Here is a 44127-nt window from a genome sequence, read left to right as displayed (position 1 = left end):
TGCTGCTGCTGGTCGCGCTTCTTCCTGCGCGGCTGCTGCTCGTCGGTTGCGGGCGCGGCCTCGCCGGCGGGCGCCTGCTCGGCCTGCTGCTGCTGGTCGCGCTTCTTCCTGCGCGGCTGCTGCTCTTCAGCCGCGGGGGCGGGCTGCTGCGCGGCCGGAGCGGTCTCGGTCTGCTGTTGCTGCTCGCGCTTCTTCTTGCGCGGCTGTTCCTCGTCGCCCTGTCCCTGGTCGGTGGGGGTGTCCTGCGCCAGGATGATCAGCGGTGTCCCCCCGCGTTGCATGGGGCCGAACGCGGCTGTCCCCTGAAGCGGGGACGCGCCTAACGGCGCGGATGCCATCAACAGGCCAAGGGCTGTGCCTGCCAGAATCCGTGGTTGGCGTTTCATCGAAATTCTCCTTGTGGGGTCCCATCCTTGCCGAAACCGCTTTTAACGAAATTGGTTCCAGTTGCCCATCGTTAGGGGCTGTACAGGGCTATTGGCCGACCTTTTGAAGGCAACTTCATGTCATTCAGCCCCCTTTGCAGCCTCATTCCGGCTGTCGCCGCGCTTGACCTTGGCGGCGGCTGGGGCCACATGCCGGAAATGGAAACCCCGTTCTGGAAGACCAAGACGCTGGAAGAGATGAGCCCCACCGAGTGGGAATCGCTCTGCGACGGCTGCGGCAAGTGCTGCCTGTCCAAGCTCGAGGACGAGGACACCGGTGAAATCTACTGGACCAGCGTCGGCTGCCGGCTGTTCGACGCCGAGAGCTGCCGCTGTGCGGACTATGCCAACCGGCTGGCGCGCGTTCCCGACTGCGTCGGCCTGACGCCGCAGAATGTGCGCACCATCAGCTGGCTGCCCAGCACCTGCGCCTACCGGCTGGTGGCCGAGGGCCGCGACCTCTACTGGTGGCATCGGTTGGTTTCCGGCAGTGCCGAGACCGTGCACGAGGCCGGCATTTCCATGCGCGGCCGGGTCAAGGCGAGCGAGACCGACCTGGCCGAGCCGGAAGACTATTTTAACTTTATGCTCGACGACGAGCCCTGACGCGCGCGGTAGACCGTCAGGAGTTGCCTGTCGGGAACCCTGCGAGGGCGAGGCGCCTGGCGCGATATTGTTGAGTGCCGGCGAGGGATTTGGCCGGCGAGAGATTTGAAAGGTCGGCGCTTTGCCGTGTGGCGCCACATGAACCGCGGATGAACGGGCAGTTCGTAAATAGTTCAGACAGGCCGGTGCATTCTCCCGCCATCGGTTTCACGAGGAGGGCGCAAGCCCGCAACAAGGAGAGAGAACCATGTACACCACCATCAAGACGGCAGCGCTTTCGGCTCTGGTCGGCCTCGGCACGCTGGCGGCCATCCCCGCCCATGCCGACAGCCTCTATCTTGGCTTCGGCAACAACCAGGACCCGCGCTTCGGCGTCTATGCCGGCGACGACGGCTATCGCCACCGCCGGGACGAGCGCCGCGACGATTGGCGCCGTGGCTGCTCGCCGGATCGCGCCCTCGACAAGGCGGAGCGCATGGGGCTGCACCGTGCCCGCATCGTCGATGTCAACCGCCGCGTGGTCAAGGTGATGGGCCGTCAGTACGGCGACCGCGTCGTCATCGTGTTCGCCAACGAGCGCGGTTGCCCGGTCATCAACCGCTGAGAATCTCAGGCGTGGACCTTCTGTGAAGGTCTGGAGCCCCTTTCCCTCGGGAAAGAAGTGGCCCGAAATCCCCGCGGAAGCGATTCCGCGGGGTTTTTAATGCCTGCGGCGGTCTGTCTTGAGCAGGTCCGTGGCCAAGCAATGCTCGGCCACGGCGTCCAGCGCCGCCTACTTCAGTTCGAAGGTAACGGTGACCTGGACATTGTAGGCGTTCTCGCCGGCCTGTACCGGCGCCGCGCCGGCCGCGGCGTCGAATGCCTTGGCGTTGATCGGCATCGGCGCCGGCCTGATGTTCTGATCGGTGATCTCGAGCACCCGGCCCAGGCTGACCCCGGCCGCCTCGGCCAGCGTCCTGGCCTTGGCCATGGCGTCGGCGACAGCTTTCTTTCGGGCCTCTGTGACGGTGGCCGCCGGATTGTCATTGGTGAAGGCGATGCCGCCGCCCTGGTTGACGCCGAGCGACACCGCCTTGTCGAGGATCTCGCCTGTCTTGTCGACGTCGCGCACGCGCACCGAGAGCGTGTTGGTCACCTGATAGGCGACGAGTTCGGCCTCCTGGCTGCCGTCCGGCTTGTTGGTATAGTTGTAGCGGGGGGTGATCTGGATGCCCGCGGTCTGCAGGTCGCGATCCTTGATGCCGGCGGCCTTCATCGCGGCGATCACCGCGGCCATGGCATCATTGTTGGCGTCGAGTGCGGCACGCGCCGTCTTGGCTTCGCGCATGACGCTGAGCGTCAGCACCGCCAGATCGGGGGCCACGGTTGCTTCGCCCTCGCCGGACACGATGATGCGGGGCGGGGTCGGCAGATCGGTGGCTCCAGCCATCGCCGGAAAAGCGATTGCAGCGGCGAGCGCGAGGGGCAAAAGATGTCTGGTCATGAAAATCTCCTTGGTCTGCGATCAAGTCGCAGGGGGGCGCGTAGAGCGCGATTATGGGTTGATTTGGGCGATCTGCGAAAGCCCGCCGGGAAAGCCTTGTGCCGCGATGCGAAAAACATTAATCCAGCCCGCGTGGGGCCTGTAGCTCAATGGTTAGAGCCGGCGGCTCATAACCGCTTGGTTGGGGGTTCGAGTCCCTCCGGGCCCACCATTATCTTTGTTTTTCAATGGCTTACGGGTAGGTTCGCCAACGGGTTCGCCAGAAGGTTCGCCAAGCATCGGCCTGCGGGTCACCAGCCGCACGACGCGATCCATGCCCTGAACCGCCAGACGAACCTGCGATGCCTCGCGTGAGTAGAGCTCGGCATGATCGATGTCGTCGTGGCCCAGCACATCCATGAGCTGCCTGGTCGAGGCCTCGGCCTCGGCGAGATAGACGCCGAGCGACTTTCGCAGTCCATGCAGCGTCAGCCCTTTCGCAAGCCCTGCAAGCTTGCACCAGTGCGCCATGCTCCCGGTCAGGGACTTGGAGGAGAAGGGCTGGCCATAAGCGGTCACCAGGACGGTTTCGCCGCGCTTGTCGGCGGCCCCAAGAATCTCGCCCAGCATGGGCGTGATCGGTACGAAAAGCCGCTTGCCACCGGTCCGGTTCTTGTTCTTTGCCTGGACGATGTCGAAGCCGTCGAAATGACGCTCCTGGCCATCGATCATGACCTTGCGCGTCACCCTCTGGTCCCACCGTAGATCGGCGACATCGCCGCGACGATTGCCCAGCCAGAGCGCGAGCCCGTAACAGGTGCGCGCAGCCGTCCCCAGCGGCCAGCGCTGCTCAAACTTCTGCATCGCTTCGTGAGGCCAAGCCTTCCAGCCCGTGTAGGCAGGACGCCACTCGACCGCCGCGGTAGGATCGATTGCAATCCAGTCCAGTCGCATCGCGACATAGACGAGCTTGCGTATCGCGACGAGCAGATGCTTGGCCTTGTGTGGTGTCGCGATAAAGTGCCCCAGAAGCTCTTCGACGTGGACCCGCCGCAGGTTTTTAACGGGCACGTCGCGCCATGTCAGCGGATGGTCCGGGACCACCCGCAGACCCAGAAATTCCTCGATCAGGCGGCTGTTCTTGAATTTCGTGCTGTCATCATGGGCGAGCCACTTGACCGACGCCTTCAATCTCTTTTCGGCTGCTCCGAATGTTCCTGGCAAGGCCGCACCCGGCATTGTGACAACCGGGGCTTTTCGAATGTTGCGACCCTCGACAGCAGCCCGATAGGCTTCCTTGAAACCTCTCTCGTTGGGGGCAGGCAGCGGCACCAGGCGGCCATTGGCGCGGTAGCGCCAGCGCGTCTTCCCATGACGATCCATATAGGAGGACACACCTGGGTGTTTGTCTTTAAGACGCTGTTCCATTGCAGAACCAGACTATTACCCTCGATGATTCCCTTGCAAGAGAAAGTCGACGACATTGTCGTCATCGTCGCCGGGCAGATCCGCGAACGCAGCCTCCAGTTTAAGGCGATCCCAGATCACACGACTGTCGATTTTCTTTGGCTTGGGCATGCGCCTGTCTAAGACCATCTGGTCGAACTTTGTTACTCCAACGCCGACGTAGCGGGCAGCTTCATCCCGCGACAGGCCACGTGGAGGGTAGGAGAGGGTGTCGCTTTTCATCACCTTGATCCGCTAATCAGCTATCCGAACGCGTGGCACTTTCTGTGAATATCGCGTTCGAAATAGCAGGGGCCCCATAAAGGGGAAGCCCGATGTCCGGCTTTGATTGCGGAAGGGCTACCCTGGCGTGCAAATAGGACGCTCGAGCCGCCTGTGAGCGGTGATCGCAGCCCTGGTCCATCGAGAACAATGTCTTGCCCGTAACGTAAATTGAAAGCAGGCCGGTGGCGTATGGCCCTGCGTCAGTTTAATATATTAGTCCTGCCTAAGATTAGCCGGAGACCCTGAAGATGCAGCAGGCGAAACAAATCTTGGTGACAGGCGGCGCAGGTTTCCTGGGATCATTTTTGTGCGAGCGGCTCCTTGCTGAGGGCCATCAGGTAGTTTGCGCAGATAACTTCTTCACAGGAAGCCGCAGAAACGTCTCTCATCTCCTCGATGACCGATCGTTCGAGATTATTCGTCATGACGTGACGTTTCCACTCTACGTAGAGGTTGACGAAATATACAATCTCGCCTGTCCGGCGAGCCCCGTCCACTATCAGTCCGACCCCGTCCAGACGACCAAAACCAGCGTTCATGGCGCGATCAATATGCTCGGACTGGCCAAGCGGGTTCGCGCACACATTCTGCAGGCGTCCACCTCCGAAGTCTATGGCGACCCGGAGGTTCATCCGCAGTTGGAAGACTATTGGGGCAGAGTGAACCCGATTGGCCCTCGTTCCTGCTATGACGAAGGCAAGCGATGTGCCGAGACCCTGTTTTTCGACTATTGGCGACAGCACAAGCTGAAGATCAAGGTAGCCCGTATTTTCAATACCTACGGTCCAAGGATGCGTCCCGACGACGGTCGTGTCGTTTCCAATTTCATCGTGCAGGCGCTGCAAAACAAACCGATTACGGTCTACGGCACTGGCCAGCAGACGCGTTCATTCTGCTACGTCGAGGATCTCATCGACGGTCTGGTACGTCTTATGCAGACGGCCGACGATATCACCGGTCCTGTCAATCTCGGCAACCCGGCGGAATTCACGATGCTCGAACTCGCAAATCTGGTGATCGAACTTACCGGAAGCCGATCGAAGATCAGATTTTCGCCGCTACCGGTCGACGATCCAAAGCAGCGGCAGCCCGATATCCGATATGCTTCCCGCGAACTCAAATGGAAGCCAAGAACTGCATTGCGTGCTGGCCTTGCCAAGACCATTGCGTATTTCGAGGACGTGGTTTCATCTGGGCACATTCGGCCCGCCGCAGCCGAATGAAGACGGTCCTGGTAACTGGCGGGGCCGGCTACATCGGGTCGCACTGCTGCAAGGCATTCGCGGAATCCGGATGGTCGGTTGTTGCCTTTGACAACCTTTCGCGCGGCTGGCGCGACGCGGTGAAATGGGGACCGTTGATCGAAGGCGATATTTCCGACGCGGCGGCTGTGGCGGCCGCCCTGGACCAGTATCGGCCGGACGCCGTGGCGCATTTCGCTGCCTACGCTTACGTTGGCGAGTCAGTCGAGCGGCCCGAACTTTACTACCGAAACAATAGTTTCGGCACCCTGGTCCTGCTCGAGGAAATGCTGAAAGCCGGTCTGGACAAGCTGATCTTTTCGAGCACCTGTGCAACTTACGGGATCCCGACGCGGTCGCCGATAGACGAGACGCATCGACAGTCGCCCATCAATCCCTATGGCTGGTCCAAATTCATCATAGAAAGGATGATCGAGGATATCTCACTTGCTCATGGTCTCAACGCGGTCGTGCTTCGGTATTTCAATGCAGCCGGATGCGACCCCGACGGCGAAATCGGAGAAAAGCATGAACCGGAAACACATGTCATTCCGCTCGCCATAGAGGCGGCAGTGAGGCCGGGCCGCATTTTTAGAATCAACGGCACCAATTTTGACACCCGCGACGGAACCGCCGTGAGGGACTACATCCACGTTGTCGATCTCGCGCGCGCCCACGTCCTGGCAGGGGAGAAGCTTCTCCGCGACAAGGGCGTCCACGTCTACAACCTCGGAACCGGAGCGGGTACAACGGTGAACGAACTGGTCGATGCCGTCAGCCGGGCTTCGGGAATGCGGGTTCCGCTGGTTTACGGGCCGCGCAGACCAGGGGACCCGCCGGGGCTTGTTGCTGAGGCCGGCAAGGCCAAGCGGGAACTCGGTTGGGCGGCCGAGCAATCCGCCATCGACAGGATCGTCGAGACGGCACTGGCTTGGTATCGCAGTCGATTGTAACAGATATTGCGCAAGTGACGCTACCGCGCGGTCAGCAAGCGATCGAGAGCGCCAGCCACCGCGCCGAGCGAGAAACTTCCCTCTATCCGCTTTCGCGCCGCCTGTCCGAGGCGGTCTCGCATGGTTGGATCGTCCTTAAGTTTCTTCAGCGCGTGTGCAATTTCCGCCGACTCGTCCCTTCGAACAATGAGGCCGCCGGATGCCTCGCCGTCTGCCAAGATGTCGGGTAGGCCCTGTGCGTCGGTAGCAACGATCGGAAGGCCGCAGGCCATCGCCTCCAACGGTGCGACGGGCATACCTTCGGTGCGGGACGCAGTGACATAGGCATCCGCCGCCGAAAGCCAACGCCGTATCAAGGACCGGTCCGTGGTATAGTCGCAAAGCCATCTCACATTCGGCAGTGCGGCCTCTCTCAGCAGCCTGGCAAAAACGTCTCGGTCCTGCCCCGAGCCTATGATGACCAGTTCGGACGAAGCATCACCGGAAAAGAAGGACCATGCTTTCAGGAGCACATCCAGCCCCTTACGGCGAACGTCGATGCGTCCGTGGTTGACGACGACGAAATTCCCGCGCGCCAGACAGAGGTCTTGCCGCGCCTGCTGACGTTCGATCGCTGTCCACTCGCTGGAATCGATGGGGTTGGCAATATTCGCTACCTTGAGGGCTATACGCGGGTAAGCTTTGGCGAGGCGTTCACGCTCCGCAGCCGATGCGACGATTAGGCCGCTGCAGGCACGGAGAGATGCCTGCCTGGCAATTGCCTCTATCCAGGAGAGCGTCCGGTCGCCGCCCTGGAACGTTGCATAGAGCGGAATGCGGTTACGGACTGCCAGCCAGGCAAGCGCATCAAACCGGGTATATTCGTATTCCTGAACGAGAATTGCATCACACTGGGATCGGGCGAGCACCTCCCGGAACGCCGGGAGCGGCGTCGCGGACCAGCGCCGCAGACTGTGACCCGCTGCGGAGTGACCTTGACGCGCGCGCGCGCCGGGAACGACCCAGATCGGCGCGCCCGTGCCGGCATGGTAGTGGCATTCTATCTGCGAGGCATGCTCGGAAGCGCACACAATGACCGGCCTGTGGCCGGCCAGTTGCAGGGCGGAGACGTAACCGAACAGCCAGCCGCCGGTCATCTGTTCGACGAAATCCTTAAGCCGCAATCCTATCGGATCGAGGAATTCCTCCACGACGTCGCCCCATGGAAAGAGGGCGATGACGAGGGAAGCGCGGCGGCCCATCAAATGCCCCAAAATTCATTTACGCCAGGAAAAAGCCGTCTCCGTGCCGCGTGTCGAGCGGTGGTGCAGCACGTATCCGACAGCCGTGATCGGCGCCGCAAGAGCGTAAAGTATCTTGCGGCGACGGCGTCCCAGACGAGAAAATGCGACGTCGTGAAAGAGTGCCGTCACTGGGTTGATAAATGTGGCGCGGCGTTCCGGCGCACGGTCGAAGAGCGCTGCGAGTTCGGGATCCCAATAGCCGCGACGAACGTGACCCCATTCCTGCATCAGTTCGCTTTCATGCGGGCAATAGGGCTTCATGACGCGAAAATACGGGTAATGCCACTCCGCATGCGGCGTCGAGACAAGAACATACCCGCCTGGGCGCACGACCCGCAAGGCCTCTTGTGCGGCACTACGGTCATCCTCAATGTGTTCAAGCACGTCGAAGAGCGTCGCCACGTCGAAACTGTCGTTCGCGAAGGGGAGGTCACAGGCATCGCCGCAGACGAAGGTCGACTTCGCCCAATCTGGCTGGTGGTTGCCCAACTCGGGATCGAGATCGAGGTTAACGACTTCAGCGTTGGGATAGAGGATACTTGCCATCCCGCTGCGCCCGCCTCCAATTTCGAGTATCCGGCCGGGCCCGTCGATCGCCGCGGGCGCGACGCGATGAATTGCGCGCATCTTCTCACGGTAGAAAAGGCCGTCCGTCAGAGCGTTTGGAAAGGGATTTCGAGACAGGAATTGTCCGAGCGGCGCCTTGCGGATCATCGATTTTCTTCCTCAACCAATTTGATGTTCGCCGTTTTCGCCAGCCGAAACGGACGAGGAATTGAAGACCAGCCAGCCAGCCTTCGACTTCTGCCGCGAGGATACTGGTCCTGCCGGGGGGGCCTTCGAAAAGCGCCTTGACGAATGTTCTCAAGAAATATGCGGGCAGCTGCTTCCAGATGCGATCGATGTTTCCGCGATTGCCAAAATTGTCATATTGCGTGACAAGAGCTGCGACGTGGCCCTTCATGTAGGCTCTTATTTGCCGCCTGAAGCCCGGCCAGTCGCGGCGATGATGATGGAAGACAACGGCGCGAGGTTCATACAGGCAAGTCCCTCCTGCGGCCAGCAGCCGGTACCATAGCTCCGAATCTTCGGAACATCCGGCAGCACCGGCGCCGAGGCGCTCGTCGAACGAGCCTACCCGATCGAAGGCCGATCGCCGGAAGGCCATGTTGGCCCCGGCGCCGATTTTCCAGACATGCGCTCCGCTTGGCCGGGTCTCTTCGAAGAAGCGGTGGTCGAAGAGAAGCGGCACGAAGGTGGACCCAAAACCGCCCATGTCGAACTGGAAACGACGTTGGGCGATCGTATCGAGCCGGGCTGGCAGCACCAAGCCGGTCAGTGCCTCGATGTCCCGTTCTTCGAAGGCGCGCGCGATTTCGGCAGTCCAGCCAGGATGAACCTCGACGTCGTCATCCGTGAACGCGATGATGTCTTGACGGCTTTCCCGGATGCCGGCGGATCGGGCAACACTCAATCCGGGCCGCGGCTCATGAACGAAACGGACCTCAGGAAAGCCGACACATACCGGCCGAGCGTTGCCGTCGCGGGAGTTATCAACGACGATGACTTCGCCCGGGGCGCTGCGTTGCCTTGCAACGCTTTGAAGGCACTCCGCCAGGGCGGGGCCGCGGTCGCGCGTGCAAATTACGACTGAGATGTGCTGGGCCGACGCTGAAGACGCAGCTGCAAGTTCATCAAGGCGGTCGACAAGGTCGTCGGCCCCGAGCGCCGCCGTCAAACAGAGCGCGGACTTTGGCGATCCTTCATAGGTCGCCCGCAAGGGGGCGCCCAGCGGGATGTTGCGGGCAGCCAATTGTGCTGCCGAAAACTCCGCCGCGAACTGCCGCAGACTTGCCTCGCTGTAGGGCAATTCGTCAGGCAAGGACGCCCGCATTCCCAGCGGCAAGTCCTTCCACCAGAAGATCGATAGCGAAGGGGTATCTCCCACATCGGCGTCCGCACAGGCGGAGCCGAGATCGATTTGCCTGACACGGAAGGCCTCGCCATTCACCGGTTCTGCTCCCGGATTCTCTGCACGCGGATACGTGAGCGATCATATTCGCCTGCCAGGCCGCAGATTCCACCCCACAACTCTGCAATGCCGAAACGAAAATCACGACCTTGAAGCTTGCGCGCGGCCCGTGCCAGCGCTTTCAGCCGATCGAAAAACCACCAGCAAACCATGGCACGGTGACGTGCCCTGAGCTCTCCGTCGGTCCGACGGCTTTTGACAAGAAAGGCCATCATACCAAGTCCCCATGTCCAATATTGCCGTCTCAATTGGTCGATCGTCTCGCGATGCTCGTGGTAAACGGCATACTCCGGTTCATAGATAATGGGCCGGCCTGAACGCAGCACGCGATAGAAAATGTCGAGATCGCCACCGCCAGGCAGCGGTGCTCCGGTATCGAGCGCTTCGTCGAAGCCGCCCAGCGATACCAGCAGCGTGCGGTCGAAAGCCATGTTGCAGCCGGCGCCGAGAATACCAGACCCTACCGGGTGCAGCGCATTGTCGAATCGGGTGTTGTGGAATTCGTTGCGCCTGAAGCCGCGGCCAAATCCGCCCCTTCGTTCGAAAAAGATCTGCGCCTCGGTGTCCAGGCGAAGCGGCAGCACCAAACCCGTAAAGCCACCGGCACCCGGATTGTCCCGGCAGGCTTTGGCAAGCCCGTCAAGCCAGTTGCGGTCGACGACCACGTCATCGTCCAGATAGGCAATCAAGCTGCCCGTGACCGAGCGAAGAGCGGCGTTTCGTGCAAAATCAAGCCCGGGCCTCGGTTCGAACACGTAACGAACGTCCTCGAAGCGCTCGACTGCTTCGCGTGTGGCTGAATCCACAGACGCATTGTCCACCACGACGACTTCGACGCTCGGAAAAGCGGTTCTGCGTCGGATGCTGTCGAGCGAACCCAGCAACCTCGAAAGACGTTCGGCGCGGTCTTTCGTACATATCGCGATGGAGAGGCTCGGCAGGGGCGATTGCCCAACCGGTCTAAGCCGCAGCAATTCCTTATCCATCTTCGCAACCAGGATGCGATCGGCAAAACGTTCATCGGCAACGGATTTCTGTCGCTCCGCCGACAGGATCGCTGCGGAGGCGAGCGCGATCATCTCAAAGCCGACAAGCCGGCCCTGCCAGCGGGCAATGAGACCAACGCCATCGTGCTCTGGCGCAAGCTCAATCGGGGCCAGCGGACTTGACAGTTCGACGTCGACGATCTTGTAGCCCATCGCCTTAGTTCGCACCCATGGCAACACGATCGAGCTGAAACTCGTGAAGTCTTGAAAAATGGCCCGCCCGCTTCAGGAGTTGATCCGGCGGACCAATCTCGATCACCCGTCCTTTCGACATCACGATGATCTGGTCAGCGGTCTGGACGGTGGACAGGCGATGCGCAATGACAACCACGGTGCGATTGTGCGAGTATTGCTCGAGGGCGATCTGGAACGCCTGTTCCGTCTCACCGTCGAGCGCATTCGTGGCTTCGTCCAAAAGGAGAATGTCGGGATTGCGAAGTATGGTCCGGGCCAGCGCGATCCGCTGCCTCTGGCCCCCCGACACGCGCATTCCCTGGTCGCCGATCTGCGTCTCGTAGCCCTGCGGAAGCGAACGGATGAAATCGTCCGCCTTCGCAATGCGGGCCGCTTGGCGCAGTTCGTGCTCACCGGCGTCGAAATCGCCGTAAGCGATGTTGGCCGCGATGGTATCGTTGAACAGGTATACCTCCTGAGACATCAGCGACAGCCGCTTGCGCCAACTGCGCAACTCGAAACCTAAGAGCGGGATACCGTCGGCGAGGACTTCCCCCGACGTCGGGTCCATGAAGCGAAAGAGCAGGGCCATGAGGGTGGATTTGCCGGCACCCGACTCGCCAACGATTGCTGTGGTCTTGCCGGCGGGGATACTGAAGGAGACATCCTGTAGCGCCAAAGGCTGATCGGGCGCATACCGAAAGCAGACATCGCGAAATTCGACGGCCGTCTTGAGGGCGGGCGCCGGCAGATAGCCTTGGCTGAGAAACGGCGTTTGCGTTGTGCGCAGGAACTCGTCCACATCGTCAATCGCGCCCGCAAGCCCGTCCAGCGCAATCTTCGACTGCAGCAATTCCCGTGTGGGAGCCTGGAGACGATAGAGCAGCGACAGGAAAGCGGCGAGAGCCGCGATTCCTATGCTTGCTGATTCCGCAATGAGAACCAGTGCACCGATCAGGATCGTGATCGAGATCTCCGAGACAGGCCCGGGGGTCGCCCAAAGCATGTCGAGCCTCAACAGACGACGCCTTACCCTGTCCGATGTCTGAACGAACCGGTCATGCTCGTAGGATTCCTGTGCGAAGGCACGGATCAATTGCAATGAATTGATGCTTTCCCACATCCTGAGGCCGAACTGCTTGTTTTCCTCGACGACGGCCTTGCCGGTCTCGTCAGCGCGTCGCGTTGCCAGACGAATGGCCATTGCTCCGAAAAGCAGGAAAATCATCGAAAAAAAGGTCAATCGGACTGAGATCAATAGCATCAAGAGAACGAAGACGACGAAGGTACAAAGGCAGATCATCAACCGGTAGGCCAGGCTCAGCCCTTGGCTGACCTTCCAGGTATTGTTGGCAATTGTCGTGATGATGTCCGTTCGCCTGTTCTCGACACGGTAGTCGATGCACGAACTTATCGTCTGATCGAAAACCCTGGATCGCAACCGGTGCGCGACGAGGCCGTCAATGTATCTGGTTACCCAGGTGTTGATGAGATGGACCGCGTTTTTGAGGACGATGCTGACGCAAAGCGCTCCGACCAGGAAGGCGGTCAGGTGTTGATGCGGGATGGGTGACAAGATCCTGTCAAACACCGGCTGCCATCTGCCGGGCTGAGGCGGCGAGGCTCCGAGGCTCTGCAGCAGGGGAATGAACAGGACGAGACCCGTACCTTCCAGAACCGCTGCGATCAGTCCAAGTCCCACCACGGTCGGCCCAGCCCAGGCTGGTGCCGCCCCCAGGCGAAAGAGCCGCCGCAATCGCGCGACCAGACTCACCAGATGCCCTCTGCGTAGGGGGGGTGGAACTCGGCGTTCTTGTTTCGGCTCCTTTTCACTCGGATTTTGACCCACCGAGGCACCAGTCGGGCTCGGCAGTAGATGTCCACCATTCTTGGCAGGCGAGAAATCGCCGTCCCTGGCTCCATCAGGAAGAGTTTCTTCATCAGGCCATACGCTGCCGAAAGCCGCCCGCAGATCAAGGCCCTTACGGCGAGCCAATGCAGCATGTCGATCAGATGATCGTCGAGATCGTCCCCGAACTGCGGGTACTTCTGGCGAAACTCGGCAAGGACAATTTCACAAGAACGAAGCATCTGCATGACATCGCTCGACATGTTGGCGTTCGTCATCCGGTAACCCACGAGGTACTGAGGGACGACGCGAAACTCGTAACTTTCGGCTATTCTGAGGCACATCAGCAGGTCCTCGCAGCCTTGTGCGTTCCTGGCCCTCAAGGAAGGGTCGAAGCCTCCCGCTCGCTCGAACGCGGCGCGTCGGACCAGCATTGAACTTCCGTTGCCAACAAAATTCGTCCTGCACATGCGTTGGAGCACGCGACCCTCGGCATCGGGCCGGTTATGCAATGAGAATACCCGGCCGTCGCCGTCTATATCGGCGAACCAGCAATATGCCAGGCCTGCGGAAGAGCCGCCTTGCTGTAAGGTGCACATCTGAAGCGCGATTTTGGATGGGGCCCAAAGATCGTCGGCGTCCACAAACGCCAGGAACTCCGCATCGGTGGAAGCAACTCCACGATTGCGCGCATTCGCAACGCCGCCGTTCGACTGCCTTATCAGGCGGATACGGCTATCCTGTTCAGCATAGGACGCCACAATCGAGGCAGAAGGGTCCGTCGACCCGTCGTCGACGACGACAATGTCCAGCGCCTGGTAGTGTTGCCCGCAGATGCTGTTCAGGGTCGCGCGAATCGTTCGTTCCGCATTGAACATCGGCACCACGACGCCCACCGTGGCATTGTCTTTGATCATGGGCCTCTGTTGTCTCCGCAAAAAGTTGGCTAGACAGGCAACCGGCGCCCGGCGAGCCTCTCCGCGACACGCACCCCCCGGCCTCGATGGCTCTGCCGACTACGCCGTCGTGCGGGAACCTGGAAGTGTGAGTCACGGCGGCATGCTGCACTGCAACACAAAATTACACCGCAATGCGCAATATTGCTAATTTAATCATCTCTAAAGTCCGGTTTGCAGGATCAGATTTTCTTACGGCCCGAAACAGCGCTTGAACCGCCAGCGCGCGCCGTTATCGTGAACGCCGCCGTCCCGCGCGGCGTCCCGCCCACCGCTAAGCTGAGATTGGCTGTTCAAGAGGCGGGCGTCTTACTACGCAGCCTTTAATCTGACCGGGATCCTGATGAGGTACTGGCGCGTCTTCACGAACCAACCTCAGCGACCGACATAAAGCTCCGACCTGCCTTGCGACGCCAATGCGCGACGGGGAAGAGATCGGCACGGCTGCAATGAGAGACAGGACTCACCCGCAGCCGCACTCAAGCCGCGACGGTTAGCCGAGAGAGGAGGAGAGGGCGCTACTGGTTATGTGCCTATCCTGCGGGGCGAAGGCGATCGCCATAGCATTGTGGCTGTGTGGACTGGCGTCATTCGAATAGACGAGTAGGGTTCGCCATGGCACCGCATCAAGCAAACCCGCCGCGTGGCCATCGTTTCTGCGCGAGAAACGCGTGCGCCAGGGGGCAGCGAGGTGCGGGGCCTGCACCTAGGAGAGAGAAGGCTCGAGCCGGCCAAGCTGTCCGCGTGGCTAGAAGCGCGGAGACATCTGAGAGCGCTGCATTCGCCCGAACGAGCCGAACCATCGGATGGCGACCATCCACCCCCGGATGACGGTGATCCTGGCGTCGCCCTGCGTGACCCTATGAAGGACCGGCGTTGGTTCACATCGAGTTCCTGAGATCGTTCCGCGGACCTATGTCACGCAATGTCATTCACGATTCCTATCCGGCGATAGATGAAACCTTCGTCCCCTGCGGCATTGGCGACGTTGCGCCGGGTTTCATCGACCAGCGCAGCCATGCGGGCGTGTGCCTCCGACTTGATGCAGACCGGATCTGTCGCAGCGGCATCGCCGACAATCGCCAACGCCTGACATCTGCAGCCGCCCCAATCGATCTCACGCCGCTCGCAGCTTCGGCATGGCTCCTGCATCCATTCGGTGCCGCGAAAGGCATTGAATGCGGGTGAAGCGGCCCAGATGTCGGCCAGCGGTTTCGCTCCAAAACGTTCGAAGCGAAGCGAAGGAATCGTCTGCGCGGCGTGGCACGGCAATACAGTACCGTCCGGGGTAACCACTAACGCGTCGCGCGCCCAACCGCCCATGCATGGCTTGGGATATGTGGCGAAATAATCCGGCGTGACAAAATCGATGTTCATAATGCCGGCGAGCCTTTCGCGCGCGGCTGCGACGATGTCCGCCTGCCGGTCTATCGCGCCACATTCGGGCATCAGCATATCGCGATTGGCCAGCGCCCAGCCGGCATACTGCACGTTGGCGATCTCGAGCCGGTCGGCGCCCAAGGAAAGAGCCAGATCGATGAATTCGGGTACCTCCTCGATGTTGTGACGATGGATCGGTGCGTTGATGGTGAGTGGCAGCCCGGCCGCGCGGGCGCGGTGTGCCGTCTTCAGCTTCTTTTCGTGGCTGCCGCTGTGGTTGGCGACACGGTCGGTGGTCGGCTGACGGGCACCCTGAAAGCTCAGTTGCAGGTGGTCGAGACCGGCTTCGGCAAAGGCTTCGATACGGCCTTCGGCAATGCCAACACCAGCGGTGATGAGGTTGGTGTAGATACCGCGCGACGAAAGCGCGGCGATCAGTTGCTCAAGGTCGCGGCGAAGCGTCGGCTCGCCGCCAGACAGGTGCACCTGGAGAACGCCCAGATCGGCGGCCTGCGAGAACAGATCGAGCCAGGTCCGCGTGTCGAGCTCCCGATTGGCCTTCAGCAATTCGAGCGGATTGGAGCAGTAAGGGCATTGCAGCGGACAGCGATGCGTCAGTTCCGCCAACATGCCGATCGGAGGCAGGAGAGGCTCGGTCATAGTTTCACCAGAAGGTTGTCCGACCATTCCTGCAGGAAGGCGATGACGTCGGCCGCTACCGCATCCTGACCGGCGTCATAGTCGGCCGCAAGGTCGGCGATGATGTGGCCGACCGTGGATCTCCCGTCGCAGCGGCGCAAGATGTCGAGGCTGACCTCGTCCGGCCAGAAGACTTTCTCCGGCGAAAGCACGGCGAAGGCGCGCCGCACAGGGTCGTACTGGATTCGGACATGCTTCGGCAGTGACGGCGCCGATCGCAACGACACGATGGCTCTTTCGCGCAGTCCCGTCATGAGGCCGCCTTCGGGCGGAAGGCGCCGGGCGGTATGTTTCCAGGCGCGCCATAGGCATGTTGAAGTGCGTCGAGCATCGCCCACAATATGTCGCATTTGAACACCAGCGCATCGATCACCTGCTGCTGACGTTCGGCCGTGTCGGCATGTTCTAGCACGTAGGCGAGCGCGAAGTCCGCGTCGCGTGATGCCTGTTCGGGCCGCCAGCTGAAATAGGCCAGCGTGTCTTGCGTAATGTAGTCGTATCTGGCCAGCATCGCCGGCACTCGTTCGCCGATGATGCGGGGTGAGAACATCTCCGTGAGTGACGATGCGACCGCCTCGAGCAGCGTACGGTTGGTGCAGAAGGAAAGGTAGGCGCCCACCGCGAAACGGGTCGCCGGCAGCGCCAGACGCTCGCTCCTGACCGCTTCGGCGTCGAGCCCTAGTGCGGTGGCCAGATGCAGCCAGCGCGCGATGCCGCCGCTCCAGCCGTCGTCGCCGTCATGATCCTCGATGCGTTTGCGCCACGCGGCGCGAAACGCCGGATCTTCGGCACGCGCCAGGATCATGGCGTCCTTGCGCGGAATGACGGCCTGGTAGCAATAACGGTTGAGCGCCCAGGCCTGCATTTCGGCTTTCGACAGAGCGCCACTGGTCATACTGTGATGGAAAGGATGTCGGTTGTGATAACGTTCTTCACCGACCTGCCGCAGCACGGCTTCGAACTCGCTCCTGGACAGGCCATCTTTCGCAGCCTCGTGGAAATCGCTCAAAATTCCATCTCCATCCCATCGCTGGCGACTTCCCAACCAGCCACTCTGACCGCCGCGTGTTCGGCGGAATTCTCGTCGAGAATAGGATTGGTGTTGTTGATATGGACGAAGATACGACGGCCGATTTTTACATCGGCTAAGCCAGCAATCGAGCCCTCCTCTCCAGAGATTGCGATGTGCCCCATGCGCGCGCCGGTTTTCTGGCCGACGCGGGCAATAATCATCTCGTCGTCCGTGTAGATGGTGCCGTCGAACAGCAGGCAGGCGGCATCAGCAACACGAGTGCGCAGGGCGGCATCGATGCGCGCGCAGCCCGGAATGTAGAAGATGGCGCCGCACCTGCCGGTCGCAGTGATGCGGACTCCGATTGTGTCACCCCTGTCGGAACTGAAATCGGCGCTGGGATCGGCCTTTTGCTCGAGGTAGAGCGCGATCTTCCCAGGTACGGGAAAGCTGTCGACCACCACGCCAGTTTCGCGGCCATACGCGTCGCGGATCGCCAGTTCGCCCGTTGGCCCCAGCAGGCGCCGAGATACGATCGACGGATCGAGAACGTTGAAAATCGAATTCGCCTCCAGCGTCTCCAGCACCTGTGCTGTTCCATAGATTGCGAACGGCTGTCGTTCACGCAGGCTGAGCAGGCCGGCGACATGGTCCACGTCGGCGTTGGTCAGCACCACGGCGCGGATTGGCGTCGAGCGCGGCGGCGCATCGGCTGGCGGCTGCAGTTCAGGCGTTTGCGCAATCTGCTGGCGAATGTCGGGCGACGCATTGAAGAGAACCCAGCCTGCCCCGTCACCCGACACGGCAATGGATGATTGTGTTCGTGGACGAACGCCGGGCATCCCGCTGCGAGCCGCGCGGCTCAAACGATAATTGCAATTCCACTGCGGAAAGCCACCTCCCGCCGCCGATCCGATGATCTTCACGAGCATACCATCGCTCCGAAGCCCTATGGAACTAGCAGGACGTTCTCAAAAGCAACCGCGTCCAATTTTCCTACGGACAAGAATTGCATGCCGCCGTTGAAGGGCACATGCAATTGCAGCCTACTTCTTGGGCGGATTTTCTGCGGGCAGGTATCGCGAAATCTCTAAACCGGCGGCGACCTGACACATGATCGGTTTCTTCCAGATCTTCTTCATCGCGTTCTCCTCTTGCGCCAGCCGAACGGGCCGGTCACGCTATCGATGCCATTACCTGAAAATGGGCACTCTTGGAGGATACAACGTGTTGCAGCTTCAGTTGTTCCTTCATCACCAGCCCGGTTTTCCAAATGAACCAGCCTTAACTTTCCTCGAACAGGCGTGAAATGTCGAGCCGCAACCGGTAATCCGATCGTCAAATATGAATGCGGTCACGCCTCGTGCGTTCATAGTGATGCATGCCAAAGGCCCGAGCTAGTCGGGCGGCTGGCGCATCGGTCCCCGCCAAAGAATCGCGCAATGCGCGTGTCAAAGCTTCAGGCCGGGTTGCCAGAGTTCAAGCGCGCCGTAATCGCGCGTTGCCACCGTGTCGTAGCGACCGGTCAAAAGCACCGTCGACCGACCGGTGCCGAGAAGGAGCATCGCTTCATGATCGTTCCTGATAGAGTTGAAACGCTTGCAAAGCTAGACCAGCTGGGCGCTGGCCCGCCGGTAGCCGCAAGCGAGAAGCGGTGAGAGCAGGCGTGCCGCTCAGGGGGCCGGCTGCGACTTGGGAAAGAGCGCGGCCAAGAAACGATCGGAATTTTCCAGCAGTTGGGGTCGGGGTCGGTCCTCCCTCTACCGGTCCAAGGCATGGAGCCCGCCCCAAATGCGGAAATGGGGCGGGCTCACTTTGTTGGAATCCAGGAACATTCCTTTGTCCAAAATATTAGGGTCGCTTCCATCCTGGAGCGCACATGCCGATTTTTGACGTCCCACTTGGCTTGCCCGCCTTGGGCCGAATGAGGCTGGCGCTGACGTTTCTCGTGCTGCTCGCTTTGGTCGCGCCCGGGCTTGGCGAGCCCCAGACGATGGTGATCGGCTATCTCGGCGAACAGCGCAAACCGCCTCTACCGCTCGGGCCACTGGACGAGGTCGTCACCGACGACGGCCTGCAAGGTGCCCGGCTCGGCATCGCCGACAATGCCAGCACCGGCCGCTTTCTCGGTCAGCAATTCCGGTTGCAGGAAATCACCCTCAAGCCCGGCGAGATGCCAGCCGAAGCGGTCAAGGAATTCGCGGCCGCCGGCATCAACTTCCTCATCGCCGATCTCGATGCCGCCCGTTTGCTGCAGGCGAGCGACGCTCCAGGCGCCGAGAGGATGACGCTGTTCAACAGTCGCGCTCCTGACGAGCGGCTCCGCCAGGAGGATTGCCGCAAGAACGTGCTACACACCATTCCGAGCCGCGCGATGCTCGCTGACGGGCTGGCGCAATATCTCGTCTGGAAGCGCTGGCAGCACTGGTTCCTGCTGGTCGGGGCGCATCCCGAGGACCGGGCGATGGCGGTCGCCTTTCGACGCGCGGCGACGCGTTTCGGAGCAGAGATCACCATCGACCAGCCCTGGACGTTCAGGCCGGCCAACGGGCGCGCCGACACAGGACATGTCACGCTGCAGACCGAGATTCCCGCTGCCACGCAGGTCAGCGACTATGATGTGCTCGTCGTTGCCGACGAGGCGGACGAGTTTGGCGCCTATCTCGAAGGCCGAACCGCATTTCCGCGGCCGGTCGCCGGGACGCAGGGTCTCGTCGCGACCGGCTGGAGCGCGGTCAACGAAGAGTGGGGTGCCACGCAACTCCAGGATCGCTTCCACAAGCAGGCCGGGCGCTGGATGCTGCCCAGCGACTACGCCGCCTGGCTCGCCGTGCGAAGCATCGGCGAGGCGGCAACGCGCCTGCACAGCCTCGATCCGATTGCGATCGGAAAGTATCTCCGCAGCAACGATTTCCTGCTCGCCGGATTCAAAGGACAGGGGCTGAGTTTCCGTCCGTGGAACGGCCAGATGCGCCAGCCTGTCCTGATCGCGGGCCCTCGGCTGCTCGTCTCCAACTCGCCACAGCCGGGTTTCCTGCACCAGCGAACGCCACTCGATACTCTGGGGATCGATCTGGAGGAGAGCACATGCAAGTTCTGATTGATCTTGTCCTTGCAATGTTGATTCTCGTTCCTCCCGCCTCGGCTGAGACGATCTACGTCTCCAATGAACAGGACAACACCGTCGCGGTCGTCGACGGGGCGGCCATGACCCTGCAGACAACCATCGATGTCGGGCGGCGTCCGCGCGGGATGGCGCTTTCGATCGACAAGAAGACGCTATTCGTTGCCGAAGGCGACGACAACCGCATCGATGTGATCGATCTCGCCAAACGGCAGGTGGTTGGTCGGTTGCCTTCGGGCGCCGATCCGGAATTCTTCGTTGTCCATCCGGACGGCAAGCGGCTCTTCGTGGCCAATGAAAATGACAATCTGGTTTCGGTCGTCGATATCGCGGCAGGCAAGGTCACAGGCACCATCGACGTCGGCGTGGAACCAGAAGGCATGGCAGTCAGCGCCGATGGCCGCACGGTCGCCTGCACTTCGGAGACGACGAGCATGGTTCATCTCATCGATGCCGGCACACTCGAGCTCATCGACAATCTGCTGGTCGACACGCGGCCGCGCGCGGCGGCGTTTTCGCCGGACGACAAGCAATTGTGGGTGTCGTCCGAAATCCGGGGCACCGTCGCCGTCTTCGATACCGCTACACGCGCTGAAACTGGCAAGATCGAATTCGAGGTGCCGGGTATCCGGCGCGAGGGGGTGCAAGCGGTTGGCATTGAGATGTCGCGCGACGGCACGACCGCCTATGTGGCGCTCGGCCCGGCCAACAGGGTTGCAGAGGTCGACACCAAGACGCTGGCGGTGCGGCGCCTCTATCTCGTCGGCCAGCGTCCGTGGCATGTAGCGCTATCGGACGACCAGAAGCGTCTGATCAGCGCCAACGGCAACTCGGGCGACATCTCCTTCATCAACCTTCACGATCAGGAGGTGGTGAGATCACTGCCGGTGGGGCGCGGTCCGTGGGGCGTCGTGATTGGCCCATGAACGCCCTGTCAGTCGAGGATCTAGGTCACAGTTTCGGAAGCCGGCGGGTTCTCCAGGGCGTCTCGTTCGCGGTGGCTGAAGGCAGGATGTGTATCCTGCTTGGACGCAACGGCGCCGGCAAGACGACCTTGTTCTCGCTGATCACCGGTCTCTACCACGCGCGCGTAGGATCAGTGCAGGTCTTCGGCCAAGCCATGAATGCCAATCCTTCCGCCGCGCTCGCGCAAATGGGCGTCGTCTTTCAATTGCCGACTCTCGACCTCGATCTGACGGCCGGCGAGAACCTGCGATACCATGCGGCCCTGCATGGGCTTCCCTCGGAGCTGAGCAAGGAGCGCTCCAGGGAGGAACTCAGCCGCCTGGAGGTGCTGGACAGGATCGACGACCCCGCCCGCGCGCTGTCCGGCGGCCAGCGCCGGCGCGTGGAGATCGCACGGGCGCTGATGCATAGTCCGCGCCTGCTGCTGCTCGACGAGCCTACCACCGGGCTCGACGTGCCAGGACGGCGCGCGCTTGAACAGCATATGAGAAAGCTTTGCCGAGAGCGTCGCATTGCCGTTCTGTGGGCAACGCATTTCCTCGAAGAGGTGGCGGCCGACGATGATGTCGTGGTGCTGGATCAGGGCAGGGTATGCTGGGCCGGCGGCGCGGATCGCATCGCGCCCGAGCTTAATGTCGAAACCATCGCGGGGGCATTCGCCGTGCTGACGGGCTCGCCATGAAAGTCCACCACGCATTGCGCGCGCTCGACGGCATCTTGCGGCGGGAGATGTTGCGAACGCTTCGGCAGCGCGGCCGGCTGCTCTCGGCGATCATACGGCCTTTGGTCTGGCTCGCCATCTTCGCCGCCGGCTTCCGCTCGGTGCTTGGCCTGTCAATCACGCCGCCCTATCAGACCTACGTGCTCTACGAGGTCTATGTCGTCCCCGGGCTGGCGGCCATGATGCTGCTCTTCCATGCCATGGCAAGCTCGCTGGCGATGGTCTACGACCGTGAGATGGGCAGCATGCGCCTGTTGCTGACGGCGCCGCTTCCACGCTGGTATCTGCTTGCCGCGCGGCTGCTGGCGAGCGTCATCGTCGGTCTGCCGCTGGTCTATCTGTTCTTGCTGATCGCGCGTTATTGGGATGTGCGCCCGCCGTTTCTAGGCTACCTCGCCGTGTTTCCGGCGCTGGTCCTGTCAGGCCTGATGCTGGGCGCGTTCGGGTTGCTGGTATCGTCCGTTTCGACGCAGATGGAGAACTTCGCAGGCGTGATGAACTTCGTCATCTTCCCGACGTTCTTCGCCTCGACGGCGCTTTATCCGATATGGCGGCTCGCCGAGGCGGGGCCGGTGCTGGCCACGATCGCCGCATGGAACCCGTTCAGTTCGGCGGTCGAACTGATACGCTTCACGCTCTATCTGCGCTTCGATCCCGTTTCCGCCCTTGTCGTTCTCGCCTGCCTCGTCGTGTTTTTCCTGGCGGCAGTGGTCGGCTACGACCCCGGCCGCGGCCTGTGGTCCCGGCGCGGCGAGGGCTGATCATTTCAGGCCGTAGAGGTAGGCAGCGATATCACGCGCCTGCTGCTCTGTGATCCCCGTCGATGGCATTGCCGTGTGCGGATTGATCTCCCTGGCCGCTCGTATCCAGCGGATCAGGTTCTCCGGCTCGCCAGCACGCCGGCGATAAAGACCCGGTCGGCAAGGCTGGAATCGAGGCGCGGACCAACCTGGCCTTGTGCCCCCGGCACGCCGGCGATCGTATGGCATCCGGAGCATCCGTACGAGCCGCAACGGATTTATGCAAATCCATCATAAATCGCATGCTCATATCTCGTTTGCGGCGATCGTGGTCGCATGGTTACGCTTGGGCATCAAAACAAAAACGAGGCGATTGAGCCTCGGGGAACCTTCATCATGCGCGAAATTGGGAGCGCTGAACCGGCACATTTCGTGATCGTGCCGCGACGCAAGACTGGGACGAATATCCTGGGTCTCCTTGTCATTGTTCTGCTTGCGATGCTCGTCAGGGCTTTCTGGGTCGGCGACATTGCCTGGAGTTATGTCGGCACCAACCTGTTTTCGCCGAGCGTGCTCAAGGGCGTAATCAACTCCATCATTATGACATTCTGCGCCATGGCGCTGGGCATCGTGCTAGGCGTGGTCACCGCCGTTATGCGCATGTCGGACAATCCGGTACTGCGGAATGTCTCGATCGGCTACGTCTGGCTCTTCCGCGGCACGCCGGCGCTTCTGCAACTGCTGCTGTGGTTCAACCTCGCGCTGATTTTTCCCACGATCGGAATTCCAGGACTGTTCTCGTTTCGAACCGTCGACATCATGACGCCCTTCGTCGCCGCGTTCCTTGGGTTGGGCATCCAGCAAGGCGCCTATACCGCCGAGGTGGTCCGCGCCGGCATTCTGGCCGTGGACAAGGGTCAGACCGAGGCCGGCCTTTCAATTGGCATGACGCCTTTACGCGCTATGCTGAGGATCGTCCTGCCACAGGCCATGCGCGTTATCGTTCCGCCTATCGGCAACGAAACCATCGGCATGGTCAAGCTCACGTCGCTCGCCAGCGTCATCCAATATTCCGAGTTGCTGAGAAGCGTCGAGGACGTCTACTACGTCAACTCTCGCGTCATCGAACTGCTGATTGTCGCCGCCATCTGGTACATGATCGTCGTCACTGTACTGTCCATTGGCCAGATCTTCGTCGAGCGCTATTTTTCGAAAGGCTGGGGCGGCCACGGTCAGCCCGCCGGCCGAGCCCTCACCGAGGAGGCGGCGTGATGGACGCGCTGATCACGGCTGTCGGTCTGCAGAAATATTTCGGTTCTTTCCATGTCCTGCAAGACATCAACTTTGCAATTGCCAAGGGCGAGGTCGTCTGCATCATCGGCCCATCCGGCTCTGGCAAGAGCACCTTCCTGCGCTGCATCAACCAGCTTGAAAAGCTCGATGCTGGATATGTCGCCATCGAGGGCGAAATCGTGGGCTACCGCCGTGATGGGAACAAACTCCATCCGTTGAGCCAAAGCGAGATCGCCCGCCAGCGGCAGTCCGTGGGCATGGTGTTCCAGCGTTTCCATCTTTTCCCGCACAAGACGGTGCTGCAAAACATCGTCGAAGGGCCGGTGGGAGTGCAGAAACGCCCCAAAAGGGATTGCATCGATGAAGCCAAGACCCTGCTCAACCGCGTCGGGCTTTCCCTCAAGGCCGATGCTTACCCGGGCGAATTGTCGGGAGGCCAGCAGCAGCGTGTGGCGATCGCTCGCTCACTCGCGATGAAGCCGAAAGCGATGCTGTTCGACGAGCCCACCTCGGCGCTCGATCCGGAGCTGGTCGGCGAGGTGCTGAGCGTGATGAAGGAGCTTGCGGCGTCCGGCACCACTATGATCGTCGTCACGCATGAGCTGGGCTTCTGCCGCGAGGTGGCCGACCGTGTGCTGTTCATGGACGCCGGTCGCATCGTCGACTGCGGGACACCCGCCGAGATTCTCGAAAATCCACGAAATCCCAGAGTGAAGAATTTCATCTCTGCGGTGCTTTGAAAAACAACCTTCAGGAGGAAAAACCTATGAAATTCATACGCATTGCCGTTTCGGCGATGGCCTTGGTCGCGGCCGGTGCTGCGCACGCCGACACCAAGCTTAACCTTGTCAACCTGGGTGAACTGCGCGTCCTGACGAACCCGATCTACCCGCCCATGGAATTCGTCAATCCCGATCAGGGCACGCTGGATGGCTTCGACGTAGACCTGATCAACGCCATTGGCAAAAAGCTCAACCTTAACGTGCTTTTCGTCACCTCCGCATTCCAGGAGCTGCAGAGCGGGCTCCAGACCGGGCGCGGCGATATGATCATCTCCGGCATGAGCGACAATGTGAAGCGCCAAGCCAGCATGGACTTCGTCGACTACATAACGAGTGGCCCAATCCTCTTCACGATGAAGGCCAACGCCGCCCAGTATAAGGAAACGACGGATTTCTGCGGCAAGACCGTCGCCGGCAGCCGTTCGACCTCCTTCGGCGAAAACGTCACCGGCTGGAGCGACGCCAACTGCGTGGCCAAGGGTAAGCCTGCGATCAAGTTCGAGGGAACGGCCGATTCCAACGCCGCCCGTCTCGGCATGAAGCAGGGCCGCTACGACGCCGTGGTGCAGGGCATCGAAACGATTGCCTACCAGATCCGCCTCGAGCCGGACACCTATCAACTCGTCGGCGAACCCCTGCTCAGCAACGATACCTTCGGCATGGGCTTCAAAAAGGACAATACCAGCCTTCGCGATGCCGTGGCCGGCGCATTAGACGAACTGATCAATGACGGCTCTTACGACGCCATGCTCAAGAAGTGGGGCTTGGTGCACAACGCGGTGCCGAAGGCCGTCATCAACGGCGTGAAGTAAGCACCAAGGCGCACCTAAATCTCCTCACTTCGCGATTTGACCGGCCATCCGGCCGGAGCGGAGAGCTTTTGTCTTTCACAATATGCGCCCGGCTTGCCGGGCGCGGATGAATCCCCAAACAGAATGACCACGCCATGCCGCAGTCGCCTCTTATCATCGGTTCGCTTTGGCCAGCCGGAAGACAATCCGCAGTCGGTCTCGCTTTCGACGTCGATGGGCCGACGGGAGACGCGATGCTCGACGGATCGCTGCTTTGCAACCCGCGCTATTTCACGCAGGGCGCCTATGGCCCATGGCGCGCGCTGCCGAGATTACTCGACCTGCTCGCGGCCTATGACCTCAGGGCCACCTTCTTTATCCCAACCTGGGTTGTGGAGCACTGGACCGACCGGTGCGAGCGCATCGTGGCCGGCGGGCACGAGGTTGGCTATCACGGTCACCGCCACGAGGTATTCATTGACCTCACGGCGGAGCAGCAACTGGACGTGATGGCGCGGTCGCGCCGGATTTTTCGCGACCGGCTCGGCGTGACCCCTATCGGGTTCAGAACACCATCGGGCGATTGGAGCCACGAAACGGTGGCGCTTCTCCAGGATTTCGGCGTCATCTACTCGAGTTCCATGCGCGGCGACGACCGCCCCTACTTCCATCCTTCCGATGAGGGTCCCGGGCTCGTTGAAGTCCCGGCGCGCTGGGACATCGACGACTACACCGCGCTTGCCTACACGGAGACGCCGGATTTCCCCATCGGGCTTGACCGGATTGCAGACTACCGCGTCGTGGAGCGCAACTGGTGCGCGGAGTTCGAAGGCTATCACCGCGAAGGGCTGTGCTGGACGACGATCCTGCATCCGAAGGTATGCGCCAAGCCAGGGCGTCTTTCCATTCTCGAAGGCCTGTTCAAGGTGATCGCCAGCAAAGGCGACAGCGTCTGGACGGCCCGTCTCGGCGACATCGCCCATTGGTGGATCGAACGCTGGTCCGAGGCCGACAATCGAAAGCCGACGCCATGACCACGCCACAGCCTACAATCTGGCCCAAGGGCAAAAACTGCGCCGTGATGATCGCGGTGCCGTTCGACGACGGAGCCGACGCGATAGCCGCCGCTCCCGATCTTGCCAACAGATCGAAGAGCCTGTCGGTCTGGCAATTCGGCGCGACCCGTGGCGTCGAACGGCTTTGCCGGACATTCGCCACATCGAGCGTCAAGGCAAGCTGGTTCCTGGACGCCCAAACGGCGGATCGCCATGGCGACCTGGTGCGTCGGATCGCCTATGCGGGGCACGAGATCGCAAGCAGCGGTCTTGCCTTCGATCGCTACGATGCGCTCACGCCTGCCCGGTTGCTCGACAGCCTCAAGCGCTCGAGAGACGCACTGGAAACGCTGGCGGGGAGGCACACAACCGGGTTTCGCCTGCCGCAGGGCAATTGGCCCCGAGGGTTCGACAGACTTCTGATGGAGGCGGGCTACAGTTGGTCGGCCAGCCTCAATGGCGACGACGTGCCCTACACTCATCCGTCCGGCCTTGTGGCAATTCCGGTTCACATCGAGCTGGAAGACCGGCCCTATTTCCAGTTCAATTTCGCGCCCGCCTTTCCGAAGGGGCAGGGCCGGATACCCGACTACGAAGGCGTCCTTCACAACTGGGTCGCCGAGTTCGACGCATATCGCCGCTTCGGCCTCTGCTACGTTATCCAGCTTCGACCGGAATGGAGCGGAACACCTGGGCGCATCTCGCTTGTCGAGGACCTGCTGCGTCACATCCTCAGCTTCGACGATGTGTGGCTGGCGACTGGCGCCGAGATAGCGGAGCGCCAGAAGGCGCTTGGCTCGACCGTTGCGAATGATCATCCGATCCAGGTCTTCGACGCCTACCGCAAGGAGCAGGGCGTCGATGACTGAAACCATTCTGACTGCACTTGCCGACAAACTCGCTGCCACGGACTTTTCGGACTTTCCTGAAAACACGGTGCGAAAAGCCAAGCTCCATATTCTGGATACGGTGGGCGTGTCGATCGCGGGCGCGACATCCCTCGAGACGAAGCTCGCGGTCGACGCACTTGAGTTGAAGGGCGACAAAGGCGAGGCGAGCGCCTGGGGACTGCCGCTCAAGACCGACGCCCGCACCGCCGCCTTCATCAACGGCGTGTCCGCGCATGCCTTCGAACTGGACGACTCCGGCGGCTGCGACCACTCCGGCGCCGTCGTCCTGCCGGCCGTCATCGCAGCACTCGAGACGACCGGACGGGCGGTGGACGGTCGCCTGTTCCTCAAATCGGTGCTGCTTGGGTATGAGGTGGGACGCCGCGTCCTGGAGGCCTGCGGCGGCTATGAAACCCACAACGGCAAAGGCTGGCATTCTACTGGCACCTGCGGGACCTTCGGCGCTGCGGCGGCCGTGGCGACACTGTTGGGGCTGGATCGAGACGGCATAGCCTCGGCGCTAGGCTGCGCGCTCTCCTATTCGGGCGGGACCTGGGCCTTCATCCATGATGGCGGCCCTGCCAAGAAGCTTCACGCCGGCCGTGCCGCGGAGGGCGGCTACGTTTCGGCCCGGCTCGCTCGGTCCGGTTTTCGCGGGCCAATTTCGGCTTTCGACGATGTTTGGGGCGGATTTTTCCGAACCTTCGGTGACGGGCGGGCGGCGCCGGAAGAGCTCAGTCGCGATTTCGGCCAGAACTGGCGGCTCAACCGCTGCTCAATCAAGCCGCACGCGACGTGCCGCGGCACGCATTCAGCCATCGACGCCATCGATTTGATGCTCGGGGACAACGGGCTGGCGAGTTCGGATGTCGCTTCGGTCTCCGTCGAGATGAGCGGCTTCCAGTTCGGCATGTGCGGCCACAAGACTGTAACCTCGCGAGCGCAGGTGCAGATGAGCCTGCCTTATGCGGTCGCGGCGCGGCTGCATTACGGCAAGGTCTCGTTGGCCGAGCTCGAGGAGAAAGCCTGGCGTGATCCAGCGATCGGCAAATGGCTGGACCGTGTGACGGTTCGCGTCGACCAGGCGATGCGCGATGAGGAAGAGCCGTCCGTGCATATCCGTACCCCTGATGGGAGCGCGTTCTCGGCCAAGGTGGAAGATCCGCTCGGCGGACCGCTCAATCCGCTGAGCGATGAACGCATCATTGCCAAATACACCGACCTTGCCGGCGCAGTGCTGCCGGAAACTCGCATCGCCGCGCTCCGCGATGAGATCCTCGGCATCGATGCCGTCGCCGATGTCCGCCCTTTCACCAACCTGCTCCAACCGTGAGATGACAATGTCCGCACTTTCGAACGCAACATGGTCGCCCCTCTTCAAGGAGGCAGTCTCGACCGACTTTCGCGACTTTCACGAATGCCTCGACCAGGACAAGCGCATCGCCATCTATGACGTCGCCGCCTCCAAGGTTCATGCCCGGATGCTAATGCGCGCAGGCGTCCTGACGCCCACGGACCACGATGCCATCCAGGTCGGTCTCGACACGATCGCTGGGGAAATCGGATCCGGTGCTTTTGCGTGGAGGAAGGAGCTCGAGGACGTCCACATGAACGTCGAAAGCCGCCTGACGGCGCTGGTCGGCGACGCCGGCAAGAAGCTTCACACCGCCCGCTCGCGCAATGACCAGGTCGCGACGGATATTCGCCTTTATGCACGAGCCGAACTCGCAGCGCTCGGCCTTGAGTTGCAGGCGCTTATCCTCGCCTTCGTCGATCTCGCGGAACCCCATGCGGCTACGATCATGCCGGGCTTCACCCACCTTCAGATCGCGCAACCGGTTACGTTCGGCCATCACTTGATGGCTTATGCGGAGATGTTCAGCCGCGATCTCGAGCGCATTGGCCAGGCGCGCGAGCGCCTCAATGTGTCACCGCTGGGCGCCGCGGCGCTCGCGGGAACAAGCTATCCCATTGATCCTGATTTCAGCGCGCAGGAACTCGGTTTTTCGCGCGCCTTCCGCAATTCGCTCGACGCGGTGTCCGATCGCGATTACGTGGTCGATATCTGCTCGGCCGGGGCAGTCATCATGGGCCACCTGTCGCGCTTTGCCGAGGAGGTCATCCTGTGGTGTACGCCAATGGTCGATTTCATTGAGCTCGGCGATCAGTTCTGCACCGGCTCGTCGATCATGCCGCAGAAGCGCAATCCTGATCTTGCCGAGCTTGTCCGTGGCAAGGCCGCGCGTGTTATCGGCAACCTGACGACGTCGGTGGCCCTGATGAAATCTCAGCCTCTCGCCTTCAACAAGGACCAGCAGGAATCCAAGCCGCCGCTGACCGATACGTTGGAGAATGTGCGTGGCGCGGTTACCGTCACGACGCAGATGCTGCCGACGATTAAGGTCAAGGCCGCCAACATGCGCGCGGCTGCGGAAAAAGGCTATTCGACGGCGACAGACCTCGCAGATTATCTCGTGCGCGCCGGCATGCCCTTCCGGGATGCCCACCATGCGGTGGCCGCGATCGTGGGCGCGGCACGAGACCAGGGTTACGCTACACTTTCCGCGATGCCGCTTGCTGCCATGCAGGCTTTTGCTCCCATTATCTCGGAGGACGTGGTGGATGCCCTGACGACGGAAGGCTCCGTTGCCAGCCGCAACCATCGCGGGGGCACCGCACCCGTGCAGGTTCGCCGCGCCGCGGCCGAACTGCGGGTCATGCTCGGGTAATTAGGCGAGCTATTTACCTCCGCGAGAACGCCTGTTTAATGACGGGTCCATCGCGGAGAATGGTTTTGAAACTGGCGTTCCAACAGAATCGGTTGCCGCCGCTGCAGACATTGCAGACCTTTTCCGTCGTCGCGGAAACCGGAAGCTTCACGCTGGCTGCCTCCGAGCTCAATCTCAGCCAGAGCGCCATCAGCCGCCAAATACAGCAGCTCGAGCATTACTTCGGCTGCAGCCTGTTCCAGCGCCACACGCGCAAAGTGGTGCTGACGGAGCAAGGAGAGGCGATCGTTCCCATCGTCAACGGATTGCTTATCTCGCTGCGCAACTCCTTTGAGGCAACACGGACCAGGGGGCGGTCGCTCACGGTGCGCATGCCGCCGACCTTCGCCCGGCGCTGGCTTCTGCCTCGACTGACGGACCTTCATGGTCGCCATCCGGATCTGAACATCACGATCGACACTGCCTGGTTCGCCCGCCCGACCTTCGGGACCGGCGACATCGACCTGCTGGTCCTCTATGGCAACGGCCATTGGCCGGGCATGCATGTCGAATTGCTTTTGCCCGAAAAACTGACCCCGATGTGCTCGCCCTCGTTTGCCACCTCGCTTGGCAACCCAGCGCGGATCGAAAGCCTGGCCGACTGCGTGCTGCTGCACTCCAATGCGCGACAGAGCGACTGGACGCTGTGGCTGCAGGCCGAGGGCGCCTATGAGCTGACGGCGGTGCGCAACCAGATATTCGACACCCAGGATTTCGCGATGACGGCAGCGGCAAGCGGTTATGGCGTCACGATGGGCGACATGCATCTTGCACGACAGGATCTGGAAAGTGGCACGCTTGTCACCCCCTTTCGGCGCATCATCGAAAGCGGCTATGGCTACTACGCGATCTGCCCGGCGCGAGAGGACGCCAAAGCACGCGTGTCCGACCTGCTAAACTGGTTGGTAAGGGAGCGGCCAACGTAAAATCCCTGCAGCATCGGTGCGGCACTGCCGGCCCCGCTCTTGTCCGCGGCGTTGATGAGATCGTCGACCGCGCGCGTCGAGGCGCCCCCGGTACCGAACATGGGACGGGAGCGACCCACCGGCGTCACCTATGTCTATGCGCCGGACCGAACGGCGGAGCGACCGGTCGCTCATCTGGGCCGGAACCCTGCAGGTCGACGGAGATGGTGGCTGTGTCGCCATCTATGACGGACGCGACCCCAGCGATCCGAATCCGGCTTTAGGCCGATCAAGTTCGATAGATTGACATCGGGCATATCACCGCCGCGCTGCATGACGAACTGCGCGGTCAGTGCGGCGACTGCGGCAACCGTCCAGAGGACCAGCCGTTTCGGCGCGCCTGCCAGCAGACGCGCCCGCCGCCGCTGTGCGCCTTGCCGCTTGCGCCATTGTTTGGATTGATTGTCGTAGCGAGATCGATCCATAGCAGTCCCCTACGCCGACCACCCTGGCCAAGTGCTGTCGATCATGGGCTCCCATTGCAATAGAAGTCGTCGACGAACCGGCCGGTGGCCTTGTCCCGGCACCGCCACATTAGCGCATAGTTCTGTTCATAGAATTGATCCCAGGCCACGCCGTAGGCCGTGCGAGGTGGGCGGTAATATCCCCCGCCGTAGCCGTTGTTGGCCGCAACAGCAACGGCCGCGCTATTTCGCCGCCGAGGGTAAAGCGAGGGGAACACCCACATGAAGAAAACCTATTATAAGCCTGTTCTCACCAAGCGTGAACGTCTCTCGGCAGTCACGGCGATCGGCCCCGGCCCTTCCGTGCCGGTGCTAAAAGAATAGATCAGCTTGCCCCGAACAGGGCATGCTTGCTGTTGACAGACAGCACGGACGCAAGGCACTTTCCCTCCCGAGGGTAAAGCGAGGAGCACCACTGTGAAGAAGACATACGAAAAGCCAGAACTGAAAAAACGCGAGCGCCTGGGCAGCATCGCAGCCCAGGTGGTCATCGTATCTGGCCTGAGCAAGACGTGATCTGCGCGATGAAAACTTACGAGAAGCCCGTTCTGACCAAGCGCGAACGACTTTCGTTTGTAACGGCTGGCCCCGGTCCATCGGTACCGCCGCCACCGCCACCGGTCCCCTGAGATCAGCCGAATGTGTTCAAGACCCGCTGGCTCACGCCGGCGGGTTTTTCTCATTCCGCTTTGGAAATTCGATCGCCTTCGCCTCAGGCTCCGGCTCCAGCGGTTCATGACCAGGCCGTTCATGCCGAAGACTTGCCGCAGATCGCGTTGATCGACCCGCTGACCGCAGTGCGGGCAGTTGTAGAAGTGAAGATGCTCTTCAATATGCTGCCCTCCATGCAGTTTGCCGGGAACCGGAGGGCCAAGGTCAGATAGCTTTGTCATGCGGGTGGCAACATCCGGCCATGTCAAACGTTCCGGAACTATTTTAGCGCAAGCTGATTGAATCGCGGTTGCGGAACAATCGCGGCGAGATCGGGTGCCGCAGTATCGGGTTGAGGTCATGGCCGCCGGATCGGCTATGTCATCGAGCATAGTCACAGCACAGTTGCCTTTCAAAGCGGCGGAGGCACAGGTTGGGATGCCTGTCACGTTCCGGCGCCAGGAAGAAAACTGGCTACGTGTCACGGAGTTGAAGGGCGAGAAGCGGACCTTCGCTTACATTGTTCGGATGAGGGCCACATGAGCACACGCGGCACCAATTTCCTCGACCGGTGAATGGCAGAGCATCTGCCGAATGCGATCACGGACGATCCGATCGCGGCGAGCGACCTCGCCAATGAGGCGATGCGAGCGGCCGAGCGCGACGGCATCGACCCGGCGGAGATCACCGACGAAGTCGGCAGCGCCTTCGAAGTCATTCTGGAGGCGATGCAGCACCGCGATGCCAGCTTGGCCGATTGACGATAGGGCTTGCCAACTATTCAAAGAAGGGGAATATAATCCTCCCTGTTGCGGCGAACCCCCTAAAACGGAGTTTGCCAATGGCTAGGTCCAAACCATCAAAACAGCTTTCCCAGGCTGAAATCGAGCGCTTTCTCATGGCGGCGGAAGCGCTGCACAAAAGCATCATAAAGCCGTTTATATCGCCACACTGCGACCACTACCGCGCGACGCGCACCCTGCATGATGCGCTGTTGAAGTCCGTGCGGGAAGTGACGGGGAAGGAAGTCGAGTTCATCCAGTGGAATACCACCGGGCCTGTGCGGCCTGCGCCTTCCTCAAGCGATTGATGTGGACGGCCCAGTTGCCGGGGGTGTGCTTGGCCTGGGGCCGGCAACCGAGGAGATCACCCCTAAGCCGATGAAGCGCTAACGGGCTCGGCGCAGTCGGCGACACAGCCTGTGATAGATTGGCGAGCTATGAAGGTCTCGGGCTGCGTGCGTGAATAGCAGGACGACAAAAAGAACCACCACTGCGGATGCGAACCCGGTAACGAGAGCCATCCGCGCAAACGTCGCTGACGTCGGGATGTTCCTTACGAATCAGTAAGTCGTTGATCCGTGCAAAGGCGGCTAACCATCGGGCCGGCTGCGAACGGCACATTTGCAGCCCGGTGGGCCTCCACCACCGAAACTAAAGGCCCGCTGCCCGCTCACCAGTAGGCAGAGGGTTTTACTAGCCGCCACTGTATGTCCCGCCGCCACCTCGCTTTCAGCCTCACACCAGCGCCGCGCGCGACCATCTCGCCTTTGTCAAGCAATTGATGTGGGCGGCCCGGCTGCCGGGGGTATACTTAGGGCTTTGGGGGCCGTCAGCCGGGCCATGCCGGCGATCCCCCACCGGCAGAAAGGGATCATGGCTTAGTATTAGCATGAGTGCAAATACGAGCGGATCAACCCGCTACGGCGTGACCTATAGCGATTCCTAGGCCGATTGCGAAGCGAACCGATCGGCCGACGCGTCTTTGCCGTCATGGCGGAGGCTGTCAGCAATCGGGAGGGTGGCGCGATCGAATAGCCGTCCCGAAGTAGACTCTTGCTTTTCGGATACTTATCTCTGGTGCATGTGCGGACGCGTTTTCGTAAAGACCACAATCCCCGACATGGTTCGTCGGTTCGAATTCGCCCACCCTGGCGAGGTCGAACGGCTGGGCAACAGCTTCCCGCTGTGGAACGGTGCGCCAAGCCTGACCTATCCGATCATCATTCGTGAAGAGCTCTCGACCAGCATGGCCGGATTCGTCTCGGCGCGCTGGGGACTGGTCCCCGGTTGGGCTCGGGATGGTGGCGGGCGGCCGCCACCTGTCAACGCCCGCTGCGAGACCGTCGCCAGCAATGGCTTGTTCCGCAAGGCTTACAATGCGCGCCGCTGCCTGGTGCCCGTCGACGGCTATTTCGAATGGCAGAAGCTGGACGCGTCGGGGAAGAAAAAGCAGCCCTACGCCATCGCGATGAAGTCTGATGAGCCCTTCGCCATGGCGGGCATCTGGGAAGAGTATGCCGACAAGGTCACCGGCGAGCTGGTGCGGACCTTTGCCATTGCCACCTGCGAACCGAATTCGCTTATGGCGACCATCCACGACCGCATGCCGGTGATCCTGGCGCCGGCCGACTACATGCGCTGGCTTGGGCCGGAGCAAGACCCTCGCGACCTGATGAAGCCTTTTCCGTCCGATCTGATGAAGATGTGGCCGATCGACAGCAAGGTGGGTTCGCCGCGCAACAACACCCCCGATATCATCGACGAGATCGGTCGCGGGCCTACTGATCTGTTCGACGTATAGTTTCCGGACTTTGTAGGCCGCTGCCACGACACATAGGGCATCTGATCGTAGACCCTTTGCACCCGGCTCGGTGCACTCCGCGCGGGCAACAAGTGCCGTTTGAGCTCAGCCACTTCGCGCATTGAAAAACCTTGCCGGCGCCGAGACATTGCCGACACCCGAACTTCCTGAATCCTGCCAAGCACCACCTGCCCGCCTACCCTGAGACGGCAAGAACGTCAGCGGCATAGAATAGTTTCACCGGCTAATCGAGGTTCAAGATTTTCCCCTTCGTCAGGTGCGTCTCGATCTTGCTGAGCGCCTGCCGAATGACTTCGACCGCCTGTTGGTTGATGGCGAAATCGAAATTGCCTTCCGCCGTCTCGAAAATCAGGACGCCGATCTTCGTTTCGTCATCACCCAGCATGCCAATGCCAATTCCTGTGGGCATATACGGTGGTCTATCTACCATGGGTTTCCTCCTTCAGAGATAGCGTTCGCCATCATCCCGGTGCTCGAAGCAGAACCAATGCGGCTCTTGGCGATGCCGAGCAAAGCCGAACCCTCCGTGCTTCGCGCAACCCGTGTGCTCGCACAGGTGCCCTAGCACTCTGGCGCGCTCGCGCGACACGGGCGTTATGGCGTCGGGAAGCCTGATTGGTTCGTCGCTCATCTGCGCAAAGATTCCATAAGGCCGCTGGACGGGCAAGGAATTTGTTCCTTTTCTGTTCTCGTGGCGCACGACCCGATCGACACGCTGGGGAAGGCGACCCGGCACAATATGCTTGTGAAGGTGGAATGCAGTTGCGGCAACGTCCGCTACTGCAGATCGGCCGATCTCATGATGGTCTATGGCGGCGGCGTTGATCCTTTGAAGCTGAAATTCGACTGCAACCGGTGAATCGATCAAGATCACGCTCCACAAGCTCGCTGCCATCGGAGTAGCTGCCCAGATCGAATGGGCGAAGGGTGTCTCGAAACCGCCTTCCCAATTTGTGTCAATTGTGAACGTCAATACGTAGCGGGCTGCATCTTGCCCGAAGGCGCCAGCTCAAAAGACGAAATGCGTGCGCCTAAGCCCGGTTTTTACCGGTTGGCTCGTCAAACCTTCCCCACCTGCTGGAATGTCCAGTATCGATTGGAACCTCCCGAGCTGCTCCGGGAAATCCCGCGCAAGGTGTCTGACCACCCGTGCATTTTCCATCAGACGGTCGAGATAGAGCCTTGCCGCCATCAACTCCAGGGCCCAGGTGCCACGAAGGCTTGCGCAGTACAGAAATTCTTCGTTCAGCAAATCAAACTCAGTTTCCATGGCGGCCAGCTGATCGGCTGTCACCCCGACAAACTTCTTTCTCGGCACGGAGGGATCCGCCAACTGCGACGCCGGAGTGAGCGTTGAGAGGAGTTGCGCATAGTGGAAGCCCATCCTCTTCAGGGCGATCATGAGCCTTGCCGCATTGAACTGCCTTTCCGGAACCATCTTGCGCAAGGACGCGAAGACCTGCGGAGGCACATTCCAATCCTGCAAAAGATCGAGAGCCTCGGGAGAAACTCCATTGACCAACGGCCTTGGCGCTGAACTGTCCGCGAGCAGGTTCAAAGTAGGCCCTTCGGTTAGGGCCTTCGGCACAGAGGCCAGGCTTTCGGCCGATAGCAGGCGACGGAACGATTCCTGCTTAATCGGATGTCGAAACACCTCTGTGATCGTCTCCAACAGATGCCGAGAGATACTCGCTTCGGCGATCATGTCCCGCGTTCTTTGGCATTCAGCCTGATAGGTTTTGCACAGCCATGGACCGGTGAACCATCTGTTGGGCTCGTGCATCTTTTCCAAAAGCGCTGCGTGTCTTGTGCGGTTATTTTGCAAAATGTGGTCGGCGGCTTCCAAGCCTAAAACTACGCGGCGCACCTTCATGCGGCGTTCCCTACGAATGCTCGCTCAGCCAGCGCAACGAGCGGATCTAGTGATCGGAAAAGAAACGCATCCAGCTTCATTCCATTGTTGACATGGAAATCTCCTTTGAACCCCACGATTTCATGCATCGGAGCGATCAGGTAATCGCGAATGATCAGATTGCCCGGCTGCATGCGGATCAAGACGAAAATATCCGCCATGGCCTCTCGCACCGCCCTCGAAGACCAGCGGGGATATGCACAATGCGAAACGCGACACCTGGCGATTGCGAGCGCTACGGTCAACTCGCCATTGATGCGGATGATCTCCGTTTCAGGAGCCTGGGAAGCTCGGCCGCCTGCCTTGTCGACCGCGACGAGCAGGTCTTCCATAACGCGATGGCGGATAGCCGTGAGGCGCCTGTCAATCTCGATGAAATGAAACTTTCTGGGCGGCAGGCAACCGATCAGCTTGTATGCACCGAGCAGGCCCCCGAAATGCGCGCTGTAGCGATAGGCCGAAGGGCATCCGGGCGCTGCGTTAATGATGTCGGATGACAGTTTCCCATGCCGTTTGTAGAGTTTTCGTAGGGCTGACAGCATCTCGTCATCGCTCATGTGAAGGTAGAGCGCTTTTAACATCTGCTGTGCTTTGTCGAATAGTTCGCGACTGATGATAGGTTCAAAGGCGTTGTCCGCCCTGACCCATTGATCCGGAGGATTGTACACAGCCTTGGTTTTGAGCTTGGTGCAGCGTCTATTCCAAACGTTGTTGCCGATATATTTCTCATTGGTCAGGACACGGCGCACGCCATAGGCCTTCCAAGGCCTGCCGAAGTCGTTCAGGATCCCCCGGGCATTCAGGTATTTCGCGATTTGAGGTTCGTTCTTGCGTGACCTGACGAAAAGGCGAAAGATCAATCGAACAGTAGCTATCTCTTCCGGTGGCCCCGGTACGATGATCACCCGGTCTGTCTGGAAGTTCTTGTGTTCGTAGCGGGCGAGGATGAGTTTGGGCTGTCCGAACTGGTCAACCATCAGACGCCTTAGTCCGAGCCCCTGCATGCCGCCTACGTGGAAGCCCATGCGGGCCATCCTCACCTGGCCCAAAAAGACCCTCTGTGACAACATCCGGCTGTACTCTGCAGCCATGCTGCGCTTTATGGCCTTGAGTACATCGGATCCGACGGTGCCATCATTCGCGAATTGCTCGGCGCAAAACTCGATCCGTACACCCGCCATCTGACATCGATATTCGTAGGAAGCGCTTTCATCGACGCTTTGGAACCGGCCCCATCTGCTCACGTCGTAGACGACGACCGTCTCGTAGTCGGCGAGTCCGTGTTCAATGTCGAATAGCAGCTTCTTGAGGCCGGGTCGGCCTTGTATGTGCAACCCGCTACGGCCGGGATCTTCATAGGTGGCGACGATGTCGTACGCCATGACCTCGGCATAACTTCGGATTGCATCCTTCTGATTCTCAAGGGAATAAGTCTGGTGCTCGGTGGACATTCGTACATATTGAGCCGCGCGAACCCTTCTCCTCTCCTTAGGAGGTTCGCGGGCCGCAGCAACCTTGTCCATCGCCTTGCACCATTGGGACGATTGTCAATCCTAGCGCTCAGCGCATAGCAATTCCAGTCCAGTTTAATCGAATCGTCCGTCCGGCTGGCTTCGCGCTTTGAAAACCATGGCTTTCAACTCATGGGAAACCCTGACTCACTTCGTGAGAGCCCGTCCCCCGTTCGGCCGCAACTACACTTGACCGCCGTATCGGGGAAGTAGCCAGACAGCGTGCGCTGATAGCGTTCCAGAACGAAACTGACACCGGAATACGTGCCTCAAACGCGACTAGCCCTTGGACGGACAGGCGGTTGTCCGCGGACAACTGAAGTGTGGCAGACAAGGCCCGACGCGGGTTAGGGAGGCGGACGCGTTTGCTTGGTCATGCAAGATCTCAACAGGGAGGGGCGAAGAACGCGTGCTGGTCGGCCTGACTCGACGTCTCATCGCTGACGGGTAGACGGAGGACGAGTCCACTGATTTCGCCTGCAAGCAGCTACTGCCATCTGATTATCTGGGAACTGGCTTCGGTTTCAGAAGTTCGCCCTTGAGGCGAGATTGACTTCATCGTTGCCGGAGCGCTGACAACGATGCCCGTTCGAACCCGTGTGGTGGAAGGCAGGACGGTGCGTCTTGAAACCATTCCGGAAATTATCGCCAAGAAGGTCTATTACCGCGGATCGCAAGCCAACCCGCGCGACATCTTCGGTATCGCCGCTGCAGGCCGGTCGCAATTGGGCGAGAACCTCAACGCCCCACGCGCGCTTCCCGAACAGGTCGTTCGCACCAAAGAGCGAATGGAAAAGCCCAACCCGGAATTCGTTAGTCGCGCCATTGCGCAACTGATGATAATGCCTGGCTACGAAGCGTCGGCCGCCGACAGTCTGGTCGCAGCGATTGCTTTGCTCGACGACGTGTTGTCATCACCTCAAGCACTTGACCGCCTCACGGCAGCGAACAATCGAGAGCGGTCTTTCAGAGCCCGGATGCCTTGGTGCGGTTAATCCGAACGATCGCGACGCCGCTGGTACTTGCGGGTCATCTCGGCGCTGGCGTGGCTAGCTGCGTTTGCACATGGCGTTCATCAATCTCGGCCGAGGACGCGAGGCCTGCGCGCAGCCGATGGCCAGAAAACGCTTTTGGCCGCGCTCGGAAAGATCCCGCGCGCACCGGCGGCAAGGCCGCGCGTTTGACCGGCCGCCCCACCTGCTGAGCGTTCAGTTGCTCGGCGCCATTGTTTTGCCATGACCGGTGACGCGCCGGAAGAGGGGGCCATGCGCAATACGGGCCAGCTTCAGCCAAGCCTACAGGGCGACAACAGGGCAGGCGGCGTCGGACGAGCCACGACCAATTTCGACCTCGCGCCAGCCGGTCTTGCCTCGCAACGTAACCAGCACGCCCTTGCACGGGCAAACGTCGATCTAGCCGCGCCCATCCTCGCGCAACATCAAGGCCGACGATTCCGGAGCGGCGCAGCCACCAGCGGAGCCCAAACACAGCATGGCGCGGTCGCGCAGAGCGCGCAGCATGCTGCCGTCGAGCGTTTCCAGAGCGAGAAGATCCTCGCGCAGGATGGCTTGCCTTGACGGGCGGGGAGGCGTGTTTGTTACGGATGCCGACGAGCACGGTGGCGCTGCCCCGTCGTTCCGGTCGAGCAGTTGACCGCGTTGTGTATAGTCCAGGTCAGCGACGACACAGCCGGGGTTGATGGTCGGCACCGACTTTTTGTCCCTGGCCGATCCCGAGGCTTGGCCGTGATGTCGAGGCCGACGATCTGTGGGTCTGGCGGCAGCGGATCAAACGACTGACGCCGACAGCAGGCACGAAACTCCTTCCAGTCGGCGGCTTCGGCGCGACGTCGAACTTGCTGCCTCGACCGCGCACGTCGGCTTGATCCGCGCGCGCTAGGCGTTGCAACAGCTTGAATTGGTTCAGTCCTTGAAAGTTGTCGAGAACTGCCATATCTTTTGCACAGGAAATATGACTCTCGATATGGTATGGTGAATGTCGTGGCCCATGCACTCAAGATACCCGAGCAGAACGGACCTCTCATCTTGTCCTATATGGACCGGAACGGGAAGATTGCGATCGAGCAGGTCGCGGACGGTTTTGGCATGTCCAAAGGCCAGTTAGCCCAGACCGCCGGTCTTGCGCGCGAGACCCTTTATCGATCAGAGCGTAGCGCCACGGTAAAGACCCAGGGGCGTCTACGGGAAATGCTCGAGATCATCAGCCGCGTGACGGATTGGGCGGGCGGCAAGGAGCAGGCGATGGCTTGGTACCGGGCTCAGCCGCTTCCAGCGTTTGGGGGACGCACCGCTGAGGCGCTGGTGAAGGACGGCAAGGCAGCAGCGGTCCGTGATTATCTCGATCACATGGCCGTTGGCGGGTTTGCGTGAAGTTCGTCAGAACCTGCTACCGCGCACACGATCCACGTTGGGCATTCAAGCCGACTTCCGGCGAAGGAGCGGCGAGCCGAGGCGCCCGATTCAATCCCAAAGGCGTGCCGGCACTCTATCTGGCACTGACCATCATGACTGCGATCAAGGAAGCCAACCAGGGCTTCGCACAGCGTATCGATCCGTGCGTGCTTTGCTCCTATGAGATCGATTGTGACGACATTGCCGATCTGACAACGCAAGAGGGGAGGGAAGAGTTTTCTGTGACGCTCGAAGAGATGGCCTGCGCCTGGGCAACGGCTCTCAGCGACGGAGAGCGCCCGGCGTCCTGGTCCATTTACGACCGGTTGCGCCCTCGAAATATTGCCGGCATTGTGGTCCCAAGTTTCGCGCCGGGCGCAGAGATTGAGGATCGCAACCTCGTCCTTTGGAACTGGGGTCCGGATCTGCCGCACAAGGTAACCGTATTCGACCCGAGCGGCCGGCTGCCGAAGGACCAGCTGTCCTGGCGATAACGCAGTCTAGGCATCCGAAGGGCAGGGGCGGAGCTTTTCGCCGCCTACAGCCCTGATGCCGTGGTGAGATTGACGCGGAACCGATCGCGACGGCGCTGGTATTTGCGGGTCATTTCTGCGGAGGCGTGTCCTAGTTGCTTTTGCACATAGCGCTCATCAACCTCGGCCAAGGAAGCAAGGCCAGCGCGCAACGAGTGGCCCGAGAATTTTGTCGCGCGATCACCTTCGGACAGGTCGCCGCGGACACCAGCGGCCAGAGCGGTGCGCTTGACCAGTCGCGCCACTTCCTGGTCGTTGAGCCGCTCGGCGCCGACCGTCTTGCCTTGGCCGGTGACGCGCCGGAAGAGGGGACCATGGGCGATCCGCGCCAGCTTCAGCCAGGTCTGCAGGGCGACAACCGGGCAAGTGGCATCGGACGAGCCGCGGCCGATTTCGACCTCACGCCAGCCGGTCTTGCCGCGCAGCGTGACCAGGACGCCTTTGCCAGGGAAGAACTCGATCCAGCCACGACTATCTTCGGTCTGATCGCGGCCGACGTCGAGACCGACGATTTCGGAGCGGCGCAGGCCGCCGGCGAAACCCAGAAGCAGCATGGCGCGGTCGCGCAAGCCGCGTAAGCCGGCCCGGTCCAGCGTCTCGAGCATGGCAATGAGATCTTCGGGAAGAATGGCCTCCTTCTGCACAGGTGGCTTGGCGTGGCTGTTGCGAATGCCGGCCAGAACGGTGGCGATATGCCGGTCCTTTCTGTCCAGCGGCTGGCCACGCTGCGAAAAATTCCAGGTCAGCGACGACAGACGTCGCTCGATCGTCGAGACGGCGTTCGGCTTCTTGTCGCCCGTTACCTTCCCGGACGCGCAGGCCGTGATGTAAAGGCCGACGACCTGCGGATCGGGCGGCAACATATCGAGATGCTGGCGGCGCGCCCAGGCGCAAAAGTGCTTCCAGTCTGCGGCGTAGGCGCGGCGAGTGTTGGCCGAGCTCGCCGCCTCGACGTAATCGCGGGCGCGCTCGGCGAGCCCTTCCAGATGAGCCGGAAGGCCAACAATTGGCTGCGCGGCCGGTGCCGTGTTCTCCCCCGAAAAGTCGTCTGACGGCTGTCCCATGGCGAAAACGACATCGATGATATCGGGGAGATCGTCGGTGACCGCCTCTGCTGGCGAATGATCCATGACTGCAGCCGTGCTGTGGGACGGTCCGGAGCCTCGCTCGGCGTGATTCTTGGGCTTCTGCTCGACGAAAACGGCCATTTCTCATGTAGAGAGCAAAACGAATGATAAGGCAACATTATCATTCGTTTTGTATCCACGACAGGCTGTGCGTTTTGATGGGGAAGAGATGGCATAAAGCGCACAGCCGCTTTACCCTCCAAATGATGATTCGCCTCGACCCCGCGACCGCCAGCCCCGCCGCGCCGCCGCCCGTTCCAGCCTGGGCGCTCGCAAGCGCCGGCGCGCCGAGCGACTGTGACGCCGCCTTCCAGGCCGGCGCCGCCCTGGCTTCGCTCGACGTGCTTGCTCGGGCGCAGCCTGGCTGGTCCGGCGCCTGGCGCCAGCGGCTGGCGCTCAACTGCGCCGCCGTCAGCATGCGGCTCGCCGGTCGCGCCGAGGATGCGGCCGCCCTGCGCGACGCCTGGCACTTGCGCCCGGCCGGCGCCGACCCCGGTCCCGCCGGCGCCATTTTTGGCGCCTGGCGCCAGCTGGCGCTGCAGCCGCCCGCCGCCGGCGTCGAACGGCTGGCGAAGGTGGTCGAGTTGCTCGGGCTCGCTTGGGGCAAAGAGGCTCTCGCCGACCTCTGCACGGAGATCGAAAATCTGGCGGAGGCGCAGCGGCCGGCGCCGTTCGCCGCCGCGGCGATCGCCGCACACGTTATCGCCATGCGACCGGATGCCGAGCTTTTTGCCTGGTGGCTCGCCGACCTGGTGTTGGCGCAAAGCCTGCGCTGGCCGCGACCGCTGCCGCTGTTGATGAAGCAGGTTTTTGGCACAGCCTTCCGCGCTGTGGCCGGCGGCGGCAAGCGCATCCGACCGGGGGAAAAAGGTTTTGAGCGGGCGGTCTGCGTGGCGCTGGTTCAAGCGGCGGCCGAGGCCTGCCGGCTGGCCGGCGAGCTGTCGCGCCGCGCCGAGAAACTTGTGACGGTCGCGCCAAAACTGCGCGCGAAAGGCGCCGGCGACGTGATTTTTTTGCTCCTGAATGAAGATGCCGTCGCCGGATCGCAGACGACGAAAAACCTTTCGCGTTTTGCGTCGCGGCGCCTGTTCGAGCGGCTGCAACAGCTCGATGCCGTGCGTGAGCTGTCCGGCCGTCCCTCTTTCCGGCTGTTTGGGCTCTAGCGATGAGCGAAGCCTCCCGCCGCAAGCTAAGCGATCAGCCGGCGCTGCTCGACACCGAGCTCGATCACCTGCCGCCAGAACTGCGCTGGCGCGAATGGATGGGCCGCGTCGAAGCGGTGATCTTTGCCGCCAGCGAGCCGGTGACACGTAGTGTCCTCGCGCGGGTGGTGGGAAGAAACTGCAATATCGAGCTGATCATCGACGACATCCGCGCCGAGCTTGCCGGCCGTCCCTACGAGCTGGTGTCGGTCGCCGGCGGCTGGCAGCACCGGACCAAAAAGGGTTTTGGCGACATCATCCACGCCGCATTCGGGACAACCGCGGGGCAGGGGACAAAAGAACTGTCGCAGGCGGAGGCACTCGTGCTGATGTGCATTGCCTATTTCCAGCCGATCACGCGCGGCGAGCTGTCTTCCTTTTTCGGCAAGGAGGTGTCGCGCGACCTGATTGGCGTGCTGCGCGCGCAGGATCTGATCGCCTCGGGGCCGCGCAGCCCGCAGCCGGGCGCGCCCTACACCTATGTGACGACCAAGAACTTTCTCTCGCAGTTCGGGGTCGACACGCTGCGCCAGCTGCCGGATTTCGAGGCGCTCGAGGACGCAGGACTGCTGTCGAAGGAAAAGCTGCTGGCGGGCGACATCATGCCCGAGTTTTCCGATCGGGATGAGGGATAGGTTAGGCAAGAAGGGCGGTGAGGACCTTCTGAACGTGTTTGGCCTTGGTACTTGTTGGAGCGCGCTTTCGAGGAGCCATCCTCGACGTGCGGAGTGAGATTTGCGGATACCGGCTTGTTGTCTCGTCGCCGTC

At 61.2% G+C, this 44127-nt stretch carries 43 protein-coding genes, 1 tRNA gene and 4 pseudogenes; 27 read left to right on the top strand and 21 right to left on the bottom strand.

Going from position 1 to position 44127, the window contains the following annotated elements:
- A pseudogene (locus LB524_RS17370) lies at positions 1-386 on the bottom strand (flagellar motor protein MotB); the annotation flags it as partial.
- Positions 387-584: 198 nt separating this feature from the next.
- Here LB524_RS17370 and LB524_RS17365 point away from each other — a divergent pair.
- Both LB524_RS17365 and LB524_RS17360 read left to right on the top strand, forming a co-directional pair.
- Entirely contained in the window at positions 585-1031 is a 447-nt protein-coding gene (locus LB524_RS17365; protein ID WP_224528704.1) for a YcgN family cysteine cluster protein, read from the top strand.
- Between the two features lie 247 nt (positions 1032-1278).
- The gene (locus LB524_RS17360; protein WP_015316248.1) at positions 1279-1635 is read left to right on the top strand and encodes a hypothetical protein; all 357 of its coding nucleotides are present in this window, start codon (positions 1279-1281) and stop codon (positions 1633-1635) included.
- A 168-nt stretch (positions 1636-1803) separates the two neighbouring features.
- On the opposite strand, the gene LB524_RS17355 is transcribed toward LB524_RS17360, so the two are convergent.
- Positions 1804-2514 (bottom strand): SIMPL domain-containing protein, encoded by a 711-nt coding sequence (locus LB524_RS17355; RefSeq protein WP_015316249.1) that lies wholly within the window; start codon positions 2512-2514, stop codon positions 1804-1806.
- A gap of 135 nt (positions 2515-2649) precedes the next feature.
- Between LB524_RS17355 and LB524_RS17350 the strand changes: the two genes are divergently transcribed.
- Positions 2650-2725, top strand: a tRNA-Ile gene (locus tag LB524_RS17350).
- Between the two features lie 191 nt (positions 2726-2916).
- Here LB524_RS17350 and LB524_RS17345 read toward each other — a convergent pair.
- Together LB524_RS17345 and LB524_RS17340 are read right to left on the bottom strand one after the other, a co-directional pair.
- Positions 2917-3357: pseudogene (locus tag LB524_RS17345) on the bottom strand (tyrosine-type recombinase/integrase); the annotation flags it as partial.
- A 579-nt stretch (positions 3358-3936) separates the two neighbouring features.
- The gene (locus tag LB524_RS17340) at positions 3937-4182 is read right to left on the bottom strand and encodes a hypothetical protein (protein ID WP_015316530.1); all 246 of its coding nucleotides are present in this window, start codon (positions 4180-4182) and stop codon (positions 3937-3939) included.
- Between the two features lie 290 nt (positions 4183-4472).
- Here LB524_RS17340 and LB524_RS17335 point away from each other — a divergent pair, with 290 nt between their 5' ends.
- Positions 4473-5447, top strand: coding sequence for a UDP-glucuronic acid decarboxylase family protein (locus tag LB524_RS17335; protein ID WP_015316531.1), 975 nt, complete (start codon positions 4473-4475; stop codon positions 5445-5447).
- Entirely contained in the window at positions 5444-6418 is a 975-nt protein-coding gene (gene galE, locus LB524_RS17330; protein WP_224528612.1) for a UDP-glucose 4-epimerase GalE, read from the top strand. Before LB524_RS17335 ends, galE begins: the two co-directional genes overlap by 4 nt.
- 20 nt (positions 6419-6438) lie before the next feature.
- Here galE and LB524_RS17325 read toward each other — a convergent pair whose 3' ends face one another.
- The 10 genes from LB524_RS17325 to pqqB form a co-directional block, all read right to left on the bottom strand.
- Positions 6439-7659, bottom strand: a complete 1221-nt coding sequence (locus LB524_RS17325) for a glycosyltransferase family 4 protein (protein ID WP_015316533.1) — start codon at positions 7657-7659, stop codon at positions 6439-6441.
- 15 nt (positions 7660-7674) lie between these two features.
- Complete coding sequence (locus tag LB524_RS17320; RefSeq protein ID WP_141906172.1) at positions 7675-8415, bottom strand: class I SAM-dependent methyltransferase; 741 nt, start codon at positions 8413-8415, stop codon at positions 7675-7677.
- Entirely contained in the window at positions 8333-9712 is a 1380-nt protein-coding gene (locus LB524_RS17315) for a glycosyltransferase family 2 protein (protein WP_224528610.1), read from the bottom strand. Before LB524_RS17315 ends, LB524_RS17320 begins: the two co-directional genes overlap by 83 nt.
- The gene (locus tag LB524_RS17310) at positions 9709-10932 is read right to left on the bottom strand and encodes a glycosyltransferase family 2 protein (protein WP_224528593.1); all 1224 of its coding nucleotides are present in this window, start codon (positions 10930-10932) and stop codon (positions 9709-9711) included. The genes LB524_RS17315 and LB524_RS17310 overlap by 4 nt, the downstream gene beginning before the upstream one ends.
- 4 nt (positions 10933-10936) lie before the next feature.
- Entirely contained in the window at positions 10937-12727 is a 1791-nt protein-coding gene (locus tag LB524_RS17305; RefSeq protein ID WP_224528590.1) for an ABC transporter ATP-binding protein, read from the bottom strand.
- Entirely contained in the window at positions 12724-13719 is a 996-nt protein-coding gene (locus LB524_RS17300; RefSeq protein WP_141906168.1) for a glycosyltransferase family 2 protein, read from the bottom strand. The genes LB524_RS17305 and LB524_RS17300 overlap by 4 nt, the downstream gene beginning before the upstream one ends.
- 957 nt (positions 13720-14676) lie before the next feature.
- Entirely contained in the window at positions 14677-15798 is a 1122-nt protein-coding gene (pqqE, locus tag LB524_RS17295) for a pyrroloquinoline quinone biosynthesis protein PqqE (RefSeq protein WP_015316538.1), read from the bottom strand.
- On the bottom strand, positions 15795-16091 hold the full coding sequence (pqqD, locus tag LB524_RS17290) for a pyrroloquinoline quinone biosynthesis peptide chaperone PqqD (protein ID WP_015316539.1): 297 nt from the start codon (positions 16089-16091) through the stop codon (positions 15795-15797). The genes pqqE and pqqD overlap by 4 nt, the downstream gene beginning before the upstream one ends.
- Complete coding sequence (gene pqqC, locus LB524_RS17285) at positions 16088-16846, bottom strand: pyrroloquinoline-quinone synthase PqqC (RefSeq protein WP_141906167.1); 759 nt, start codon at positions 16844-16846, stop codon at positions 16088-16090. The genes pqqD and pqqC overlap by 4 nt, the downstream gene beginning before the upstream one ends.
- Positions 16843-17781, bottom strand: a complete 939-nt coding sequence (pqqB, locus tag LB524_RS17280; RefSeq protein WP_141906166.1) for a pyrroloquinoline quinone biosynthesis protein PqqB — start codon at positions 17779-17781, stop codon at positions 16843-16845. The genes pqqC and pqqB overlap by 4 nt, the downstream gene beginning before the upstream one ends.
- Before the next feature lie 947 nt (positions 17782-18728).
- Here pqqB and LB524_RS17275 point away from each other — a divergent pair.
- From LB524_RS17275 to LB524_RS17260, 4 genes are read left to right on the top strand one after another with little or no spacing between them, the layout of a single operon-like run.
- Positions 18729-19949 carry an ABC transporter substrate-binding protein gene (locus LB524_RS17275; RefSeq protein ID WP_015316542.1) on the top strand — a complete coding sequence of 407 codons (1221 nt, stop codon included), beginning with the start codon at positions 18729-18731 and terminating at the stop codon, positions 19947-19949.
- On the top strand, positions 19937-20899 hold the full coding sequence (locus LB524_RS17270) for a PQQ-dependent catabolism-associated beta-propeller protein (protein WP_015316543.1): 963 nt from the start codon (positions 19937-19939) through the stop codon (positions 20897-20899). The genes LB524_RS17275 and LB524_RS17270 overlap by 13 nt, the downstream gene beginning before the upstream one ends.
- Positions 20896-21621, top strand: coding sequence for an ABC transporter ATP-binding protein (locus tag LB524_RS17265; RefSeq protein ID WP_224528589.1), 726 nt, complete (start codon positions 20896-20898; stop codon positions 21619-21621). The genes LB524_RS17270 and LB524_RS17265 overlap by 4 nt, the downstream gene beginning before the upstream one ends.
- Complete coding sequence (locus LB524_RS17260; protein WP_140787290.1) at positions 21618-22421, top strand: ABC transporter permease; 804 nt, start codon at positions 21618-21620, stop codon at positions 22419-22421. Before LB524_RS17265 ends, LB524_RS17260 begins: the two co-directional genes overlap by 4 nt.
- Here the strand turns inward: LB524_RS17260 and LB524_RS29100 are convergent.
- Positions 22422-22663, bottom strand: a pseudogene (locus tag LB524_RS29100) (c-type cytochrome); the annotation flags it as partial.
- A gap of 133 nt (positions 22664-22796) precedes the next feature.
- On the opposite strand from LB524_RS29100, the gene LB524_RS17255 reads away from it, so the two are divergent.
- The 13 genes from LB524_RS17255 to LB524_RS17195 all read left to right on the top strand — a co-directional run bounded on the left by LB524_RS17255 (position 22797) and on the right by LB524_RS17195 (position 34642).
- Positions 22797-23672 (top strand): amino acid ABC transporter permease, encoded by an 876-nt coding sequence (locus tag LB524_RS17255; RefSeq protein WP_224528702.1) that lies wholly within the window; start codon positions 22797-22799, stop codon positions 23670-23672.
- Positions 23672-24433, top strand: a complete 762-nt coding sequence (locus tag LB524_RS17250) for an amino acid ABC transporter ATP-binding protein (RefSeq protein WP_140787294.1) — start codon at positions 23672-23674, stop codon at positions 24431-24433. Before LB524_RS17255 ends, LB524_RS17250 begins: the two co-directional genes overlap by 1 nt.
- 56 nt (positions 24434-24489) lie before the next feature.
- Positions 24490-25287, top strand: a complete 798-nt coding sequence (locus LB524_RS17245) for an ABC transporter substrate-binding protein (protein ID WP_224528586.1) — start codon at positions 24490-24492, stop codon at positions 25285-25287.
- 233 nt (positions 25288-25520) lie between these two features.
- Positions 25521-26300: a polysaccharide deacetylase family protein gene (locus LB524_RS17240; RefSeq protein ID WP_224528584.1), complete on the top strand. Its 780-nt coding sequence runs from the start codon at positions 25521-25523 to the stop codon at positions 26298-26300.
- A complete protein-coding gene (locus LB524_RS17235) occupies positions 26297-27190 on the top strand; it encodes a polysaccharide deacetylase family protein (protein ID WP_224528581.1) in 894 nt (297 codons plus the stop codon). Before LB524_RS17240 ends, LB524_RS17235 begins: the two co-directional genes overlap by 4 nt.
- Positions 27183-28544 (top strand): MmgE/PrpD family protein, encoded by a 1362-nt coding sequence (locus tag LB524_RS17230; RefSeq protein ID WP_224528579.1) that lies wholly within the window; start codon positions 27183-27185, stop codon positions 28542-28544. Before LB524_RS17235 ends, LB524_RS17230 begins: the two co-directional genes overlap by 8 nt.
- 7 nt (positions 28545-28551) lie before the next feature.
- Complete coding sequence (gene argH, locus LB524_RS17225; protein WP_411909922.1) at positions 28552-29940, top strand: argininosuccinate lyase; 1389 nt, start codon at positions 28552-28554, stop codon at positions 29938-29940.
- A 59-nt stretch (positions 29941-29999) separates the two neighbouring features.
- Positions 30000-30905: a LysR substrate-binding domain-containing protein gene (locus tag LB524_RS17220; protein ID WP_224528573.1), complete on the top strand. Its 906-nt coding sequence runs from the start codon at positions 30000-30002 to the stop codon at positions 30903-30905.
- A gap of 725 nt (positions 30906-31630) precedes the next feature.
- The gene (locus tag LB524_RS17215) at positions 31631-31732 is read left to right on the top strand and encodes a hypothetical protein (RefSeq protein ID WP_015316558.1); all 102 of its coding nucleotides are present in this window, start codon (positions 31631-31633) and stop codon (positions 31730-31732) included.
- Positions 31733-32049: 317 nt separating this feature from the next.
- A complete protein-coding gene (locus LB524_RS17210; RefSeq protein WP_181763093.1) occupies positions 32050-32292 on the top strand; it encodes a hypothetical protein in 243 nt (80 codons plus the stop codon).
- A gap of 342 nt (positions 32293-32634) precedes the next feature.
- Positions 32635-32820: a DUF768 domain-containing protein gene (locus LB524_RS17205; RefSeq protein WP_140787307.1), complete on the top strand. Its 186-nt coding sequence runs from the start codon at positions 32635-32637 to the stop codon at positions 32818-32820.
- Positions 32821-32900: 80 nt separating this feature from the next.
- Positions 32901-33149 carry a hypothetical protein gene (locus LB524_RS17200; protein ID WP_015316560.1) on the top strand — a complete coding sequence of 83 codons (249 nt, stop codon included), beginning with the start codon at positions 32901-32903 and terminating at the stop codon, positions 33147-33149.
- 773 nt (positions 33150-33922) lie between these two features.
- Positions 33923-34642 (top strand): SOS response-associated peptidase, encoded by a 720-nt coding sequence (locus tag LB524_RS17195; RefSeq protein WP_141906158.1) that lies wholly within the window; start codon positions 33923-33925, stop codon positions 34640-34642.
- Between the two features lie 244 nt (positions 34643-34886).
- On the opposite strand, the gene LB524_RS17190 is transcribed toward LB524_RS17195, so the two are convergent.
- The 4 genes from LB524_RS17190 to LB524_RS17175 all read right to left on the bottom strand — a co-directional run bounded on the left by LB524_RS17190 (position 34887) and on the right by LB524_RS17175 (position 38098).
- A complete protein-coding gene (locus tag LB524_RS17190) occupies positions 34887-35048 on the bottom strand; it encodes a hypothetical protein (RefSeq protein ID WP_224528570.1) in 162 nt (53 codons plus the stop codon).
- 57 nt (positions 35049-35105) lie between these two features.
- Positions 35106-35531, bottom strand: a complete 426-nt coding sequence (locus LB524_RS17185) for a hypothetical protein (protein WP_224528718.1) — start codon at positions 35529-35531, stop codon at positions 35106-35108.
- A 141-nt stretch (positions 35532-35672) separates the two neighbouring features.
- Positions 35673-36536 carry a plasmid partitioning protein RepB C-terminal domain-containing protein gene (locus LB524_RS17180; RefSeq protein ID WP_015316564.1) on the bottom strand — a complete coding sequence of 288 codons (864 nt, stop codon included), beginning with the start codon at positions 36534-36536 and terminating at the stop codon, positions 35673-35675.
- Positions 36533-38098, bottom strand: a complete 1566-nt coding sequence (locus LB524_RS17175) for a recombinase family protein (protein WP_224528567.1) — start codon at positions 38096-38098, stop codon at positions 36533-36535. Before LB524_RS17175 ends, LB524_RS17180 begins: the two co-directional genes overlap by 4 nt.
- A 569-nt stretch (positions 38099-38667) precedes the next feature.
- Between LB524_RS17175 and LB524_RS17170 the strand changes: the two genes are divergently transcribed.
- Positions 38668-39081 carry a hypothetical protein gene (locus tag LB524_RS17170; RefSeq protein WP_224528565.1) on the top strand — a complete coding sequence of 138 codons (414 nt, stop codon included), beginning with the start codon at positions 38668-38670 and terminating at the stop codon, positions 39079-39081.
- Here LB524_RS17170 and LB524_RS17165 read toward each other — a convergent pair.
- A pseudogene (locus LB524_RS17165) lies at positions 39053-40004 on the bottom strand (integrase). The gene LB524_RS17170 and the pseudogene LB524_RS17165 sit on opposite strands and share 29 nt — an antisense overlap.
- A gap of 82 nt (positions 40005-40086) precedes the next feature.
- Here LB524_RS17165 and LB524_RS17160 point away from each other — a divergent pair.
- Together LB524_RS17160 and LB524_RS17155 are read left to right on the top strand one after the other, a co-directional pair.
- A complete protein-coding gene (locus LB524_RS17160) occupies positions 40087-40476 on the top strand; it encodes an MbcA/ParS/Xre antitoxin family protein (RefSeq protein WP_006339603.1) in 390 nt (129 codons plus the stop codon).
- Complete coding sequence (locus tag LB524_RS17155; RefSeq protein ID WP_224528559.1) at positions 40473-40991, top strand: RES family NAD+ phosphorylase; 519 nt, start codon at positions 40473-40475, stop codon at positions 40989-40991. The genes LB524_RS17160 and LB524_RS17155 overlap by 4 nt, the downstream gene beginning before the upstream one ends.
- 44 nt (positions 40992-41035) lie before the next feature.
- Here LB524_RS17155 and LB524_RS17150 read toward each other — a convergent pair whose 3' ends face one another.
- Positions 41036-42160: a site-specific integrase gene (locus tag LB524_RS17150; protein WP_411909918.1), complete on the bottom strand. Its 1125-nt coding sequence runs from the start codon at positions 42158-42160 to the stop codon at positions 41036-41038.
- 203 nt (positions 42161-42363) lie between these two features.
- Between LB524_RS17150 and LB524_RS17145 the strand changes: the two genes are divergently transcribed.
- Together LB524_RS17145 and scpB are read left to right on the top strand one after the other, a co-directional pair.
- Positions 42364-43320, top strand: coding sequence for a DUF1403 family protein (locus LB524_RS17145; protein WP_224528700.1), 957 nt, complete (start codon positions 42364-42366; stop codon positions 43318-43320).
- Between the two features lie 2 nt (positions 43321-43322).
- The gene (scpB, locus tag LB524_RS17140; protein WP_224528554.1) at positions 43323-43994 is read left to right on the top strand and encodes an SMC-Scp complex subunit ScpB; all 672 of its coding nucleotides are present in this window, start codon (positions 43323-43325) and stop codon (positions 43992-43994) included.
- Positions 43995-44127 lie beyond the last annotated feature (133 nt).

Source organism: Mesorhizobium sp. ESP6-5 (assembly GCF_020164695.1).
GTDB lineage: Bacteria > Pseudomonadota > Alphaproteobacteria > Rhizobiales > Rhizobiaceae > Mesorhizobium > Mesorhizobium australicum.
Note: the sequence above shows the minus strand (reverse complement) of the source record. Positions and strands in the feature narration are given on the sequence as shown.

What these genes read in the sequence shown, in the direction of transcription:
- LB524_RS17215 (WP_015316558.1), top strand. Translation starts at nt 31,631, where the DNA reads ATGAAGAAAACCTATTATAAGCCTGTTCTCACCAAGCGTGAACGTCTC.
- LB524_RS17365 (WP_224528704.1), top strand. Translation starts at nt 585, where the DNA reads ATGGAAACCCCGTTCTGGAAGACCAAGACGCTGGAAGAGATGAGCCCC.
- LB524_RS17320 (WP_141906172.1), bottom strand. Translation starts at nt 8,415, where the DNA reads ATGATCCGCAAGGCGCCGCTCGGACAATTCCTGTCTCGAAATCCCTTT.
- LB524_RS17270 (WP_015316543.1), top strand. Translation starts at nt 19,937, where the DNA reads ATGCAAGTTCTGATTGATCTTGTCCTTGCAATGTTGATTCTCGTTCCT.
- LB524_RS17240 (WP_224528584.1), top strand. Translation starts at nt 25,521, where the DNA reads ATGCTCGACGGATCGCTGCTTTGCAACCCGCGCTATTTCACGCAGGGC.
- scpB (WP_224528554.1), top strand. Translation starts at nt 43,323, where the DNA reads ATGAGCGAAGCCTCCCGCCGCAAGCTAAGCGATCAGCCGGCGCTGCTC.
- pqqB (WP_141906166.1), bottom strand. Translation starts at nt 17,781, where the DNA reads ATGCTCGTGAAGATCATCGGATCGGCGGCGGGAGGTGGCTTTCCGCAG.
- LB524_RS17310 (WP_224528593.1), bottom strand. Translation starts at nt 10,932, where the DNA reads ATGGGCTACAAGATCGTCGACGTCGAACTGTCAAGTCCGCTGGCCCCG.
- LB524_RS17180 (WP_015316564.1), bottom strand. Translation starts at nt 36,536, where the DNA reads ATGAAGGTGCGCCGCGTAGTTTTAGGCTTGGAAGCCGCCGACCACATT.
- LB524_RS17175 (WP_224528567.1), bottom strand. Translation starts at nt 38,098, where the DNA reads ATGGACAAGGTTGCTGCGGCCCGCGAACCTCCTAAGGAGAGGAGAAGG.
- LB524_RS17260 (WP_140787290.1), top strand. Translation starts at nt 21,618, where the DNA reads ATGAAAGTCCACCACGCATTGCGCGCGCTCGACGGCATCTTGCGGCGG.
- galE (WP_224528612.1), top strand. Translation starts at nt 5,444, where the DNA reads ATGAAGACGGTCCTGGTAACTGGCGGGGCCGGCTACATCGGGTCGCAC.
- LB524_RS17190 (WP_224528570.1), bottom strand. Translation starts at nt 35,048, where the DNA reads ATGCTGGGTGATGACGAAACGAAGATCGGCGTCCTGATTTTCGAGACG.
- LB524_RS17170 (WP_224528565.1), top strand. Translation starts at nt 38,668, where the DNA reads ATGCCCGTTCGAACCCGTGTGGTGGAAGGCAGGACGGTGCGTCTTGAA.
- argH (WP_411909922.1), top strand. Translation starts at nt 28,552, where the DNA reads ATGTCCGCACTTTCGAACGCAACATGGTCGCCCCTCTTCAAGGAGGCA.
- LB524_RS17245 (WP_224528586.1), top strand. Translation starts at nt 24,490, where the DNA reads ATGGCCTTGGTCGCGGCCGGTGCTGCGCACGCCGACACCAAGCTTAAC.
- LB524_RS17150 (WP_411909918.1), bottom strand. Translation starts at nt 42,160, where the DNA reads ATGGATCATTCGCCAGCAGAGGCGGTCACCGACGATCTCCCCGATATC.
- LB524_RS17195 (WP_141906158.1), top strand. Translation starts at nt 33,923, where the DNA reads ATGTGCGGACGCGTTTTCGTAAAGACCACAATCCCCGACATGGTTCGT.
- LB524_RS17200 (WP_015316560.1), top strand. Translation starts at nt 32,901, where the DNA reads ATGGCTAGGTCCAAACCATCAAAACAGCTTTCCCAGGCTGAAATCGAG.
- pqqE (WP_015316538.1), bottom strand. Translation starts at nt 15,798, where the DNA reads ATGACCGAGCCTCTCCTGCCTCCGATCGGCATGTTGGCGGAACTGACG.
- pqqD (WP_015316539.1), bottom strand. Translation starts at nt 16,091, where the DNA reads ATGACGGGACTGCGCGAAAGAGCCATCGTGTCGTTGCGATCGGCGCCG.
- LB524_RS17325 (WP_015316533.1), bottom strand. Translation starts at nt 7,659, where the DNA reads ATGGGCCGCCGCGCTTCCCTCGTCATCGCCCTCTTTCCATGGGGCGAC.
- LB524_RS17235 (WP_224528581.1), top strand. Translation starts at nt 26,297, where the DNA reads ATGACCACGCCACAGCCTACAATCTGGCCCAAGGGCAAAAACTGCGCC.
- LB524_RS17220 (WP_224528573.1), top strand. Translation starts at nt 30,000, where the DNA reads ATGGTTTTGAAACTGGCGTTCCAACAGAATCGGTTGCCGCCGCTGCAG.
- LB524_RS17230 (WP_224528579.1), top strand. Translation starts at nt 27,183, where the DNA reads ATGACTGAAACCATTCTGACTGCACTTGCCGACAAACTCGCTGCCACG.
- LB524_RS17360 (WP_015316248.1), top strand. Translation starts at nt 1,279, where the DNA reads ATGTACACCACCATCAAGACGGCAGCGCTTTCGGCTCTGGTCGGCCTC.
- LB524_RS17255 (WP_224528702.1), top strand. Translation starts at nt 22,797, where the DNA reads ATGCGCGAAATTGGGAGCGCTGAACCGGCACATTTCGTGATCGTGCCG.
- LB524_RS17250 (WP_140787294.1), top strand. Translation starts at nt 23,672, where the DNA reads ATGGACGCGCTGATCACGGCTGTCGGTCTGCAGAAATATTTCGGTTCT.
- LB524_RS17265 (WP_224528589.1), top strand. Translation starts at nt 20,896, where the DNA reads ATGAACGCCCTGTCAGTCGAGGATCTAGGTCACAGTTTCGGAAGCCGG.
- LB524_RS17145 (WP_224528700.1), top strand. Translation starts at nt 42,364, where the DNA reads ATGATTCGCCTCGACCCCGCGACCGCCAGCCCCGCCGCGCCGCCGCCC.
- LB524_RS17335 (WP_015316531.1), top strand. Translation starts at nt 4,473, where the DNA reads ATGCAGCAGGCGAAACAAATCTTGGTGACAGGCGGCGCAGGTTTCCTG.
- LB524_RS17300 (WP_141906168.1), bottom strand. Translation starts at nt 13,719, where the DNA reads ATGATCAAAGACAATGCCACGGTGGGCGTCGTGGTGCCGATGTTCAAT.
- LB524_RS17355 (WP_015316249.1), bottom strand. Translation starts at nt 2,514, where the DNA reads ATGACCAGACATCTTTTGCCCCTCGCGCTCGCCGCTGCAATCGCTTTT.
- LB524_RS17275 (WP_015316542.1), top strand. Translation starts at nt 18,729, where the DNA reads ATGCCGATTTTTGACGTCCCACTTGGCTTGCCCGCCTTGGGCCGAATG.
- LB524_RS17340 (WP_015316530.1), bottom strand. Translation starts at nt 4,182, where the DNA reads ATGAAAAGCGACACCCTCTCCTACCCTCCACGTGGCCTGTCGCGGGAT.
- LB524_RS17205 (WP_140787307.1), top strand. Translation starts at nt 32,635, where the DNA reads ATGGCAGAGCATCTGCCGAATGCGATCACGGACGATCCGATCGCGGCG.